Here is a 57,671-nt window from a genome sequence, read left to right on the forward strand (position 1 = left end):
TTATTTTACCTGCTTTTGTATACTTAAATTGTCTATAGTCTCTTTCAAAATTTTTAGATTCTATGGAAGTTTTATCATATAAAAGAATTTCTCCCGTCTGTCCTTCTAATAAGTAAACTTTCTTCTCTACCTTTACTGCTACTATATAACGACCAACAATACTTCCAGTTATACTGTCTTTTCTTTTTCCAAAAAACCGCAACGGTAAAGTTGCGGCTACTATTAATTATGAAATCTTAGATTATTTAGAAGAAAATCTGTCCTCATCAGGATACCAATAGGTATTTGAAGCGGTAGACATGGTTCCATTTTCGTAGGCTTGTAAATAATTTTCTAATCTCATTCTTGTACCAAAACTAACCACTCTACCTGTATTTTTTTCTACTAAAAAGGGGGGGTTACCAGTTAGTACTTTATTGAAATCCCTTGTTAAAAGAAATTCTTTTGATTGACAATAATAAATATTACCATAAGGTTTTTTAATTGTTTCCTCATGCAATATTACAATTTCAAGCTTTGTTCCTCCTAATTCTTTCGACTTTTTTAAATAACGTTCTGCTATTGCGAGCATTTCTTGGTCTGTTAACATAATATTCTATTTTTTTATTTTACCTGCTTTTGTATACTTAAATTGTCTATAACCTCTTTCAAAGTTTTTAGATTATATAGAAGTTTTATCACATAAAAGAATTTCTCCCGTTTGTACCTTATCATAAAACTTTCTTCTCTACCGAAAAAAATTATGAAATTATTTAGAAGAAAATCTGTCCTCATCAGGATACCAATAGGTATCTGAAGCTCTTGACATAGTCCCATTTTCATAGGCTTTTATATTATTCTCTAAGCTCATTGCCGAAGCAAAATTAACAACTCTTCCTGTCTTTTTTTCCACTAGAAAAGGAGTAGCAGGCGTTATTGCTTTATAAATGTCTTTTGTCAAAAGAAATTCTTTTGACTGATAACGATAAATATTGCCGTATGGTTTTTCAATAGCCTCTTCCAATACAATATTTGGTGCAAAATTCTTGTCCACTATTTTTCTAGTAAATTGTTCTGCTATCTTTAGCATTTCTTGATTTGTTAGCATAATTTTAATTTTTAATTTTACCTGCTTTTGTATACTGAAACTGTCTATAATCTCTTTCAAAGTTTTTAGATTCTATGGAAGTTTTATCATATAAAAGAATTTCTCCCCACGCTGCCGCACGAATCCTTTCGTGTGGTCAGTTACCTTAAAAATCAAACATTCTAAAACCACAACATCATCCAAAAGTCCTTTTTCATCGGAATAATCTATTGCATTGCTGTATTTATAATCTTCCGCACGAAAAAACCAAACCCGCTTCAACTGGGTTTTGATGAACATAATTAATCTTTTGGTTTCTGACAAAACTTTATACTTTCTAAAAGAATTTCTTTGTATTCATTTCGGATAAATACATCTAACCAGCCTACAACAGCAAAGCTTATGAAATATAAACCTTCTGGATTATGGAATTTGTAATTTCTACTCATCATTATATGTTTTTATAAAGATAAAGAATAATACATTCTGAGAGAATGTAGACTTAAAAGAAAAGCCACACGATACAATCGTGCGGCAGCGGAGGATTTTTCTGTTTTTAAGCTATTAAAAATAGAAATAGCAGCAGTGAAAATTACTACTGCTATTTAAAGTCTATAATTGATTACTTATAATCGAACCTATCTTCATCAGGATACCAGTAAAGGTCTAAACTTGGTGTCATTGTTCCATTTTCATAGGCTTTTATAAAATATTCTAAGTTATTTGAAGTTCCAAAACAAATCACTCTACCATTAGGTTTATTTTCTACTAGAAACGGAGCGTTGCCCACTAATGACTTATTAAAATTTCCAGTTAAAATATATTCTTTAGAATCGTAATAATAAATATTACCATAAGGCTTTTTAATAATACTATCTGTTTCTACCATAACTTCTATATCCTCCCCACCAAAATGTTCTCCTTTACTTTTTAAATAACGTTCTGCTATTACTAACATTTCTTGGTCTGTTAACATAAAATTAATTTTAAATTGTTATTATCTTACTTTTAAATATCTAAATCCCCCTCGCTGCCGCACGAATCCTTTCGTGTGGTCATTAATCTTAAAAATCAAACATTCTAAAAACCACAATATCATCCAAAAGTCCTTTCTCATCAGAATAATCTATTGCGCTGCTGTATCTATAATCCTCTGTTCGAAAAACCAAATCTGCCTCAACCGGATTTTGGTGTACATAATTTATTTTTTGATTGATTACATGATTGCTCCACAACTCAATAGGTTTATTGTCGTGTCTCCAAAATTGATATTGTTTTACATTTGAACTTTTTGAATCTTCTCTAAGAAAAAAATCTAATAAAAATTCTTTTCTCCTTTCGGTTGGATTTTCTTTGATGGCTTGTACAATTGCTTTACTCGTAAATCGTTTGAAATCACCAATCAGCAGTTCAGGTTTCTGATTATCGATACTTCGAAAAACCAAATGTACATGGCTTGACATAATGCACCATGCATATACTTCTAAACCTTTATTCTTTTGGCAAAATCTTAAATTTTCTAAAAGAATTTCTTTGTATTCATTTCGGATAAATACATCTAACCAGCCTACAACAGCAAAGCTTATGAAATATAAACCTTCTGGATTATGGAATTTGTAATTTCTACTCATCATTATATGTTTTTATAAAGATAAAGAATAATACATTCTGAGAGAATATAGACTTAAAAGAAAAAGCCACACGATACAATCGTGCGGCAGCGGGGGTTAAAAATTTAATCGTAGTTTGGATCGTAGTTTTCTATATATACTTCTACATAATCTGAAAACGAATTGGTCGTTTTACCATAAAACTCATCCTTCATATCTGAAAGTTCTGTATAACCTTCCATATCCAAAGTGTAAACTGGTGGATTATCTCCTTCATCCAAAAATATATAATGGATAAATACAGAGCCATCCATCTCGGCTATTACCCAGAAATCCTTAGTAATTAATTTTTCTAAGCCGTATTCTTTCAGATTTGCTTTTGCCATTTTAGTTTTATCATTAACAAACTCAAACATAGAACTCAATCCTGTTGAACTAATCGGTCTAAAATATTTTCCTGTTAAGGTTAAATACTCTTTGTAAGCTTTTGGAAAAGTAATATTGTTTAAAGTTTCCAATTTTTCTATTTCTGATAAGGGAATACCTGATTTTTCTAAAATATTGTTCTGCTTTAAGTATTCTTCTAATTTATTTAAATATTCTATTTCCAATTATTTAGTTTTAAATAATTCATCATCCTCAACAATAGTTCTTTCTAGACATACAATTATGTAATTGCTAAAGGTCTTTTGTGGTTTTGACGAAATTAAAGGTTCTCCTTCATCTACATACGCAGGCAAACATGTATAAATATATGGATCTGAAAAATTTTCATCTAAATAAATAAAACTAAAAATTTCACATTTATCAAGCTGAGAAATCACAAAGTATGGTCTAATTATTTCTTGTTTCCATTCTTTTAACTGTTTTTCGGCTTCGCTTTGCATCCATTCATAACCAGATCCTCTATCTATATCTCCTAAATTAGACTGTTTTCCTGCTATATAAAGAAATTCTCTTAAAGACTGAGGGAATGGACTTCCGTTGTTATATATGGTTTCTAATCTCTTTATTTCTTCTAATAACATACCTTGGTTTGTCCAATTCCTCAATGTCGGATATTTCAACATTTTTTTTAAAAATTTTATTTCCATAATACTTATTTTTGTATATCTAAAAATACTTCTAAATCTTGTGTTCCTTTTATATGATCCACAGACTTTATTCTAATTTTAACTTTATCTCCTAGCATTTTCTTCAAAATTATTAATTCGCTTGCTGCCGCACGAATCCTTTCGTGTGGTCAGTGATCCTATAGATCAAACATTCTAAAAACCACAATATTATCCAAAAGTCCTTTCCCATCAGAATAATCTATTGCGCTGCTGTATCTATAATCCTCTGCTCGAAAAACCAAACCTGCCTCAACCGGATTTTGGTGTACATAATTTATTTTTTGATTGATTACTTTGTTGCTCCACAATTCAATCGGTTTATTGTCGTGTCTCCAAAATTGATATTGTTTTACATTTGAACTTTTTGAGCCTTCTTTAAGAAAGAAATCCAATAAAAATTCTTTTCTGCTTTCCGTTGGGTTTTCTTTGATGGCTTGTACAATTGCCTTGCTTGTAAATCTCTTTAAATCACCAATCAGAAGTTCGGGTTTTTGCCCGTTTACACTTCGAAAAATCAAATGTACATGACTAGACATAATGCACCATGCATGTATTTCCAGACCTTTATTCTTTTGGCAAAATCTTAAACTTTCTAAAAGAATTTCCTTATATTCATTTCGGATAAATACATCTAACCAGCCTGCAACCGCAAAACTTATAAAGTATAATCCTTCGGGATTGTGGAATTTGTAATTTCGGCTCATCTTTATGTTTTTATAAAGATAAAACTTTTGACTAGTTTTTAAAATAAAAGCCACACGAAGGGATTCGTGCGGCAGCAGGGGGGCTTTCACATATTTATCAAAACCTATTTTATGTATTTCATCTGCATGGTAATGTTCATTTATCATTAATATTCTGTTACATCATGAATATGTTTATGTATAAAAAACTACTTCTTACTTACTTCAGAAGTGGTTTTGATAAAAAGTTACTATTCTATCATTTCAATGAACTGTGGTCCGATAATATACAACAGCTTATTAGTTTTAGCATCAATATGAACGAAATAAAAAGAATCATTATCATATTGTTGATTAGAAATAGAAACCATATAAGAAACAACATGTACAGATTTTTCACTTCCATCAATTTGCTTAAAGTTTTCTCTATAACCTTTATATTTTAAGGAATTTAGATAATTTTTTTTTCCTTATTATCTAGATAATTTTTTTACCTTGTTTATTAATTCATCTTTATTCATAACATTTATTTAGGTATTTTAATCTTTAATTCGGTTATTAGAATTCTTTTAATTAGGATCCCAAACGCCATATGACGCAGGTTTCCAAGTACCATCCTCATATCCTTTAATATAGTAATCAACATCCATAGCAGTGCCAAATGGAATAACAATACCTGTATCATTTCTAACAAGAAAAGGCCCGTTTCCTGCTAATCGATGTTTCTTGTAATCTTTAGCTCCATAAAAATAAATTCTTCCATAAGATTTATCAATTATAACGTCTTTGGGAATAATTAACTCTACGTTTATATTTTCAGATATCTTTTTTACATATCTTTCTGCGACTTTATCCATTTTTTCATTACTTAACATAATTTATTTTACTTTTAGATATTCAAATATTTATAATCTCCTGTCTTGGCTAATACTCCAAACTGTCCGTCAGGCAGAATCAACCTGTTATTTTTCTTAACAATATTAAAAACATGACCTCTAATAGTTGTAGAATTGGTATTGTAGGCATAGATAATCCCTATTTCTCCATCCTGCATTCCATTTGTTCCTTTTAGATCTCCTATTTCAGCTATTTCAGTAAATTTACTACCATAAATTTCTTCTAACAACACGACTTATTGTCCTTCAGAGGGTAAAGCGCTTGATATTTTACCAGTTTTCAAGTATTCTACAACTTTTTTCACCACATTTACACAGTTAGTATTAGAAATCATTACGACTTCTCCATTTACTACATGATGATTAAAATATAGTAGTACTTCATAAATATAATCTATTGCGTTTTCAGCTGTAATTTTACCTTCATTTATTGCTTCCTGAAGAGCTTTCCATCCTGCTTCAAACTCTTCTGCTGTTATACTAATACGAGGGGGAAGATTTTCTGCCATTCCTGCAAGGCGGTTCATCTCTTCTTCCAGCTTTGCAATATTACCTCCAGCTTTTTTGTAAAGATAATCTAAAAATTTACCCGTTCTTCCAGCAGAATTCGCTTGAAAGAATTTTTTACCTTTATAAAGTACAGCTATTTCTTTCTGTGCATTCTCTACAAAAAGAACATTTAATTTCTCAAAAGTAGAAGAATAGTTGGTTACATTTTTAATACCATCTTTTAAAAGAACCTTTACACCAGCTTTCGAATAATACCTTAAAGGAAACGAATATAATGTGTTTTTTTATGAAAAAACCACCCGAAGGTGGTTGTAAATTATTGAAAATCGCTAAGTCTTGGCATATCCGGCCATCTTCCGGCTTCATATTCTTGTATATAATAATCTAATTCTCTTGAAGAACCAAATATTATAATTTTTCCAGTCATATTTTCTACCAAAAATGGGGTATTACCAAGCAATGTCTTATCATTAAAATTCCTAGTTAGATTAAATTTTTTAGTATTATAGCGAAATATAATTCCGTAAGGCTTTTTAATTTCTGCATTATCCAAGATAACAAGATCGTATCCGCTTTGTTGACTTCTTTCTAATACATAATTTTGGGCAATTGTTATTACTTCTTGTTCTGTTAACATATTTTGATATTTAATTAGTTTTCATATACTTAAATTCAACATAAGGACCTAAAGGATATTTTTTTAAATTTATAATGTTACTGGTGCTCTGACAATCTTTAAAGTCTGCAAATTTACTGCCTTTCCTTTTTATTACATTAATTACATGATGGTCATCCAATCCTCCTCTCATACAAAGAAGAATGCCTGTTTCATTATCAGTCATTCTGCTGTGTAGAACTCCAACATTATCAATAGATATGAGACCTTTTGGAAGATTATATTTATTTTGAAACCATACGCTAAGGTCTACCCACATATCTTGAGCTTGAGAAAAAGCAGCAGTATTAATTTTTCCAGTTTTAAAAAATTCATCTACGACTTTTACAACTTCAACACAATTATGATCAGCTATTTGCACCACTACTTTATTGCCCTGAGAATTAATTATTATTTTATGATTAAAATAAATTCTTGCTTCATCAAAAAAATCTATCGCATTTTCTGCTGTGATTTTACCTTCTTGTATGGCTTCTTGAAGAGCTTTCCATCCTGCTTCAAATTTTTCCACCGTTATGTCAGAAACCACAATGTTTTCCGCCATGCCAACAAGACGGCTCATCTCTTCTTCCAGCTTTGCAATATTACCTCCAGCTTTTTTGTAAAGATAATCTAAAAATTTACCCGTTCTCCCAGCAGAATTTGCATGAAAGAATTTTTTACCTTTATAAAGTACCGCTACTTCTTTCTCTGCATTCTCTATAAAAAGCACATTTAATTTTTCAAAAGCAGAAGAATGTTTTGTAACATTTTTAATACCATCTTTTAAAAGAACTTTGATCCCGGATTTCGAATAATCCCTTAAAGGAAACGAATATAATGTATTTTCAATTAATTTCGTAATACTTTTCTCCTGAGATGGAAATCGGGATTTGTACAATACTTCTACAGTTACATCAAGTGCTTTTTGAGCTTTAGGAAGCATACCCGCCATTGCGGTTATGCTAAAACTTGTTGCACCTTGAACCACATAAATGCTATCCCATGCATCTAAAATATCTCTACCTTCTTGGGTCATATTTAATTTGTCTCTCAGGTTTTTCTCTATGTAAGCATCTGAAATCGCAAATGTTAGGTCGGCAAAAGCAGTGTATAATGGTAATCCTGATACTCCAGATACAATGGTGTAAAGACTGGCACAAATTATAATTATATCTGCTGTTATACGCAACATACGTAAATAATCTTCCAATGCTTTCTGTTGTGCAACATGATATAAAAACAAAGCAGGAACTTCAGTGTCGATTTCCAGATTCTCAAACTCGTTTTTATTTTTTACTCTTGCATACACTTTCAGATGAAGCATATCTAAAGGTCTAAATTCTCCGTTCTCTATTTCACTTTCATGTTCAAATTCTTTGTTTTTTAAATTCCAGATTTTTACGGTATTAACAATTTTAACCATATTGTCGGGATTTCCATCCATAAACTCTCCTGTAAGTTCGCAATGCCTTTCTATGGTATCAGAATCTCTGCTAATTCCGAAAGCAAAAAGACATCCTTTTTGTTTGGGTTGATGAGCATAATCCATTGCATGCTGTGCCTGCATAAAGGCGGTTACAAAAACCACAAAAAGTTCCCTATTGTCAATCATTTGCCCATAAGCAACCTGATTGGTTTCAGAAATGATACCTTTACCCATATAAACACTTTGCCCATCTAAGGAATGATAAATATGAAGGATTAATTTAGGATCATTTTTAATCTTATTATAGACAAATTCTCCTGAGATTGCTGTAAGAATACGAATGGCATATCTACTTTTATCTCTAAAAGGTTCTGCTGCTAATGCGGCAATTTTACCGATTGTGTTTACATCACGAAGTAATTGGGAATCGAAATTTAGAAACTTTATGAAATGATCCCATAATAATTCATCGGAGAGTTTTTTTGATATTTCTTTATATGTAACTCCATATAAGGCAAATGCGGGAAGCTGATTGTAAAAAAATAATAAGTCTTCTATAGAAGTTAGATTTTTACCGGCATCTTCGAAATGAGAAACCAGAGCAACCTGTGCCATATCTTTATGATGTGGAAAAAGATATGAAATAGCCTCAATATAATCATCAGCATCGCTTAGTTTTATTTTTATAGCATCAGCGATGTTGGAAGAATTAATAGTTGCTTCAACCTCATTTATAATTGTTTTGGTTGGTTCTCTGTTGTAATTACGATATGGAATATTAATGGTCAATTCAATTTTCTTGTCTCTAATTCCCAAGTATGTATTATGAGTATATTTTTGAGGATCAATGTAACCTTTACTTGTATTTACCCACACCTTTCCTTCAATACGATTAAAAAATGTATTTTGAAGTTTTAAATCCTTTAATTCAGGTTCTCGGATAATCAATGTTTCAATCATTTTTTCTTTCACCCTAACATTGTCAATTTTCGGAGGAGGGATTTCTTTTAGGTTTATTTCTTCTTTTCCCGATGAAGAATCGATGAAATCTTTTTTTGCATCAAAGATGTAGGAGTTGAAATCCTGAGATGATGTTAATAATCCGAAAAGCTTTTCTTCATCTACCCATAAATTTGTGAAGAATGGCTCTATAGAATTCGAAATAATTTTTTCCCCCTTCATTTCTGCCCAAATTCCTCGGCTAATTTTATCAAAATCATCAATTTCATTTAAATATTCTTGAAAATTCATTTTAATAATTTTAAGATTAATAAAAAGGCAGAGTATAAACTCTGCCCGTTAATATGATTCAACAGAATTATTGAAGTGCTTCTTTTAAATCTGATAAAGGAATCTGAGCAATGATTTCTTTAGGATTGTCATCTGTCGTCAATTGAAGAAACCCGTTATTCAGTTCAATGTTATCAACAAATCTGTCATCTCCGGAGTTCAATTGGGAGTCTACAATTGAGAATTCAGTTTCTGTAACAACATCAGAAGGAACTTCAAACTCATCAGGGTTTTCTTCTGTAAATGGTAAAGCGGTAGTTGTTTTTAATCCTGCAGCATCTTCCTGCAAAATATTGAGTGAAGTTGGAAGTGTTGTAATCCAGGCTTTTCCTTGTTTTAATCCTACAGGCTCACGCATTTCGTCTACAATAGACATATACATCGGATCTCCGATCACAGGAACTTCACCGCCATTCCAAATTCTTCCGGTGGTCATAAAGAATTGTACGGCATCTTCAAAGCCGGGATTTACCGTTACAATTACTCTTGCCATACCTGCCTGTAAAAAGTTTCTGAATAACGGATCTGTACTCTGAGAAAGGTACATTGCCTGCCATTCATCACGGTTTGCCCAATAATAAGGATAGAATGTATAATCCATAATTGTCCATTCAAAAGCTTGTTCCAAGAATTTGGCTAGTGCAGCATACTGATCAAGATTCTCATCAAGAATTACACTGAACTCTTTCATGGTCTGGGCATTATTGGTAAGATTTCTTCCCAATGTATTACTGTTTAAATAATCCTGTAATAAATAAGCAATACAGTTGTGTTTCAAAATAACAGATTCTGTTTCTCGATAATAATTACCAAGCTTTTCTTCATTATTTGCCTTTTCCTCTTTCGCTTTTTCTTCGGCTTCTTTCTGCTTCACCAAGAAATCGGCGTAAGCTGTTTCATAGGCTTTAATAATGTTGTCGAAATTTTCCTGCTTCCACGTAGCCATAAAAGCATCCGATAATGTACATTTAATTTTAACGACGAAAGACATTTCGGTTGTTCCATTACTACCGGCATACTGCATCGCATAATTTCCTATCACATTAATTCCTGTAATTGTCTCATTGCTTCGCAGCCAGCCTTCTCTGTTATGGTTTTCGAAAGTTATAAAACCTCCTTTTAAATTGTCTAACGTAAGCTGAGAAGAATTCTTTTTGAATCTGTTATAAAATGCATAGGTAATGTATGCTTCGTAGCCTTTGTAATTAGTAGGGATCGTAAGATTTAAAGTTCTTGGTGCTGCACTGTTATCAAGATTCTGCTGTCCGGTTTCCGTAGTATAAATAATACTGGATTCAGGCAACTGGGTTAAGGTTACGCCGTAATAATCTGCCCAGTATTTTATTTGCTGCTCGGTTGCCGATTTAGAATCAGCCATTTTCCAGATTCCATCTGCTTTTCTAGGGTCAATAGGTTCTTTGATATTTTCTTTGGTTACAAAAGTGGCCAATTTATGAAGCTTTGCCGGTTCGGGAATCATAAATTCGAACATGGTACGTTTACCATAGTTGTAAATTTGGTTCTTCATCTTTTTATCGACCCATCTGTAAACTCCTATTACATGCTTATCTCCATTTCTGTTATCAAAACCGTGAGCGTTATTTTCTTCAAACTCTTCAATGATTTTTTCAATTCTCTCTTCGGCTACCTTAGTGAGAATTCTTTCGGTTGCCTTCTCTGTAATTTCCTGTGATTTTGCAATAGCTTGACGAGTACTGTTTTCTTTTGCATTATTGGTAGCGAAATTTCCTCCCACTTCGTAAGGCACTTTAGTTCCACCATATCTGAAGTATGCTTGAGCACTTGTTTCTTGCTGGATCACGTTAGCTACTTCAGACTGCAAATCGTTTCTGGATGTTGTTGTGGTGTCACTTAAATTCTCTCTTTCCGTAGATTTTGAAGTTGTTGTTTGGATTTCGCTTCTTCTTAATCTTCTTGTAGACTTCTGTTTAAATTCTTTTGCCATTACATTCTCAATATGAGTCACTTCTCCTGGAACATATGCATGAGTGCTCTGCACGACTTTCAAATAGTCTGCTATACCCAGTCTTTTGATTCCGAAGTTTTTAGGAATGAAGGTTCCTGGTTTTGGAGTGGTTCCTGGCTCGGACGGATTCTCGATTTCCTGTTTTACTCTTTCGCTATAGAGAATTCCGGTATAAGGCTGCCCCATGGTTAGCCCTAAAAACTCCAGATTGGCTTCTTCTCCATTATTAAAGAATATTTTAATTTTTAAGCTTCTGATGACTTTTCCAAACTTATTGAGCAGCATTGAAGGGAAAGTTACTTTTCCTCCGGAAACACTAATGTTTGAATACGTTTCTGCGTAAGAACTGTAGTCTGTAATAGCTTCGATTTTTGCAGAAGCTGTGCCCCATGAATTACTTTCTGCCTGATAATAGAATGTTACATAAGAATTAGAAGCAGCCTGCTGATTGGCCTGAAGATAATAGGTTCTGGAAATTGTATTTGATAATGTACTTGAATTATTTACAGGAATTAACGCTCCGCCTAAATTGGCATATACCCTTTCATTAAGAGGTGTTTTTTCAAATAAAATTTTTGATTGTACACTTAATCTTTCTGCTAATTCTTCAAATACTTCAGAGTAAGTGTCATATTCTTCACTCAAAGAGACTACGATTTCTCCTAACTGCAACTGTCTGTCGGCAATTACATTGATCGATGAAAAGTCTAATTCTCTGCCGTCCGCATCTGTGAAATAATTAACAAACATTTTTAAAGATTCTATTGACAGTTTTGCTTTAAAATCTTCAAAATTCAGTTCATCCCTATATTCGAAAGAGAAAGGAGGAACTTGTAATTCTCCCAGCTCCGCAAGCAAAGCACGAATTTCTTCTTCAGACATTTCTTCAGTGATCATTGCTTCGATTTCCGCATATCTTCTGTTGTACTCATCAATTTCAGACTGATAAAGTGCCTGATATTCTTTATAAGCAGCATCATAAGCTTTGTCTTTCATCTTATAATACCATTTCTGAACTTTCTCAAGCTCTGCTTTTAGTTTTTCTAAACCTTGCTTTTCTAAATCTGCAGCTGATAATTCTGATATTTTTTCTCCTTCCGCCTTCAGCTGCTCCTGAACTGCCACCGGAAGTTGTTGGGCATTGATGGGGTCTTCAAGGCCAACTGCTGATCTTCCTACTGTAAAAGCTCTGCTGGTAATCGTTGATCCTCTATTATCTGTTCCATCACCGAAAAATCTCAACGGAAGAACTACTTTTGCGTCTAATGCTTTTGCAATCAGATCTGTACCATTGATTTTTGTTAACTCTTCGGTGACAGGTAATTTGCATACGTATCCGTAATGAAGTGCTTTTAGAATGTGAATAATTGCTTCCTTTACATAGAAGTCGCTTTGCATAACGGTCTGAAACATCAGATTATCCCATAGCGTGTGATATGTGGCTGAAATGGCTTTAGAATGTTCATCCATTGCTGTGTCTCTATCCTGATCTGAAAGAGTTTCTTTCTTTGCAATTTTTCTTCCGATCTTTAAAAGTTCGGAAAAAGCACCGGTTTCAATCTGAGCTTCTTTCTCAAATCCTGTCGGAATGAAAGATTTTGCAGCACGTTCCATCGACTGAAATTTTGTTATTGCTGAATCGTTTTCAGAAACCTGACTGTCAAAAGCACTTTCTAAATCTTTTGGCCTGTGGATAAATCCTAAATTATCAGCTTTAGTTTCTGTAAGCTGAGGATTTCTTAAGCTTACAAATCTGAAAAGTGTTTGTGATGCGTTGTTTTTATTTGTTGACATTGTTTTATTTTTAAATATTAAACTGTTTTTTTAGTATACTCAAGGGTTAAGGTAAAAGAGTCGATTAACGAATAGTCATAATCCTCACTTAGAATATTTTCAATTTTTACCAGATCTGGCTGTAAAGTGATAAATGCTTTTCCTCTGTATTGATTTCCGGCAAATGCAACATCCATAGCATACCATTCTGTAAACATCTGATTTGATACAATAGCTTCAATGTCTCCGAATTCTGTAGCTAAGCTAATTTCTCCATGAGATGAAATGCTTTCAAATTTAACAGTCTTCTTATAGATTGGTTTTCCATCAATCCATTCACCACCGGTAAGTTGCTCCTGATTTGAGTAAGATAGTTTTTTGTCAATATATTTTTTTTGAACGAATGAATTGTCTTCATAATTGTCTCCATAATAATGAGCTCCATCTATCCCGGATCCTGTAGAACCAATAACTATTTTACCCAATTCATCAGACATAGTAATATACTTTTCTGCTCCCTGTCTAATAAAAAGCTGATTGGGATTGATAGTAAGATCTGTATTTAAACCTGATTTAAATGAAATGTATCCATCGTTCATTTTCATTATAGCTTCTCCACTTTCAATTGATGCAGTCGATGAAAATTCAATTTTCCCGGAAACAGGTTTGTTTGCTAAGGTTCCCGTTAAAGGGATTTCTTCAACCTTATCTTCCCAACCAAAAGATCCGTCAGATTTGGCAACAATACTTTTTGTAAATGTTCCGTCGCCCTGTGCGTTTGGCATATATTGTGAAGGAATTTTTAAGGGAGCATTAATATACAGTCTGTTGTTAGGTAATTCACCATAGATAATGGCTTCACTTGCATAGATTCTTCGAGATCTGTTTAATCCGATTGCAAGTGCATCTTTCTGATTAGGTAAATTGATACAGTTTCCAATGACAATGGAATTGTTCATGCTAGAATTTGCTGTTGTTAAATAATTTCCAGCTCCAACAACGATATTGTTGAAATTTCTGTACAAAGAATTGTTAAGGTTAGAAGCTCCGATAATGGTAGACATTGCGGCTCTGTTAGGAGTGTATGCTCCGGAGTTTATCGTTGCTCCTACAAATGTATTGAAGGAAGAATGAAAAGATGTTCCATTATATCCTGAATAATAAGCCATTTCTTTAAGATATCCTGCTGCAGAAGGAGATGTATTCATTAAGTCAGATTCTCCTACTTCTCCTGTTAAATTGAACCCTGTATATTGTCCAATAAATACATTTGATGAAGATTTATTTAATTTATATGCTGTTGCATAGCCTAATGTTGTATTGTAAGTTCCGTCTGTAAGAGCGGAAAGACTGTAACCTCCTATTGCAGTATTATATGCCCCGCTGGTTAATTTACCTAATGTATTGAAGCCCATTGCCACATTATGTGATCCTGTATGCTCAGGATTCATATCTCCAAAGTAATAGCTATAAGAGGTTTCATTGAATCCAATTGCAGCAGCTCTACCCTTTTCTGATGCAAGAATAATTTCATTTTTGTTAGTGGAATTTCCTCTATTCGTTACATTGTTAAATGTATCATTACTTTCAACAGATTGTTTAGAAATTGTACCTTCACTGTCTGTTACAAAACGATCGTGCACGCCACCTTTTTTCGGAACTAAATATATATGTAACGGCGCAAAGGTTTTAATCTCATCTTGGCTATTGGTATAAGTACCTTCTTCAAGATTTATATTTTTTACTATAATTTCTCTAAATTTCATAATGTTTTTGTATTTATAATGGAAAACTCCAGACACCACCTTCATCCGGACCGATTTTTTCATCTACATAGGCGATAGTTGCCAATTCGGAGACATCAATCATACCGGATAGCTTATCCCAACCTGCAACACCCGTGTTATTTAAGTCAAGAACATAGACATAGTTTTCACCATTGTTTAAAAGATTATAAACATCACCTTCCGACATATTGGTAAGAGCATTGAGAGCTTCTAAATCGACCACAGATCCTTTAACCTTATAGGTGTTAGTGTTTTCTATCGGGAGTTGTTCATCTTTGTGCCAATATGAATCTTGCCATTCCCAAAATTCTTCTTGTTTTGGAATATCTCCATTTTCAAAGAAACTTTTTAATTCTTCTTTTGATTTCATTTGTCGTTTTATTTTTATTTTTTTTAATTAAAATTTCGAAGCCTCTTTTTATTAGAGTCACTTCATTTTCAGCCTTATTTTTTAGGGTGGTTTCCGGCAAAGGATATCCACCTTTCTTTTTGGTAAGGAAAGTCATTTCGTATGTTTTTAACTGTTGATTTTAGATATATTTCTGGCTGTTCAGGCTTTTTTTAAGGTCTGAATTCAGAAAATTGTCGGTGAAATTGATGAGTGTTTTTGTGTTTTTATTGATATTCAAATATAATGTCAGGTAGCGACAGAACTTGACGTATCAAACTTGTTTTTTAGATTTTTAATCGTGAAAACCCTCTTCCAAAATATCATTTTCAAAATCTTCTCTGAAGAAGCTTTCAATATCATCAAGATAATTTTCGTAGTCTATTTCGGTGTTTTCTATATCGCTCCACGTAATGGTATAGAGGTTTTCATTGAAAACTGTATCGGAACTGCAATTTTGTATTTCCATGTTTTTGTGTTTTAAAAATCAGTGTGTTTTTATCGTATCTTTTATTGTCAGCATTAAGATTAATAAGTATTTGTTGTCTTTGTCTTATTACAAAAGTAAGAGGGAAGAGCGACAAAAGTTGACGTAATTTTGTGTGTAATGAGTATTTTTTGTAATTAACTTATAAATGATAAACATAAGTTGATTTGATTATATTTGTCATTTATAAGTTAAAAAGCTTATATTTTGTTTCTAATCAGCTTTTGTACAATTTGGTTCAATACCTCTTTGTTATCATCGATATAGCTTAATCCCGCCTGAATCAGGCTCTCGATATTTGATCTTCTTACATTGTCCATTGCAGGCGAAGCGTTTTTCAAAGACGGATTGATTCTGTAATAATTCTTCTGATTGCGTACTCCTAAAGTCTGGAACATTTGGCAAAGCTGATAATCTACTGTTTCGGCATTGGCAGACATCAGAATATCAATAATCGGAGTAACCCAGCCGATTTTCCCGGCTTTTTCCAGTTTTTTGAATGAATAGCTTTTAGATTCAATTCCGGTTCCGATCGAAACGATGATCATATCTTTTACGGTCGGATGATTGGCTTTCTGATGATTTTTCAAAACCTCTGCAAAAGGAATTTTTCGGGCTTCGGCATAAGCGCAAAGTGCCGGATTATTGGCAAACATTCCGCCATCAATGAGACTGAAAATCTGTCCGTACATCGATTTGATCTGAACCGGTGTAAAATAAGTTGGCGCTGCTGAAGTCGCTCTGCAGACATCTTTTACATAAAAATTATCTGTGTTCAGAGCGGCTTTCCATGAGTTGAATAATTTTGCTCTTCGGTTTTCTATATCATAACTTGTTATTAAACAGGGTTTTGTGAGTTCTTTTAATTCTAAGTTTCCGAAAAAATCGTTGAGGTTTTTTTCTAAGGCTTCCTGTGAGATTTTTTCATTCAGCAATCCGAAAGGGTTTACCAGTTTTTCCCAAAAAGAAACCTGGAATATGTCGCCTCCTCTTTCAGAATACAATTCCAGACCTTTCTGAATGGAATATTTGGCTTTCCGGTGTTCGTCGGGACACAAAATAATTGCTGCAATCAATGCTCCCGTGCTGCTTCCCGCTACAAAATCAAAATAATCTCCAAGCTTTGCGCCTGGTTTATCATGAATCTGCAATTGCTCTTCTATGTAGCGTAAAATAATACAGGTAATGATGCCTCTTATTCCGCCTCCATCTAAAGAAAGTAGGGTTGTTTTTTTCATTTTCTACCGTTATTTTGGTAGAATAAAGATAGGAGCGGGAAGCGACAGAACTTGACGTGTTAAAAAAATAAAAGAAATTATTTTTCAAATATCACATATCCATCTTTATCCCTTTTCAGCTTAGAAATCGCTCTCCAACTCGTTTTTACGAGCCCTTTTTTAGTCGGAAAATTCTTCTTCTCGAAATGAGGAAGGTCTTTGAATGTTTTCCAGTTTCCGCCCCAATCCCAACCATGTTTTGCAAAAATTTTCACACATTCATACCAGTCGGCTACACCATCATTGTCCCAGTCTTTTGCAGTATCCCAACTTGCTGCTTTTCCATTGATGATTAAGCAAATATCAACCGCCAAACCGTAATTGTGAATGCTTTGCCCCGCTTTTGCATTGGTCACTTTTTTTCCTGAAGTAATTCTTCCGATTGCGTAGAGTTTTTCCTGTTCCTCAAAACTTCGAAGTCCCTGAGTGATTCTAATCTTGGCTTTTCCGGTTAATGCTTCGTCGCATTCTTTAATAATTTGTTTTACTTCCTCCCTTATGGAAGGGTGTAATTTCTCAATTCTCTGTAAAGTTATTTTATCCATAATTTTAATTTTTTATGAAACAAATATAGATAGATATTGCGCCAAAACTTGACGTGTTGAAAGGAAGAAAATTCTTATTTAAGTAAAAAAAATAAACTTTCGAAAATACCGGTTAATACATTGATGCGACAAAACACGACGTATTTTTATTATTTTAACTATTTGATTCTTAAATAAATAATAGTGTAATAAAATTCTTGATTAAGCATAATGAATTTATTTTAAAGTTATAGATTTGTATTTTCAAACAGTTATTTCTACATCATGTATGCTTTAGTCGATTGCAATAATTTCTTTGTTTCGTGTGAGAGAACACTCTGTCCGGAACTTGAAAACCAGCCTGTTGTTGTGCTTTCCAACAATGACGGGTGTGTCGTGTCGAGAAGCAAAGAGGCAAAAGACTTGGGAATTCCGATGGCTGCACCGGCGTTTAAGTATAAAGAGCTTTTTAAGCAACATAACGTAAAATGTTTTTCTGCAAAATTTGAACTGTATAATTTTAAAAGTCAACAGGTAATATCCATTGCAAGTTCTTATGTTACTGAGTTTGAAACATACAGCATCGATGAGCTATTCTTAAATCTCACAGGCTTTAAATACGTTAATATTTATGATTACTGCCTTGAAATTCGGAACAGGATTAAAAGCGATGCTAATATTCCTGTAAGTATTGGGATTGCTCCTTCAAAAACACTCTGCAAGGTTGCCAACAGAATTGTAAAAGAGTTTCCTGAACAATTCAAGGATGGGGTTTATATATTAGACACCCCCGAAAAAATTGAAAAAGCGTTAAAATGGCTCAATATAGGTGATGTTTGGGGAATCGGAAGACGGCTTGCCATAAAAATGCACGACAATGGTGTTTATAAAGCATGGGATTTGCTTCAAAAGCCGGAAATGTGGGTTCGCAAAGTGATGGGAATTCACGGGGTGAGAATGATTAACGAACTGAAAGGAGTTCGTCAGTTGGAATTAGATGCACCTTCACCTAAAAAGTCTATTGCGGTAACGAGAAGTTTCATGGAAATGCTTACCAAAAAAGAGGACGTTCGTGAACGCGTAGAAACCTTCGGAATGTATTGCTCTGAAAGATTGCGAAAGCAAAATACATGTTGTAAAATGATTACTGTTTTCGTGCAGACCAACCGGTTCAGAAAAGATTTACCAGAGTACAGAAATGCTAAAACTCAAATTCTTCCCAATCCTACCAATTCATCAATTCTTATTGGCAGAGTGGTGAACGATCTGTTTGAATCTATTTTTGAAGAAGGCTTTCATTATAAAAAAGCAGGAGTGATTGTCAACGATTTTGTTCCCGAAGACCAGAGACTGATTAATCTGTTTGAAGAAGATACCCAAAATCAGCATTTGCCTGTGATGAAAGCAATGGATGCAATGAACAAGAAATACGGAAAAGATAAGGTCCGTCTCGGAAGCATGAGTGGGAAAAATACTTGGGGACGCGCCCAACTATCGCCGGAATATGAAGCTTTTCTGAAAAATAATACATTGCCTGAAGCTAATTTCAGATTCCACTAAAAAATTAGTTTAGAGCTGGGAGTATTTTCAAACTTGTAAATATGCCTCATCCGGCCAAGCTATTTCTTTTTCTCATACTTCCAATTCCTTCCTTTTCCCTCAGAAATCCATTCGATAGCCTGTTCGATTCTTTTATTTCTTGTGGTTTCAGTTTTGGCATCAATGATCCAGTTGATATATTCTTTTCTGAAAGAAGGTGATGCTTTCTTAAAGATTTCTAAAGCTTTTTTGTTTTGGTCTAAAACACTTTGAAACTCATCAGGAACTTCAATTTCAACTTTTGAAGGCAGCGTTTTTTTTAGCTTTACACCCATTTCCGTTAATTCTACAGCTTCTAAGATAATTTTTTTTAGCTGAGGTTTCGAAGGCAGGTCTTCCAGTTTGGTAATTTTACCTAAGCTGAACATATTGGTTTTTTCGACGTTGGTTTCAAGATTCTTTGTCGTTTTCATTTCATCATGAAGCCAAAATCCCATGCTGCAATATTGTTTAAACGAAACAGTCGAGCAAAGAATTTTTCCTCTGTACATAAAAGTCGGAAACTTCCACTTGATAGCTTCTTCCGCATCCGGACAAACCTCGTGCACGAGTTCCCGAAGATAATTTAAAATAGGCTTCGCAAAATCAGCAGATTTCTCGATATATTCATCCACCAACGAACTGTATTTTTCCATGTCTGTAATTAAAAAATGTTCTTGATCTTAGCCTAGGCCTTAACCTTTTAAGCAAATAACTTTACCGTTTCATTCACCAGAAATTTCACCTGATCTGGTCTTCCTCTGTCGGTTTTAGGGAGATTGTTGTAGCTTCCGGTTCGTACAATAACCATTTTATGCTCAGGAATCATAATGACGTACTGCCCCTGAAGTCCGAGAAAATAATAATGTTTAATAGGATTGTCATGATTGATCCAAAGTCCCATGCCGTAAATTTCCTCAGATTTTTCGGTAGGAGTCCGCATTTGCTCAATGAAATCTGAATTTAGGACTTGCTCGTTTCCCACCTTTCCATCATTCAAAAATAACTGTCCGAGTTTGGCAAAATCCCTTGAATTGGAGTGAATACAGCAGTAGGTTTTTTCCATTCCGCTTTCGTCGACGCTCCATTCTGCATTTTGCTCCATCCCCATCGGAACCCAGAATTTTTGAGATAAATAGCTCGATAAAGACTGGTTGATTGCTTTTTTTACCGCAAATCCCAAAAGTTGTGTTGAGCCGCTTTGATATTCAAACCTTTCACCTGGTTTTTCCTTAAACCTTCTTGAAAAAGTAGCTTTTATAAGGCTTCTTCCGTAGTAAGCTTTTGCATTTGGCAGAAATGGGTTTTTATAATTTTCATCCCAATCTAACCCCGATTCCATTTGAGCCAGATTTTTTAAATTTAAATCTCTTCCAAAAGGTTTATTTTTAAACTCTTCATAGAATTCGGAGAAGTTTATATCAATATTTTTAATTTTTCCTTCCTCCAGAGCTTTTCCCAAAAGCATCACGGTTACCGCTTTTGCCATTGAAAAAGAATTGGTTTTGGAAAGCTTGTTATAGCCATTCCAATATTGTTCATGCAGCAATTTTCCGTCTTTTACCACGAGAAATGACGCTGTATTCGAATGAGCCAAATCGTCCAAGATATCTTTAGGCAAATCTTTTTTGTTATAATCAGGATGTTCATCCCAAAGAACAGGTTTTGAAGTATGAATTATATTGCTGCGAAACAGTTTTCCATCATCAATATTAGCGCTCATTTTTCCACGCAGATAGGTTTTTGAAATCCCACTGAAAAGATAAGAATATCCCAGAAAATAAAAAATTACCGCTACAGCAACTAAAAACGTAATGATGTAAATGAGAATAATCATAAGCAGTTTGGTCTTAAACAAATTTAAAATAATTTTAAAGCCAAGCATAAAAAAAGCCCTGATTTCTCAAGGCTTTCTGTCTATATTTTTGAAAGTAAGTTTCTGAAACTTGTTTTTTCGTCGATAATTCTTCTCAATTCCGACACCGGAACTCTTTCCTGAACCATCGTGTCTCTGTCTCGAATCGTTACGGTGTGATCTGTTAAAGAATCATGGTCAATCGTAATACAGTAAGGTGTTCCGATTGCGTCCTGTCTTCTGTAACGTTTTCCGATCGCGTCTTTCTCTTCATAGAATAAATTGAAATCATATTTCAAATCGTCAAAGATTTTTTCAGCGTATTCAGCTAAACCGTCTTTCTTCATTAATGGAAGAATCGCCGCTTTAATTGGTGCTAAAGCCGGAGGCAAAGATAAAACCGTTCTTTCTGAACCGTCTTCCAATACTTCATCTCTTAAACAATGAGAGAAAATAGAAAGGAATAATCTGTCTAAACCTACTGAAGTTTCCACAACATAAGGAACATAATTTTCATTTCTTTCAGGATCGAAGAACTGAAGTTTTCTTCCCGAAAATTTTTCGTGAGCCTTCAAATCGAAATCCGTTCTTGAGTGAATTCCTTCCAGTTCTTTGAATCCGAACGGGAAATTAAATTCAATATCAGCCGCAGCATTGGCATAATGAGCCAGTTTCTCATGATCATGGAATCTGTAATTTTCATCTCCTAAACCTAAAGCTCTGTGCCAGTTCAGACGTTTTTGCTTCCACTGTTCGTAGAATTCCAATTCTGTTCCCGGAGCTACAAAAAACTGCATTTCCATTTGTTCGAATTCACGCATTCTGAAGATGAATTGTCTTGCAACGATCTCATTTCTAAAAGCTTTTCCGATTTGTGCAATACCAAAAGGAAGTCTGTGACGGGATGTTTTCTGAACATTTAAGAAGTTAACAAAAATACCTTGAGCTGTTTCTGGTCTTAAATAAAGATCCATCGCAGAATCTGCAGAAGCTCCTAATTTCGTTCCGAACATCAAATTGAACTGTCTTACTTCTGTCCAGTTTTTAGAACCAGTGTCAGGATCAGCAATTTCCAATTCTTCAATTAAAGCTTTTACATCAGCAAGGTCTTCATTTTCAAGAGATTTTGCCAATCTTGAAAGAATAGCTTCTCTTTTTGCTCTGTATTCCAACACTTTTGGATTCGTTGCAACAAACTGATCTTTATCGAAAGACTCACCGAATCTTTTTGCTGCTTTTTCGATTTCCTTGTTTTCTTTATCTTCAATTTTAGCACAGTAATCTTCTACCAAAACGTCTGCTCTGAAACGTTTTTTAGAATCTTTATTGTCAATCAAAGGATCGTTGAATGCGTCAACGTGGCCAGAAGCTTTCCAAGTTGTTGGGTGCATAAGGATAGCCGAATCGATACCGACAATATTTTCGTTAAGCTGTACCATCGCTTTCCACCAATATTGTTTGATATTATTTTTTAATTCAGCACCGTTTTGTCCATAATCATAAACAGCCGATAAACCGTCATAGATCTCACTCGAAGGAAAAATAAAACCATATTCTTTCGCGTGAGAAATCACTTTCTTGAAAACATCTTCTTGCTTTGCCATAAATTTTTCGTCTTGACTGCAAAAATAGTGAAAATGTGGGAAGTAAAGAAGATGGAAGATGGAAGTTTTTAATTCTGAAATTATTAGGAGTTGAGAACCTGCTTTCCGCTGTATCTTTTGCTCTTCGTTCCTCATTACAAAAAGGATGTCTCTGCAATCAGGGCTAATTACAAGTACGTTTGTATGACAAAATAATTTTTAAGAGACCTATTTGTTCGCATAATTAAGTCTTCAAATTTTGAAAAAATACAAAGGTGTCGCTCCTACGGAGCTCCGCAAACCCACAAATCATATTGTTACAAAGCTTTTGCTCCTCTGGAGCAAGGAAGCCTAATACGTCCAGAGCTTTTTAGGTTTAAACTCATAGAAATTAATTGTACATTTAAAATTAAAAAATTATGAGAAAGAAATTCGAATATAAGACAGTTATTATTGAGCCTAAAGGTTTTTGGGGAACAAAATATGAACCTGCTGAAATTGATAAAGTGTTAAATCAACACGGAAATGAGGGTTGGGAATTGGTAACTGCAGAAAGCAGGGATTATGGAGGAACTTTTTATAGTATTATTTATACTTTTAAAAGAGAGTTGTAGAGCTAATTATATTTAGTTTTGCAAAATGTTAGAAATTCTTTATCGCGACGAACATCTCATTGCCATCAACAAACCGAGTGGATTATTAGTTCACAAATCATTTTATTCAGGAGATGCGGATACTTATGCCATTCAGGAGTTGAAAAAGCAAATAGGGCAGAAAGTTTATCCGGTGCATCGTTTAGACCGAAAAACTTCGGGTGTTTTATTGTTTACTTTAGATAAAGATACACTGAGAATGATGAGTACTCAATTTGAGGAAAAAAAAGTTGAAAAGAAATACATCGCCATTCTCCGGGGCTGGGCAAAGGAAGAAGAAACCATCGATTATGATTTGGTGAATGAAAACGAGGTTACACAAAATGCGATTACCTATTATCGTCGCTTGCAGACTTCAGAAATTGATTTGCCTTTTTTAAAACATCAGACTTCAAGATATTGTTTAGTGGAAGCAATTCCTGAAACGGGACGATTTCATCAGTTGAGAAAACATTTTAAACATATTTTGCATCCGATTTTAGGGTGTAGAAAACACGGTTGTAACAAGCAAAATAAGTTGTGGCTTCAGACATTTGGCATCAACAAAATGACGCTTCATGCCCATCAATTGATTTTTAATCATCCTATTTCTAACGAAAGAATTACGGTAAATGCGACTATCGATGATGAGTTCAAAAGAGTAGGGGATATTTTGAAACTGGATTTGAGTGCGTATTCTTAATTTCTTAAACTTCCATCAGCATAAAGTCTGTCATGCTGGAAGCATCTAAAGGTAGTATGAGACGTTATAAAATAATTTGTGTCTGGATCCTTTCAGGGATGACAAACTTTGTGAACACTTCTCAAATTTAAATTAATGACCGAGGTTTAGCCCCGATTGCAATGAAAATCCTTTTTTGCAAAAAAAGATTGTAATGGAAAGCGGGAAATAGCTCCTAAAAATAATTTAACAAATGATCTCGCAGATTTAGCAAATTATGCAGATGTTTTATAGATATCATTTATAATATCTTTTTTCATAAAATATCATACGTTAACCGAACATTAATTTTAAAATGAGTATTTTTGTAAAACTTTTTTTCAATGTACAAATCGCTCATTCGTCCGATTCTTTTCAAATTCGATCCTGAAGAAGTACATCATTTTACTTTTTCGATGCTCAAGAATTTTGGATTTCTCACTAAATTATTTTTCCCAAAACCTATTGAAGACAAACGTCTGGAAAGAGAAGTTTTTGGATTGAAGTTTAAAAATCCTGTAGGATTGGCTGCCGGTTTTGATAAAAATGCAGTTTTGTTCAATGAACTAGGAGATTTGGGCTTTGGATTTGTAGAAATCGGAACGGTGACTCCAAGAGCACAGGCTGGAAATTCTAAGAAAAGATTATTCAGATTAATCGAAGACGGCGGAATCATCAATAGAATGGGCTTTAATAATGATGGACTACAGGCTGCAATCGAAAAGCTGAAAGGCAACAAAGGAAAAATCATCATCGGCGGCAACATCGGAAAAAATACGAATACCGCACCTGAAAATTACACTCAGGATTATCTGGATTGTTTTGAAGGACTACATCCTTATGTAGATTATTTTGTACTGAATGTAAGTTGTCCGAATGTAGGAAGTCACGCCAAACTGGAAGATGTTGAATATTTGAGAGAGTTAATTACTGCTGTAAAAGAAATCAATCAGACAAAGCCCACTCAAAAACCAATTCTTTTAAAAATCGCTCCGGATTTGAATAACAATCAATTAGACGAAATCATTGAGCTTATTGCTGAAACAAAGATCGACGGAATTGTAGTTTCCAATACATCAGTTAACAGAGAAGGGCTGAAAACTTCATCGGAAGTTTTAGCACAAATCGGAAACGGTGGTTTAAGCGGTAAACCAATCCGTGAACGAAGTACAAAAATGATCAAATATCTTTCGGACAAAAGCAATAGAGCATTCCCAATCATTGGAGTCGGCGGAATTCATTCTGCAAAAGATGCACTTGAAAAACTGGATGCAGGAGCAACTTTGGTTCAGTTATATACAGGATTTATTTACGAAGGACCACAATTGATTAACGATATTAATCAGGAAATTTTGACAAGAGCGGGTAGAATCGCAAGATAAGTTTTCTTGGTAAAAATATTGAAAGCAAAATCGATGAGGTTTTGCTTTTTTCGTTTCGCTGATTCAGCGGATAAAGCAGATTTTAAAGTTAGACTATCTGCTTAATTGCGTGAGATTCAGATTAAATAAAAAAATGCGAAATCGTATAAATAATTAATCCGACCAAGCCACCAACCAAAGTTCCGTTCACACGAATAAATTGCAAATCTTTTCCAACTTCCAGTTCTAGTTTTTGGCTTAATTCTTTTCCCTGCCAATTTCCGACGGTTGAACTGATTAACGTCGAAGCTTGATGCGTATTTCGTAAAATATATTTATAAGAAGTCACTCTTACCCAATGGTCGATTTTATTCTGAAGGTTTTCATCGGTTTTTAAGTTCTGCGAAAATTCGTCCAGGTTTTTTGAGAGATAGGTTTTTAAGGTAGAATCATCATTTTGAAGTTCTTCCGTTAGTGTTTTTTTAATTGAAGTCCAGATGTCTGTTGAATATTCAGCTAATTTGTCATTCTTTAAAAGATCATTTTTGATGGTTTTAAATTCATCATTCCATTTAGGATCTTCTTTTAAGTCATTCGAAAATTCATAGATTTTTTTTGTAATTAAATCCCGGATTTGATGATTTGGGTTTTCTTCCACTTCTTTGAAAAAGTCTGAAAGTCCGCCTGCAATTTTATCGGCAATTTTATTGTCGACAAACGAAGGAATAAAAGAATAGCTTCCTTTTTTTACCCTTTCCTGAATCATTTCATCATTTTCAATAATATAATCTTTGATCTGTTTCGAAAGATTGGTAATGATTTTCTGATGATCATTTTTATCTAAAAAATAGTGGATTCCGTTTCCGAGGATTGCATTGAGTTTAATATTATCGGTCATTTCAGAAACTTTCTTACTGATAAAATGGCTCACTTCAGAATCATCAAGCTTATTTAAAATATCTAAAATAATATCCGACAGATTTTTAATTAAAACCTCCTGGTTTTTCTCTTTTCCGAGCCATTCCCCAACAACCCCCGAAATTTTTAATTTCTGAATATAAGGACGAATTGTTTGAGGTGAAAGGAAATTGGAAACCACAAAATTTCCCAGATTATCTCCCAGTTTCTGTTTACTGTTTTCAATCAGATTTGTATGTGGAATCGGCAAACCAAGCGGATGGCGGAAAAGAGCTGTTACAGCAAACCAATCTGCTAAAGCGCCAACCATTGCAGCTTCAGAAAAAGCCCGAACATAGCCTATCCAGTGAGAGTCGTTCGATTTTTGTAATACAGTAGTGATGATAAAAATAATTGCCATCAAAACAAAAAGTCCTGTAGCAAAAGCTTTATATTTTCTGAGCTGTTTTCGTTTGGCTTCGTCATTCATATTCTCAAATTTACTAAATTTGATTGTTTGTTTTAACCATAAAAGCCACAAAAGATGTATTAAAAATTTCAAGAGTATAAACAAGAGTATAAAAAAGAAAATCAAAGACTTTCAAAAGCTATGTGTTCTTTTTATGCAGCTAAAATTTAACTTATAAAACTAATGTGTTTAAATCTTCTGTAACTTTTTTTGGTAAAATATAAAATCTTAATTTAAAATAATCTTATGCAAAACGAAGCAAAAAACAATCCATATTATTCCAGAACGGATACTGCGAAACTTAATGTTTCCAATGATGAATGGCTCAAAATTCTTTCTCCTGATTTGTATGCCATCGCAAGAGAAGCAGCAACGGAAAGACCTTGGACAGGAAAATATAACGAGTTTGATGAATTAGGTGAATATTATTGTGCAGTTTGTGGAAATCATCTTTTTCGTTCCAATCAGAAATTTATGAGCAGCTGTGGTTGGCCAAGCTTTTTTGAAGCCGATAAAAACGGAGTTGCCTATCATCGGGATTCTTCTCACGGTATGGAAAGAATTGAAGTTGTCTGCAAACGTTGTGATTCTCATCTGGGTCATGTTTTTAATGACGGACCGGCTCCTACAGGCGCAAGATACTGTATGAATTCTATAAGTCTTGAATTTGTTGCGGATTCTGAAAGCGAAAATGTGACGAGTTAAAGTTTCTTAAATTGAGTTAAACTTTTTCAGATTTAACATGTTGATAATTATTGTTTTATAAATTTGTATTCTCAATTTGAATTTAACATAATATTTATGAAGGGATTTTATGGCCTATTGGGCATTGTTTATATGATTACTACTTCTTTTTATATTTCGGGTGAAAAAACCGATTTGAAAAAAGAAGTTAGTATCTCAGATAAAACAAAAACTATTACTATCAACACATTCAAAAAAGATACCAAAGAAATAAGCGCTTCTGAAGAACTTTATAATTCCATATTATTCGAAACAGATCATAAGCTTAATTTTGATGTTTTTTCGAAAGCAATTTTAGGTTTTAACAATCTTAAAAAAGCTGGGAAATTAGATGAAAATGCACATTTATTGACGGTTTGTGATTTTTCGATGTCATCCAACACCAAAAGGCTTTGGGTAATTGACATGAATGAGAAAAAAGTGCTTTTCAATTCTTTGGTTGCTCACGGGAAAAATACAGGTGAAGAATTTGCAACGAATTTTTCCAATATCGAAAGCTCTTACCAAAGCAGCCTTGGTTTTTACATCACAGATACAACGTATGAAGGCGGAAACGGATATTCACTGAAACTTTTAGGTATGGACAAAGGTTTTAATGATGCTGCTTTACAGAGAGCGGTTGTCATGCACGGAGCGGATTATGTAAGTGATGAATTTGCTGCAGCTCACAAAAGGATAGGACGAAGCTGGGGTTGTCCGGCTGTTCCAAGAGCTTTAGCAGAACCGATTATCAATACCATCAAAGGAAAAAATGTTCTTTTTATTTATTACCCCGATCAGAATTATCTTTCGTCTTCGGAATGGTTAAAAGAAGCATAAAAAACAAAAGCAGTCAAGAAAATGACTGCTTTTTTATTTGCATTAAATTGATTCTAATTTTTCCACTGTAATATCATTCTGACAAAGGAAGAATCTATTAAATTTATTTATTTTTTCTCTCACAGATCAGGCAAATTAGCAGATGTTGACGTTTAAAAAATCTGCGTCATCTGCAAAATCCGCGAGAGAGTTATTTAAGAAAACTTCTTAAAGATCAATGTCGCATTATGCCCTCCGAATCCAAAGGCATTACTTAAAGCATAATTGATGTCCTTTTCTTTAGCCTCTCCAAAAACAATATTCAGATCTTTCGGAATATTTTCATCGATATTGTGAAGGTTGATGGTCGGTGGAATAATTCCATTTTCAATCGCTTTAATGGAAAGAATAGCTTCTGCCGCTCCGGCTGCACCCAGTAAGTGACCAGTCATAGATTTCGTAGCACTGATATCTAAATTTTTGCTTCCTTTAAATAATTTATTAATACCATTTAATTCAACCAAATCTCCCATCGGAGTAGAAGTTGCGTGAGGATTAATATAATCGATATCATCAACGTTAATTTCTGCCTCTTTTAAGGCCAATTGCATGGCTTTGATCGCGCCAACTCCGTCAGGATGAGGAGCTGTCATGTGATAGGCATCAGCAGTCATTGCAGCCCCGACTAATTCTGCATAGATTTTTGCACCTCTCGCTTTTGCGTGTTCATATTCTTCCAAAATCAAAGCTCCTGCACCTTCTCCCATTACGAATCCGTCTCTGTCTGCATCATAAGGACGGCTTGCAGTTGCAAAGTCATCATTTCTTGTAGACATCGCTTTCATAATTGAGAAACCGCCAATAGATGCTGGAGAAATTGCCGCTTCCGAACCGCCGCTCACAATTACTTTTGCCTTTCCTAATCTGATATAGTTGAAAGCATCCATTAAGGCTGTATTTCCTGTCGCACAAGCTGAAATTGTGGTATAATTGATTCCCTGAAGCCCAAATTTCATAGAAATCATTCCTGAAGCCATATTTGCAATAAATTTAGGAACGAAAAACGGATTGAATCTCGGTGTTCCGTCTCCTGCTGCGAAATTCATCACTTCGCTTTCAAAAGTCCACATTCCGCCTTGTCCGGTTCCCCAGATTACACCTGTGTCGAACGGATCCATATTTTCCAATTCCAGTCCTGAATCTTTCAATGCTTCAGCTGTTGAATACATGGCATATTGTGAAAAAAGATCGCTTCTTTTGATTTCATTGTGCGTTAAATGAACTTTTGGATCAAAATTTTTAACCTCACAAGCGAAATGTACTTTAAATTTTTCTGTATCGAAATGCGTGATTGTATTGGCTCCGCTTACTCCATTGATGCTGTTGTTCCAAAATTCTTCAACATTATTTCCCAAAGGCGTCACTGCGCCAAGACCTGTTATGACAACTCTTTTCATTAATTATTGATTTTGAATAAATTAGAGGTTCCTCGTGCAATTAAGCGTGTTTTGTCTGCGTTCCATATTTCGCACTGCGCGTTTACAAATTGCTTCCCTCTTTTGATGATTTTAGTTTCAGCTACAATATTATCATTTTCTTTTGCAGTTGAAAAATAATCAATGGTATTATTTACGGTTACGATGAATGTTTTTTCATTTAAAGAAAACATGGTGGCTCCAATGACATCGTCGAAAATCGCTGCAGTAACTCCACCATGAAGATTTCCCATTGGGTTCAGCCATTCTGGTCTTACTGTATATTGAAATTCTAATTGACCTTCTTCCACAGAAAGTACGATGGGATTCAGCCATTTCATAAAAGGTGAAGGTGACTCGGTAAATTCCTTCCCGATATATTGTCTTAATTGTGCTAATCTATCCATATTTCAATTTTATTTTTCTAAGATCATCGTTACCCCTTGTCCACGAGCGGCACAAATGGAAATAAATCCTTTTCCGCTTCCTTTTTCATTTAAAATTTTCGCTAACGTTCCGATGATTCTTCCTCCTGTTGCAGCAAAAGGGTGGGCTACAGCGAGACTTCCGCCTTTTACATTTAGTTTATTTCGATCGACTTTTCCTAATGCTTTTTCCAGCCCGAATTTTTTGGCCAGATTATCATTTTCCCAGATTTTTAATGTAGCTAAAACCTGTGCTGCAAACGCTTCATGAATTTCATAATAATCGAAATCTTCCAGATTCATTCCTGCTTTTTTTAGCATTCTTTCAGCTGCAAAAACGGGAGCCAGAAGTAAATCTTGTTTGTTTTCAACATATTCAATTCCTGCAATTTCTGAGAAAGTGATATAGGCCAAAATTGGGAGATTATTCGCTTTTGCCCATTCTTCACTTGCCAATAAAACCGCAGAAGCTCCATCGGTAAACGGTGTTGAATTTCCGGCTGTTAAAGTTCCATTTTGCTTATCGAAAGCCGGTTTTAATGTTGCTAATTTTTCTAAACTCGTATCTCTTCGAAGATTATTGTCTTTATCTAAACCGTAAGCCGGAGTTATCATATCATCAAAAAATCCTTCATCATACGCTTTTGCCATATTTTGATGACTTCTGAAGGCCAATTCATCCTGATCTTCACGGGAAATTTGATAATATTTTGCAGTAATTTCTGTGTGACCACCCATCACCAAACCTGTTTTCGGTTCCTGACCTTTGTATGGAATAGGCATCCAGTCTTTCAATTTTGGACTCAATAACTGCTTGATTTTTCCAAAGACAGATTTCTCTTTATTGGCTTTTAATAAAGCTTTTCTTAATCTTGGAGAGGATTCAAAAGGGATGTTGCTCATAGCTTCAACACCACACGCAATTCCGCTTTCGATCTGACCTAAAGCAATTTTATTTCCGATATAAACCGCCGCTTCAATTCCTGTATCACAAGCCTGTTGTAAATCGCAAGCGGGAGTTGCAGGATCTAGAGAGGTATTCATCACAGTTTCCCGGATGAGGTTGCTTTCAGAAATATGTTTGATCGTCGCACCTCCGGCAACTTCGCCAAGGAGTTTTCCTTTGAGGTTGTAACGGTCGATCAAACCATTCAGAGCCGGAAGCAGTAAATCCTGATTCCCTTTGTCTGTGTAAGCTGTATTCATTCTGGCAAACGGAATTCTGTTGTATCCTACAATTGCCACTTTTTTTGTTTCCATAGCGTGAAATTTATGATGGAAGAAGTATGTTTAATTCATTGTCAATCATGTGAGTGATTCTGTCTAAAGCAAGGTTTAAAAATTTCTCATCTCCCGTTGTTTTGGATAATAAAATTCCGCCTTCGAGAAGCATGATGAAAATGGATGCGTATTCCTCTGCATTAGCTTTTTCATTTAAATCTCCATTTTTCTGACCTTGAATAATAACCGATGAAATTTTTTCTGACCAGTCTTCAAAAGACTTTTTAACCTGATTTTTAAGGGTTGGAAAAATATCGTCAGATTCTGTCGCAGCGTTCATCAGCGGACAGCCGCCGTTGGAAAAGACCGAACGCCAGTTTTTTCTATAAAAGTCAACAAAAGCATAAAGTTTATCCATTGTTGTCGGAAATTCATCACTGAAAGATCTTGACATATTTTTACTCAGCACATTAGAGTTATATTTGTAAACTTCAATGGCCAACTCATCTTTGTTGGCGAAGTTTCCGTAAATACTTCCTTTTGTGAGATTGGTTGCCTGAGCAATGTCTGATAAAGTCGTAGAAAGGTAACCTTTGGTATTAAACAAAGATGCCGTTTTCTCGATAATGAATTGTTTTGTCTTTTCTGCTTTTGACATTTTTCAATTGATTATAATGCAAATATACAATAAATATACCGATCGGTATATTTTATTTTGTAATTAATGATTATGTGTTTAATCTATTGAAGTTTTATATAAATAATGTGAGGTTACAGGGTAAATGAGTTGTTAAAAAATATCCTTGTCAAGGGTTATTCCTTGACAAGGATGAGAAAAGAACATCAATAAAGTCAGACTTTAATCTGTACATATTGATGTTGAGATTAAAATATTTTAATTCTTAGTTCGCCAAAGTAGCTTCCAAAGTAATTTCAAAGTTGAAAGCGGCACTTACAGGACATCCTTCCTCAGCGATTTTCGCATATTTTTGGAATTCTTCTTCTGAAATTCCCGGAACTTTTGCTGTTAAAGTCAATTCAGATTTTGTGATTTTTCCGATGTTTGGGTCTAAAGTGATCACAGATTTTGTAGTCAATTCTTCAGGAGTATAACCAGCTTGAGAAAGTTCTGCGCTCAGTTTCATTGTGAAACATCCTGCGTGAGCCGCGGCCAATAATTCTTCTGGGTTTGTTCCAACTCCATCCGCAAAACGGCTGTTGAAAGAATACTGAGTTTGGTTTAAAGTTGTACTTTGAGTAGTGATGTGTCCGTTTCCTTCTTTGATGGTACCGTTCCAAACGGCTGTTGCGTTACGTCTCATAATAATTGTTTTTGTTGTTTTAAATTTTGTTATTTTTTGATGTGACAAAGGTATATCAGAAATTACTCCGGATAAATACACAAATTGACTTAAATATTGTACTTTTTTCCTGAAGTGTAATTTTTCTTGAAATTTGTGGGTGTGCTTCCTATTTTATTGGTAAAAAGTCGGTTAAAATAAGCCGGGTCTTCATAACCTAAATCATAAGCAATTTCCTTCACAGGCTTATCGGTATAAAATAAAAGTCTTTTGGCTTCCAGTAAAATTCTGTTGATGATAAACTGGTTGGGAGATTCAAGGTTTAAACTTTTGAATTTGTGAGTTAACGTTTTTGGAGCGATGTGAAGCAAGTCTGCATAATCTGCTACATTATGTTTTTCCCTGAAATGAATTTCAAGATGTCGGCTGAAATCCCGGAATACATCCAGTTCGTTGCCAGGAATTTTTATATCATCATTATCAAGATTTTGTTTTTTCCATTTTCTAGTAGCGCGAATAATGATTTGTTTTACATACGTTCTGATCATTTCTTCGGCGGAAGAATCTTTCCATTCCAACTCATCTTTGATGCTTTGAAATAAACTTTTAATGATAAAATTTTCATTCTCATCAAGCTCTACAAAAGGAATTTCAAAAACATTATGGAAAAGAAGTCCGTCACAGGCAACTTCCTTATCATGAATTTGGATGCAGTAAAAATCTCGGTTATAATATAAAAGATTAGACTCTTTAATGCCTTTTTCAACCTGCAAATGTTGATTGGTCAAGAAAAATAAAGCCGGATTTTCTGTTTTATAATGTTTAAAATCTACCGTCAGTTCGTAACCTTCCGGAACGTAGAAAACTTTGATTTCAGATTTATATTTCGTGTCTTTAAGGGTTTTCAGATTATTTTCAGAAAAAGTTTCAAAACCTAATTTCTTGTAATTATCTTCAAAAATAAGTGTCTGTGACATAGATTTACTTTAGCATAAAGGTACAAAAAAGCATGGTTTCTCAATGATTAAATATTGAAACCATGCCTTTTTTTAATTTGAAAATTTGATAATGAAATAATTTGAAAATCACTCAAACACTACGACTCTCAAACACTCAAACTTAGAATGTCACATCCAATCCAACATAAAAATTCGCTTTCATGATCGGAGCGTACACCATTCCACCGTCAAAATAATTTCCGAAAGGATTTTTAAAATCGACGATCGCGTTCTTCTGATAATATGAAGTTAAATTTTCGCCCCCTAGATAAGCTCTGATTTTTTTATTGAAATTCCTTGAGATCTGTGCGTTTAAAATCGCATAAGACTCAGAATAGGTTGGTAACTGAAACTCTTCAGGATTTGATGAGGTATTCGGAAGTCTTTGTTTTCCGACTAAATTTAAAGTCGTATCAAAACTCCAGAATCCGCCGTTATTATTTTTATTGGTTGAATACGCCAGATTCACAAAACCTCTGTGTTTTGCCATGAACGGAACTTCACGTCTTCCGTCTAAATAATCTGCCTGAACGTCGTAATATTTATAAGCCAGTCTTACCTCAAAATTCTTGAAAGGCGTAAAATCCCATTGTGTCTGGAAAGAATTGGCGAAAGATTTTCTTTCTAAATTATAAAAAGTCAATTGCTGAGGTGAACGGTCTAAATCTACCATTACCTGATCTTGGAAATCAGTTCTGAAAAAGTCGGCAACAATTGTGGATTTTCTTCCGAAAATTTTAAACTCTTGCTGTAAACTTGCGCCATAATTCCATGCGATTTCGGGTTTTAAGCCGTAAATATTTCCGCCATTTTGTAAAATCTGAACATTTCTGTTTGACGCAAAATATTGCTGACTTTCTGCAAAAACATTTGCAGTTCTGAAACCTTTTCCCGCAGAAAGTCTCAAAATAGTTTGCGGCGTGAAATCATATTTAAAATTCAATCTCGGCGTGAACTGAGTTCCGGCCAGATTATGGAAATCAACTCTTGCGCCGGCAACCAAAGTGTATTTTAAACCAGTTAAAGTATATTCTGCAAAAGCTCCCGGAACGATTTCGTTTCTTTTAAAATTGTTGGTTAAATACGTTTCATCGTAGCCGTCATACATAAAACTTGCTCCGGCTTTGTATTTGTGATTGGTATTTCCCAAAATACTTTCAAAAATTAAATTTGAATAATAGGTTTGCTGTTTTCCTGAATAATTTCTCAATCCAAAAAAGCTATCTTGTTGATGATAAGTGTATTGGTTCATCCAACCCAAACTTTGGTAAGGTTTTCCTTTAAAAACATACCCCGTTTTATTCCAAATCTGAAATCTCGAAATATCAATTCCGACTCCGTAAAGTGACTGTTCATCTTGTGGAATTTTTTTATCAAAACCGATTTGTCCGGAAGTTCTTTCGTCTTTAATGAAATTAATTCCAAAATGCGAACCCAAACCTGACTTTTCCAAATCATTGTAATTCAATAAATAAGCAGCATTCAATTGAGTTCCTTTTGGCCTGTCGAGAAATCCATCATCATTCATATCCGTGTCTCCAAAAGTTCCGTTTCCGTGAAGCAAAAATGTCTGTGACCATTTCTCATTGATGGGCGAAACGCTTGTGATGTTCGCTTCAGCTCTTCCGTTAAAATCAGAAAATAGATTCAATGAAGTTTCTGGTTTTTCCGCATTTTTCAACAATTCGGTGTTAATTTGTCCTGTAATGCTTTCGTAGCCATTCGTCACCGTACTTCCACCTTTCGTCAATTGAATGCTTTCGATCCATCTTCCGGGAATGAAATTTAATCCATAAGCTGAAGCTAGTCCTCGGATTTCAGGCAATAATTCTTTTGTTAAGCTTGTATATTTTTGATCTAAGCCTAACATTTTCAGTTGCTTTGTTCCTGTCACAGCATTACTGAAAGAAACGTCAACTGTAGCATTGGTTTCAAAACTTTCGGATAAATTGCAGCAAGCGGCTTTTAATAATTCTTTTTTATCAATATTAAAAACCAATCCGGCTTCTTTTTTACTTATTGATGTTGCAGATTTTCCTCCTGTTACGGTAACGCCTTCAATAGTTTTTTGATGATGATCCTGATTATTTTCTTCATTTGAATTTCCTGGATCAGAATGTCCTGAATGTTCAGATTGAATACCTTCTTCGAAATGCACTTTCGGGTTAGCTTCTCCTAAAGGAATTTCTCTGTCGTAAAGGCAACAAGAAGGCAGATTTTTATAAGTTTTATCGTTGGATTTATACTTTTCGTTGTCATGACCAACATCTGCAATTTTCTTTAAAATTTTATCTGAAGAAGTCTTTTTCGGATCAAAATTTAAAGTTACCATTTGCTTTTCCGCATTCCATTCTGCGGAGTCTGCTCCTGCGTCTTTGGCTGCCTTTTCAATTCTGGCCTTACACGATTCACAATTTCCTTTTACATAAAATTCATTCTCTTTTTTTGAGTGATGTTCATGATTTTCAGTAGCTTTTGGCTGTAAATCACGATCATAATGACAGCATCCCGGAAGAGCTTCGTAGGTTGTATCAGTTGCTTTAAATTTTTCATTATCATGGCCTGCTTCAGCAACTTTTTTTAAGATATCATCCGTTGAAATCGTATTGTCTGTTTCTAAGGTTAGTGTTTGTAAATCAATTGAATAATTTGCTGTTTTTGCTCCGGCTTTTTTAGCTGTGTTCTCGATTCTTTCTTTACACATTTCGCAATTTCCTTTTACTTTGAACTGGTTTTTAGAAAGATTTTGGGCAAATATAAATTGTGTAGATAATAAGAATACACCAAGAATCATCCTGGAAATATATAATTTCATTTTGTTTAAAATTTAGATTAATTAAAAAACTGTCCATTAAAAATTTAATGAACTCCTGTTGATTGAATTAACCTATTTTCGGCGGTTGCCAGATTTCTTTCAAACGATCTGAAATATGAGGATCAGAATATTCGAAATGTAAATTTTTGTTGGATTTGTAATAAGAATACTCCAGCTGTAAACTCTTCGAAAACGGAGTTTCTATGAAAGTGTAGCAAGCTACACAGCTCGAACAGCAATCATCATTGCAGGAAGATTTTTGTTCTTTTTTGTTGTGATTGTCTTGAGAATGCTGTTTATGGTGATCGTTTTTACAACAATCCATTCCGGATTCGGATTGGCAGCAGTTTTCCTGTGAAATTTGAGCATAGAAATTATCTTTAGGAATTAGAAAAATCCCTAAACAGAAAATAATTGCTATAATCTGACCCCATTTCACTGTGACAAATTTACAAAAAAATTAAAGAGGATCTCCCACTTTCTTAGCACAGTCATGCCAAGGTTCTCCATGTGCAGGGTTTAACTTTGGTTTTGGACCTGTATTGGCAACTGTGGGCTGTGGAGTAGGGGTCGGTTGTGGCGCTTGTACCTGAACATTTTGAGGAGCAGGTTGTGCAGCGGGTTTACTATTTAAAGGTTGCCCTACAGCAATATCACATCTGTGACCTGGCTGTCCGTGAGGAGGGTTCATTCCTGGAGCGGTTTTTGCTGTTGTTGCAACTCCGCCTTTCATTGAACTCGGGTCGATTTGAACGGTATTATTTCCATTTACCTGAATATTCTGCGTTGATGGCTGTGCTGAAGGAGCTGAAGCGACAGCATTCAAAGGTTGCCCCACCGGAATATCGCATCTGTGACCCGGCTGTCCGTGTGGTGGATTCATTCCCGAAGCAGTAACCATTGTAGAACCTGTCTGAACATTGGAAGATTTTATACCTGCCTGATCCATTAACGTAGTTTGTGGCTTACTTAAGGCAACATTCGGTTGCTGTGAAGTGGCATCATCTTTTATGTAAGTTGGTTTTTCGTCTTTTTTACATGAAACAGCAATCAATGAAGTTGTAAGAAGTGCTAAAAGTATATTTTTCATATTAATTTTCTTCATAGAAAACAAAATTAGCAAAACATTTTGTATTGTTTTGCTAATTTTAAAATTTTGTTTTTATGGATAACATTTTTTTAATTCTTCACTAAGAGTCTGAAGCCTTCACCATGCACATTGATGATTTCTAAGCCTTCGTCATCTTTTAAAAGTTTCCTCAGTTTAGCAATGTAAACATCCATACTTCTTGCTGTAAAATAGTTTTCTTTTTTCCAGATTTTTCTTAATGCCAAATCTCTAGGCATAAAGTCGTTTCTGTGAAGACAAAGTAATTTTAAAAGCTCATTTTCTTTTGGTGAAAGTTTATATTCGTTATCACCCACTCTCAATTGTCTCAACATAGAGTCGAAGAAAATATTGCTGATTTTGAATTGTTCCTGTTCCTCATTTTCCAAGGTAGAACTTCTCTGAAGGATTGCTTTAATCTTATATAAAAGTAACTCAGTATCAAACGGTTTGGTGATGTAATCATCTGCGCCAAGTTGATAGCCTTTCAGGATGTCTTCTCTCATATTTCTTGCCGTAAGGAAGATGATTGGTGTATTTTTATCGATTTTTTTTACGTCTTCTGCTAAAGAAAAGCCGTCTTTTTTCGGCATCATCACGTCGAAAATACAAATGTCGAATTCGTTTTCTGTGAATTCCTTTAATCCCTGTTCTCCGTCTACCGCAAGCGTTACCTCAAAGTTGTTTATAGTAAGATAATCTTTCAGCACTGCGCCGAAACTCTGATCGTCTTCTACTAATAATATTCTGTTGCTCATATGTTTTAATTTTATTATTTGCTTAAATTTTATGCCATCGGAAGCTTAATGATAAATTTGCTTCCTTTTCCTTTTTGAGATTCTACAATAATCTGTCCTTTATGAAGCTCCACAATTTTCTTAACGTAAGAAAGCCCCAAACCTTGTCCTTTTACATTATGAATATTTCCGGTTTCTTCACGGAAGAATTTTTCAAAAATCTTGGTTTTGTTTTGGGTCTCCATCCCCATTCCTTTATCTGCAATTTCCATCACATACCAGTTTCCTTCATTTTTGGTTTTGATGCTGATTTCCGGTGTTTCCGGAGAATATTTATTGGCATTATCCAAAAGATTTACAAGCATGTTAGAAATATGGAATTCATCAATTTTAAAATTGTATTTCGTTGCCGCAAATTCTTCAGTAAGCGTACCATTTCTTTGCTGAACGATAAGATTAAAAGATTCTGTCGTCTTTTTTATTAATTCTCTTACATTGGTTTCTTTTAAGAATAATTCTACCTCATTTCTTTCAAGCTTAGACATATTCAAAACGTTTTCAACCTGTTTTTTCATTCTCAGGTTTTCCTGCTTAATGAGGTTGGAGTAATATTTTACCTTATCAGGATTAGTTGCAATTTTGTCATTCGCCAAAGAATCTGTTGCTACCGAAATTGTTGCCAAAGGTGTTTTAAATTCATGCGACATATTGTTGATGAAATCGGTTTTTACTTCTGCCAGTTTTTTCTGTCTCATCATGTAATTGATGGAAATGATATAAATTCCCAAAATTGTCAGAAGCGAAAGAAATGTTCCCAAAAGCATCGGCCAATTATTCATTGCTAAAGAATATTCTTTTTTAGGAAAAACCAATGCTAAAGTATATAGAGTTCGATCTTTAGTATCTGTAAACAAAGGATAAGAATAAGAATTGGTCTCTTTTTTTTCTTTAAAAATCTTGTTGACAATATTTGTCAGTTTATTGTTTTTATCTGTCACTCCATAGCCGAATTCTGCGGTGATTCCTTTCATTTTAAGTTCTCTGGTAATCACAGAATCTAAAACAGCAGGATTTACTCTTTTGGTAATTGGTAGATTATTTCCATAAACTTCGGCAAACTCTTTTAGTGAATAATCACCACTTCTAATATCCTGATTGAGTTCAGAAGTAAGAATCTCTCTTTTTGTTGTATCTCTTTTGATCTTGTATGCAGCATCGTCTGTATACATTGTAGTAAGACGAAGAGAGTCACCTTGAGGAGAGATAGGTAGTTTTATTGTTTCTGTAAGATTTCTATAATATACAATAGATTTCTGTGTTCCAGAATCCTGAGTCTGCTGTATTGTTGTAAGTGAAGGCTTATCACTATTTGCTTTAACATTATCTCTAAGGTTTGCATAATTTTCATTGAAAAGTTTATCTACTTCAATCTCAGCAATATTCTTAGAAGTGTTTTCTAAAGCGGAATAGACTTTGTTAGAAAATTCTTGTTCCAATGCAACATAATAATTTTTAAGCCAATAAAACTGCAGTGTGACAAAAACGATAAGGGAAATTGTCATAAAAACCGAGATTATCGGGATGAATTTGTTATTCATTGGATAAGAAAATTAAAATTGTGAATGTTAAAATTAAACATTTTAAGATTTGATAAACAAAAAATGCGCCAAAATATTGTATATTTTTTCTTAAAAATTATATTTTTAACATTTTATTATAAATAATGATTGTTTTTCTTAATGAAACTATGATATTTATTAACTAAAAAACCATTTGTTATGAACTCAAAAATTGTATTTAATCAGGATTTTGATTCCAAGAGCATTTATGTGATGAAAGTTTATCATGCTGATGTATCCAAAGTGTGGAATTATTTTACCAAACCGGAGCTATTAGATCTTTGGTGGGCTCCGAAACCGTGGAAGTGTGAAACAGAAAACTTAAACTTTGAAGAAGGCGGAGTCTGGCTTTATTCCATGAACGGACCCGATGGTGAGAAAGTTTTTTCTCTTGTAAAATACGGAGAAATTAACGAACATAGAAGTTTTGACGGAATTGATGCTTTTTGTGATGAGAACGGAAATATTGATAAAAATTTCCCACAAACGCAATGGCTGATTGGTTTTACGGGAGTGGAAGAGGGAACGAAAGTCTCTGTCAATATGCATTTTCAGTCTGAAGAAGATATGAAAAAACAATTGGAAATGGGTTTCGAAGAAGGCTTCAAAATGGGGCTGAATCAGCTGGAAGAAATTTTGGAAGATTTGAAAATTTGAGAGTGTGCTAATTTGAAAATTAAATTGCAAAACGTATAAAGAAAAATGGAAAGTAAATTTACTCTCCATTTTTTATAATTGATGAATTTTCAAATTATTTAATTCTCAAATTAGCTCTTCATCCTGAAAATACTGAATAATTGCTTTCTTCATCAGAAGCTGCTGTTCGTTTGGCTTCAGTTCGGGAAGTTCTTCCAGCTGATTAAAATGGGGATATCCGTCATCATCGTAATGCGAAAATTTATAATATCCAAAAGGTTCTAAAAGTCTGCAAACTGCAATGTGAATCAGGTTTACTTTATCATCTTTTGTGTATTTCTGTTTCCCGCTTCCTAATTCCTGAAGACCAATCAGAAACAAATAAGTTTCTATCGGTGCATTTCTTTCGGTATCAAAATTTTCAATGAAAAATTGTTCTACCTTTTGCCAATATTCTGCTTCGTTAATCATTTTTTTTATTTTCTAATTTTAGTAAAAATGCATATTCCAATGCATCTTCTTTCAAAGATTCAAATCTTCCGCTTGCGCCGCCATGTCCGGAGCTCATATCAGTTTTGAAAATTAAGATATTATTATCCGTTTTCAGTTCTCTCAGTTTTGCCGTCCATTTTGCGGGTTCCCAATACTGTACCTGAGAATCGTGAAAACCTGTGGTAATTAAAAGATGCGGATAATTTTTAGCTTCAACATTATCATACGGTGAATATTCTTTCATGTAGTGATAATATTCTTCATCGTTCGGGTTTCCCCATTCATCGTATTCTCCGGTGGTTAAAGGAATTGTTTCGTCCAACATTGTTGTAACAACATCTACAAAAGGAACCTGAGCTACAATTCCGTGGAATAATTCCGGTTCGTAATTCATCACTGCTCCCACTAAAAGTCCTCCCGCACTTCCGCCCATGGCGTATAAATGTTTTGAGGAAGTATAATTTTCTTTAATTAAATATTTTCCCGCATCAATAAAATCAAAGAAGGTATTTTTCTTAAACAACATTTTTCCGTCTTCATACCATTCTCTACCCAAATATTCTCCACCGCGGATGTGGGCAATTGCATAAATAAATCCTCTGTCGAGAATAGATAATCTTACATTCGAAAAACTTGCATCAACGGTGTGTCCGTAACTTCCGTAACCGTACAAAAGAACAGGAGTTTCCGCAGATTTTTTTGTGTTTTTGTGATACACCAAAGAAATCGGAATTTTCGCTTCTCCATCTCTTGAATCAGCCCAGATTCTTTCGGAAATATAGTTTTCAGGATCGAATTTTCCACCCAAAACCTCCTGTTGCTTCAGAAGAATGGTGGTTTTTTCTTTCATGTTGTATTCGTAAGTTGAGCTTGGCTGTGTTAACGAAGTATAGCCGTAGCGTAGAATTTCTGTATCGAATTCAAGATTTATTCCGATATAAGCGGTGTAAGTCGGATCTGAAAAAGGTAAATAATGTGATTCCTGAGTTTTTTCGTCAATAATTTTTATCTGTAATAAGCCTTCCTCTCTTTCTTCCAGAACCAGATAGTTTCTGAAAATTTCAAAACCTTCCAGTAACACATTTTCGCGGTGCGGAATAACATCCACCCAGTTTTCCATGCTGCAGGTTTCAATTTTTGTTTTTACAAGCTTAAAATTGGTGGCATCATCTGCATTGGTAATAATGTAAAATTCATCTTCGTAATGTTCTACAGAATACTCCAGATCATCGATTCTTGGCTGAATCACTTTCCATTCTGCAAAAACATTATCTGCAGGAATAAAATGATGCTCGTCTGAAATGGTACTTGAGCTCGCCATGAAAATATATTCCATCGATTTCGTCTTGAAAACATTTACATCAAATGTTTCATCTTTCTCATGAAAAATTAAAACATCTTCCGAAGGATCAGTTCCGAGTTTGTGTCTGTAAACCTTATACGCACGAAGACTTTCATCTTTTCTGATGTAGAAGATATGCTCGTTGTCATTGGCCCAGACTGCTTTTCCGGTTGTGTTTTCGATTTTGTCTGAAAGAATTTCTCCTGTTTTTAAATCTTTAAAGTTTAAATTGTAAATTCTTCTTCCCACATTGTCTGAAGAAAAAGAAGCCAATTCATTATTTGGACTTACCGCAACATTTGCCACTTCGAAAAACTCTTCTCCTTCTGCAAGAATATTTACATCAAGAACGATCTCTTCTTCATTTTTCAGAGTTTTGTGTTTTCTGCAGAAAATAGGATATTCTTTTCCTTCTTCGTAGCGTACGTAGTACCAATAATCGTTGAAAAAATAAGGCAAAGATTCGTCATCTTTTTTGTAGCGGGCTTTCATTTCCTCATAAAGATCTTCCTGAAGCTCTTCTGTGTCTTTCATCACAAATTCGCTGTATGCATTTTCTTCTTCAAGATATTTTATGACGTCCGGATTTTCTCTTTCATTCATCCAGAAATAATTGTCAATTCTTCTGTCACCGTGAATTTCGAGTACTTTTTCTATTTTTTTTGCCTTGGGAGCTTCCATCTAATGTTAATTCTTGTTCAAATTTAATTAAAAAAAAACCATCTTTTCTTACTACTGAAAAGACGGCTGTTTTTATAGATATATTTAAAGTCTATTTGTGTAGCGCTTTGATGTATTTTTCCAATGCCATGGTCATTGAAGGTGTTTCTTTGGTCGGAGCCATTAAATCTACTTTTAACCCAGCTTCTTCGGCTGCAGCAGAAGTGGTAGGACCAAAAACGCCGATCTTAGTGTCTTCCTGCTTAAAATCAGGGAAGTTTTGTTGTAACGATTTAATTCCTTGTGGGCTGAAGAAAATCAGCATATCGTAATCTTTCACATTGATATCGGTAAGATCGCTGCAAACTGTTCTGTACATGATGGCTCTTGTCCAATCTACGTTTGAAGCATCCATTGTTTTCACGATATCCGGACTTATAACATCTGAAGACGGCAATAAATATTTTTCAGAAGGAAACTTTTTGAATAGCGGTAAAAGATCTGCGAAGTTTTTTTCTCCAAAGCTGATCTTTCTTTTTCTGTACACAATGTGCTTTTGAAGGTAATTGGCAATTGCCTCAGACTGACAGATGTATCTCATTGTATCCGGTACGGCAAAACGTAGCTCTTCAGCAAGTCTGAAGTAATGATCAATCGCATTTTTACTGGTAAAAATAATACCTGTATATTGTGTAAGATCGATCTTCTGTGTTCTAAGTTCTTTGTTATCTACTCCTTCGACGTGGATAAAAGGGCGGAAGTCAATCTTTATTTTTTCCTTCTTCGCAATTTCCAGATATGGAGAAGACTCACTAGGGGCTGGTTGAGAAACCAATATTGACTTTATTCTCATCATGTACTTTTATTAAATAAATAATAACTTCCAAAGCATCATCAGCGGTGCAATTTGGAGGGTGCAAATATACAAAAATTTATAATACCATTTTTGTGGTAAGATGTTGTTTCTGTGAAACAAATAGAAAAACACCTTGAAAATGAATACAAAACAGAAAAAACTTAAATAATAAATAAATGCACTATTTCTGTCTATCGGGAAATAGTAATGGGTTATACATAAAATTATCAGCAAAACTGAGAGGATGAAGTGAAATTTTGTGGAGGTAAAATAAAAAATACTCCATTTTTTTCCGTCGCCTATCGATTGGAAAAACAAAAACCCTAAAGCTGTTCTAACAAAATAAAAAAGCGAAATAATAATAATAGTATATCCAATTTTATTTAATTGATATCCTAAAGGCTGAAATTCTGCAACATATTTTGGGATAATCGGAACGTATTGGGAAACCAAAACACTTAAACTCAAAATGGTAACTACAGAAGTAATGATCCAGCTCGGAAGATTATTGCTTGCGTCATAATATTTCTGGAGAAGAAAATCTTTCAGATTGGCTTCACGCTCCACGATATTCATCATGAAGATATAGAGAAAAAGACATCCGATGAGGATAAAAACTACCCAATCATTATTTTCAGGTATTCTTACTTCGTTTCTGAAAGATTGTAATAACGGCAAGTGAAATTTTTTGCAAAATTATAGATTATTTTGTATAAAATAAAAAACTTAAATAAACTATCTTTGCAAACTGAAATGAAAAAACTCGTCATAATTCCGACCTATAACGAAAAGGAAAATATAGAAGCTATAATTTCCGCTGTTTTTGCATTGGAGGAAGAGTTTCACATTTTGGTGGTAGACGATTCTTCGCCGGACAAAACAGCCGATATCGTAAAAGAACTTCAGAACAAATTTCCTCACAATCTTCATCTTTCCATAAGACATATTAAAGACGGTTTAGGAAAGGCATATATTCATGGGTTTAAATGGGCACTTCAGAATAATTACGATTATATTTTTGAGATGGATGCCGATTTCTCGCATGATCCAAAAGATTTGCCCAAACTTTTCGAAGCCTGCAAAAATGCAGATATGGCAGTGGGTTCACGCTATTCTAAAGGTGTAAATGTGGTGAACTGGCCAATGGGAAGGGTTTTACTTTCTTATTTTGCCTCGAAATATGTGAGGTTTATTTTAGGACTTCCGATTCATGATACGACTGCGGGTTTTGTTTGTTTTTCGAGAAGAGTTTTAGAAGAAATAGGTTTAGATAATGTTAGATTGAAGGGGTATGGTTTTCAGATCGAGATGAAATTCAGAACTTTCAAAAAAGGTTTCAAAATTGTAGAAGTTCCTATTATTTTTACCAACAGAATTTTAGGTGAAAGTAAAATGAATGGCGGAATTATTCATGAAGCCGTGTTTGGTGTTTTAAATTTAAAATGGAAATCAATCATCAACAGATTATGAAAAAGCTGATCTTTGTTTTTGTTTTGATGTGTATGTTTTCATGTACTGAATACATCGATAAACCCAAAAATCTGGTTGATAAGACAAAAATGTCTGAAATTATTGCTGATATGGCGATTAATGATCAGGTAATTAATTTATATCCGGGAACAAATTTAGAAAGCGGAACAAGGTTTATTCTGAAAAAGCACAATGTAAAAACGGATGATTTTGTAGCAAGTTACCGATATTATATCGTGAAACAGAAAATGGAGGAAATTATAAATGATTCCCAGAAAATTATTATAGAAAAAGATCCGAAGTCTGAAAAGAAAATAAAAGGCAACACCGAGATTAAAACAACGGATTTGCCCAAACTTGAAAGACGATAATGAAGTAATGCTTCTTGATCGAGAAGAAGCGTAAATGTAAAAGAATGAATTTTTTTAATATAGAAAAAACCTCAGAAGGGAAAGCAAGGGCAGGAGTTTTAAATACAGACCACGGAACGGTTCAGACACCAATCTTTATGCCTGTAGGAACTGTTGCAAGTGTGAAAACTGTTCATCAGAGAGAGATAAAAGACGATATCAAAGCTCAGATCATTCTGGGGAATACCTATCATCTTTATCTTCGTCCGGGAATGGAAGTGATGGAAGCCGCAGGAGGTTTACATAAATTTATGAATTGGGATCTTCCGATTCTTACCGATTCAGGAGGTTTTCAGGTGTTTTCACTTTCAGGTAGCAGAAAAATGTCTGAAGAAGGAGTGAAATTCAAATCTCATATCGACGGGAGTTATCATTTGTTTACTCCTGAAAAATCGATGGAAATCCAGAGGCAGATCGGAGCTGATATTTTTATGGCTTTTGATGAATGTGTCGCATATCCTGAAGAATATAATCAGGTGAAAAAATCGATGGAGATGACGCACCGCTGGTTAAAAAGATGCCTTGATTATAATGAAAAAAATCCTGAATTATACGGCCATAAACAAAGATTTTTTCCAATTGTTCAAGGTTCTACTTATTCAGATTTAAGAAAAATTTCGGCAGAAGTGATTGCTGAAGCAGGTGCAGAAGGAAATGCAATTGGCGGACTTTCAGTTGGTGAACCTGAGGAAGAAATGTACAGAATTACCGATGAGGTTACCGACATTTTGCCAAAAGAAAAACCAAGATATTTGATGGGAGTGGGAACTCCGTGGAACATTCTTGAATCTATCGGTCTCGGAATTGATATGATGGATTGCGTAATGCCGACAAGAAATGCAAGGAACGCAATGCTTTTTACTTGGCAGGGTGTAATGAATATGAAAAACGAAAAATGGAAGAAAGATTTTTCTCCGTTGGACGAATTTGGGACAAGTTTTGTAGACCACGAATATTCAAAAGCGTATCTGCGTCATTTATTTGTTTCTAAAGAATATCTGGCAAAACAGATTGCTTCAATCCATAATCTTGCATTTTACTTAGATTTGGTAAAAGTGGCGAGAGAACATATCTTAGCGGGAGATTTCTATCAGTGGAAAGAATCTGTTGTACCTGTATTAAGACAAAGACTGTAAAAAATATTTAAGACAAAATGCTTAAAATAGTAGACGGATATATCGTGAAAAAATACCTTGGAACTTTTAGTTTCATGTTGATATTACTGTCTATTGTGGTTTTGGTGATTGATGTTCAGCAGAAAATTCCGCGTATCGAGAGAGCTACGGCAATCGATCCGAAACTTGATCTGAACTATTTCCTGATTCATTTTTATCCATTTTGGATTATTAATCTTGTGGTGACATTTTTGTCGATTCTTGTTTTCATATCGGTTATTTATTTTACGTCGAGAATGGCAAATAATACCGAAATTGTCGCCATTATAAGCAGTGGGGCGAGCTTTCACAGATTTGCAAGACCTTACTTTATGACATCTCTGTTTATTGCGGTGATTTCTTTAATTGTGAATCATTTTGTTTTACCATGGGCAAATATCAAGAAAAACCAGCTTGAAGCATATACTTATAATGCCACCAATAAAGAGAAAATTTTAGGAACGGCTCCGGTTGCGGCGCAATTGAGTAAAACAGAATATATTTTCATCAATTCCTGGAATAAACAGGAAAAAAGAGGCTATGGTTTTCTGTATCAGAAATTTGATAAGAATAGAAAGCTTGTTTATGAGCTGAAATCTACAGATGTATATTGGCAACAGAATTCAAAAAGCTTTGTTCTGAATAGTTTCCTCGAAAAAACCATTAATAAAGACGACTCTGAAAAACTCGGGCAAGGTTTTGAACTGAAAAAGGATTATAAGCAAGATCCTGAAGAGCTTTTCCCGAACGAACTTTTGGGGCAGAATAAAACTACTCCGGAACTGATTAAATTCATAGAACGCGAAAAAGATAAAGGAAATAGTAACCTGAATTCTCACCTCAATGAGTTTCATCAGCGTACATCAATGCCTGTTTCTATTATTATTTTGACGTTTTTGGCGCTTTCGCTGTCTTCGCAAAAGAAAAGAGGAGGGTTGGGCATCAACCTTGCGATTGGTATTTCGTTGGCGTTTGTTTTTGTATTTTCTTTTGAAGCTTTAAAGGTTGTATCTGAAAATAAAGTTTTGCCACCCGCAATTGCTATGTGGTTGCCTAATATTGTGTTTTTACCGATTACCCTATTCTTGTACCTGAAAAGAGCCAATCAGTAAAGAAGCTTTATTTCTTTGTGGTAAAAAGATTGCAATCCTGATTCTTCAAGATCAATCCAGATTCTCCCGTTTTCATCTGCGTTTTTGATGATGCCATTTTGTCTTGAATTTTGCATCTCAAAAACAGAAATTTCATCTTTTTTGAACAAATTTGAATTGAATTTATCTAAAATATTCCCGTCTTTTGGGATGTTTTTTAGTTTTTCAATTAAATAATCATGGAAATCTTCCGTGAATTTTTTGAGCTCATATCGATTTCCTGTTTGGGTTAAAAGTGAACCGGCATTGGTTATTTCATCAAATTTTTCTTGAAGAATGTTAATTCCGATTCCGATGATGAAATAGTTCTTATTATTGATTTTCTTTTTTTCGATCAGAATCCCTACGATCTTTTTATTTTTCAGAATTATATCATTCGGCCACTTTATTTTTACTATCTTTTCAGTCAAATTGGCAAGATAGCTTTGTACAGCAATTGCGGTATAATAATTGAACATAAAATCGGAATGAGTAACCGACTCTGTTTTTACAGCCAATGTGTAAGCTAAATTTTGACCGATAGCTGAGTTCCAGGTATTTCCGTACTGTCCTTTTCCTTTTGTCTGATTAAATGTATACAAACCGACAAAATTTGATTCCGGATAAAGTAAAACCTGAGCTATTTCGTCATTAGTAGAAGAACACTCAGTACAATAAAACAGTTCGCTCATTTAAGAAAACTTTAAGACTTTAAAAGGCTAAAAGTAAGGCTAAAGTAAAAGAAAAACAATAAATTTGCAGATTATAGTATTTTTTAATGAATAAAACAGCAGAAAAACAAGAATTATTAGATAAAATCGTTGAAGCCATCCAGGATGTAAAGGGAGAAGATATTATGATCTTTGATCTTTCCAATATTGAAAATTCAGTGGCAGAAACTTTCGTGATATGCAGTGGAAACTCGAATACACAGGTAAATGCATTGGCAGGAAGTGTAGAGAAAAAAGTAAGAAACGAACTAAAAGAAAGACCTTGGCACGTAGAAGGTACCGAAAACGCAATGTGGGTTTTGGTAGACTATGTTTCGGTGGTAGTGCATATTTTCCAGAAGCAAACCCGTGAATATTATGATATCGAAGAGCTTTGGGGAGATGCAAAAATCACAAAAATAGAAAGTGAAGTATAAATTTTAAAAGTTATAAATGAATAATAAAGGATTTAACTGGTTTTTTCCTATCATGATCGTAGCTCTTTTGCTATTCTTTGTTACCAGTTCTTTAGGTGACAGTGGAGCAAAATCTATTGATGAAGACAGCTTTTTTAAAGAAATGCAGGCTGGGAAAATCCAGAAAGTGTTAATAGATAAACAAAAACAGAATGCTGAGGTTTATTTAACACAAAACGCAAAAACAGAAACAGTAAAATCTCAGGATAAAAGCCCTGCTTTATTTCCTTCATTGGGAATGACACCGAAAGCAGATTTTACTTTAAAATATGGTGATTTACAGTTGTTCCTTTCAAAATTTGAACAGGTAAAAGCTGAAAACCCGGCAATTAAAACAACCAAAGATTATGCAGAAGGCGAAAGTCCATTGATGAGTATTCTTATTCAGGCATTGATCTGGATCGCCATTTTAGGATTATTCTACTTTATACTTTTCAGAAAGATGGGAAGTGGAGGCGGTCCTGGAGGACAGATTTTCTCTATAGGTAAGTCTAAAGCAAAACTTTTTGACGAAAAAGAAAGAATTCAGGTAACATTCAAAGATGTTGCAGGTCTTGAAGGGGCAAAAGAGGAAGTTCAGGAAGTAGTAGATTTCCTTAAAAACTCTGAAAAATATACAAAATTAGGAGGTAAAATTCCTAAAGGGGTGCTTTTGGTAGGTCCTCCGGGAACGGGTAAGACCTTACTGGCAAAAGCTGTTGCAGGGGAAGCGAAAGTTCCTTTCTTCTCACTTTCAGGTTCGGATTTTGTTGAAATGTTCGTTGGTGTTGGAGCTTCAAGAGTAAGGGATCTTTTTGCTCAGGCTAAAGCTAAATCTCCTGCCATCATTTTCATCGATGAGATCGACGCAATCGGTAGAGCTAGAGGTAAAAATAATTTCTCAGGCGGAAACGACGAAAGAGAAAATACTTTGAACCAGCTTCTTACAGAAATGGATGGTTTCGGAACTGATACCAACGTTATTGTAATGGCTGCAACCAACAGAGCGGATATTTTAGATAAGGCTTTAATGAGAGCGGGTCGTTTTGACCGTTCGATTTATGTAGACCTTCCGGAGCTTCATGAAAGAAGACAGATCTTTGATGTTCATTTAAAGAAAATCAAATTAGACGGAACAGTGGACAGAGAGTTTTTGGCTAAACAAACACCTGGTTTCAGTGGAGCAGATATTGCAAATGTTTGTAACGAAGCAGCGTTAATTGCAGCAAGAAACAACCATGAATCAGTAACAAAACAGGATTTCCTTGATGCTGTAGACAGAATTATCGGTGGTCTTGAGAAGAAAAATAAAGCCATTAAACCTTCTGAAAAGAAAAGAGTGGCTTATCATGAAGCGGGTCACGCAACAATTTCTTGGTTGGTAGAACACGCTTCACCATTATTGAAAGTAACAATTGTACCGAGAGGCCGTTCTTTGGGCGCAGCTTGGTATCTTCCTGAAGAAAGACAGTTGACAACCACGGAACAGATGTTGGACGAAATGTGTGCAACGTTGGGAGGAAGAGCTGCAGAACAGGTGATTTTCAATAATATTTCTACAGGTGCACTTTCTGATCTGGAAAGTGTAACGAAAAGAGCTCAGGCAATGGTTACGATCTATGGTTTGAGCCCGAATATCGGGAATATTTCTTACTATGACAGTTCAGGCCAGTCTGAATATTCGTTCGGGAAACCTTATTCTGAAGAAACGGCTAAGAAAATTGATATTGAGATCAAAGGAATTATCGAAAATCAATACGACAGAGCCATTCAGATACTGACAGAAAATAAAGATAAGCTTGATGCTTTGGCAAATAAGCTTTTAGAAAAAGAAGTTATCTTCCGTGAAGACCTTGAAGAAATCTTCGGAAAAAGAGCCTGGGATCCGGAATTAACAGAAAAACCGGTAACCAATACCATTCCGGATAAAGAAGTTGTGGAACAACAACCGTCGGAAGAAGCTAAAGACAGCGAGATTCAGGCTCCGGAAAGTTCTACCCAAATTTAAATTCGATTTAGAAATTTATAATATAAAACCCGACAAATATTTATTTGGCGGGTTTTTTTGTGATTTAAAACTATATTCTTAGATGAATTATAATTATATTTTCTATTTTTGTATAAAGTTGACTAAAATATACTAAGTTGAGTTTATTTAAAAGAATTGTAAGCAAACTTACCAACCAGCCCGAGCCAGAAGAAAAACAAAGCCTGGAAAAGCTTGGAGATTCGCTGAAAAATGCAGATCTCGATTATAAGTTTGCGCAATTATTTACGCATTCGGGTGGATTTTTCAACTATTGTGCAGATGAAGCAGAAGCTCTGCAGACTTTAAACCAGATTATAAAAATCGAAGGTATTAATTCTGTATTCTGCTGCGACAAAGATCTCCAGGGGTTTTTGAATGTGGTTAAGGTTAACCATACTCCTGAGTTGGATATGCGTAATAATGCTGCTTTTATCACTTGCGAATATCTTATTGCATACGACGGAAGAATTATGCTTTCGCATAATAATATTCTGCATTATCATTCTTCAAGACTTCCGGAAAAAATTATTATTATGGCGAATGTTTCCCAGATTGTCAATAATCTGAATGACGCAATGGGAAAGATCAAACGTACCGGAAACATCAAAAACCTGACGTCAATCAGCGGAAATCATTCTAAGCTGGATGCAGCTGCAAATAATAATACGAAGCTGTTCTTGCTTTTACTGGAAGACTAGATTCGTTTTTTAAACTATAAATTTTGGACAAAAATCTTATTCAGAGAACACTTTCGGGGATTGTTTACATTGCAGTTATATTTCTTTGTACGACTCCTTTCGGAGCACAGCTTTTAGATTCTGTTTCTCCCGGATTGGTTCAGCAACAATACCTTTATTATGGATTAATTAGTCTGCTTTTACTGGTCGGAACCTGGGAATGTATGAAGATCATGAAGTTTGGAGACGGCTATGAAAAGTGGGTGGTCTTTCCACTCGTTATTTTTGTTTTCTATTTGTTCTCCAAAAGATACTTTCAGCACGGTTTTTATTTCGACTTCAGATTGTGGGAAATATTGGCACTTTCTTTAACACTGATCGCGGTTGTAACTTTATTTAAATTTTCAAACGAACTTTATTTAGACAGCGGAAAGCTTATTTTTACAGTAATTTATGTCGCTTTACCGTTTTCTTTTGCTTTAGGTTTGCCTAAATTTTCATCTTACGAAAATACATTTTCGCTGGAAGTTATTTTCTTGTTCTTACTGATTTGGAGCAGTGACACTTTCGCTTATCTTGTCGGAAAATTTTTTGGAAAGCATAAAATGGCGCCTAAAATTTCACCGAAAAAAACATGGGAAGGCTATATTGGTGGAGTTGTTTTAACTTTAGTTTTATCTTATTTTGTTGAACAATATCAACCACAACTTCGCGGAAACTGGATGGTTGTCGGTTTTCTGATTGCCGCATTTGCGCCTTTAGGAGATTTAGTGGAAAGCCAATTAAAAAGAAATTTCGGTGTAAAAGACAGCGGAAACATCATTCCGGGGCACGGTGGAGTGTTAGACAGGCTCGATAGTTTTTTAATCTGCGTTCCTGTCGTATATTTGTACTTTATTTTAGAAAAATTTATTTAGACTCATGAAATTACATAAGGAATCGAAGGGAACGATTACAGTTGCAACAATACTTTTTGCCATTATTGCGGCGGTATCTATTTATTTCCTTGAAATGTGGTCGCTTCTGATCATTATCCCGTTATTGGTTATTTACAGTTTGGTATTCTGGTTCTTCAGAGTTCCGAATCGTGATATCTTGGATCATGTGGAAAACGTTATTGCTCCGGTAGATGGAAAGGTTGTGATGATTAAAGAAGTAGAAGAAGATGAGTTTATCAAAGGAAAAGCGATTCAGGTTTCGATCTTCATGTCTCCTTTAAATGTGCATATTTGCCGTTTTCCGGTTTCCGGAAATGTAATTTATAAAAAATATCATCCGGGAAAATATCTGGTGGCTTGGCATGAAAAATCTTCAACAGAAAACGAAAGAACAACGGTTGCTGTAGAAAGCTTAACCAATCATAAAGTGGTTTTCAGACAGATTGCAGGATATGTTGCCAGAAGAATTGTTTTCTATTGTAATGAAGGCGATGCCGCCAAAGCAGGACATGAGTTTGGTTTCATCAAATTCGGTTCAAGAATGGATATTTTCCTTCCTTTGGATACTGAAATCATCTGTAAGATTGGCGACAAAACAAAAGGCGGTATTGATGTTATTGCTAAAATGAGAGATTAATATTAAAATATATTATTTATAAAAGCTGTTTCAAAAGAAACGGCTTTTTTGATAATTTTAAATTTAATCTTACCTATTTAAGTATTGTAATAAGTAGAGCTTTATTTTCATGAGAAATTCATCGTAATTTGAAAATAATTATTATTTTGATACTCATTTGCTACTTTTGTTTATTTTGCTGATGTTTTTAATTGTAGTTTTGCCTAAAATCAACAGTTAAAATATTTAAATGAAAAAGATTCTACTTTCTTTAATGATTTTGGTAGTTTTATGTAAAGCAACTGCACAAACTACGATTAATGTATTTTCCCAAATTGTTTTTTACGACGGATATGCGGCGAATGTTTCCAATCCGGTTCCCGCAAATACAATCCGACTTGCCAATTTCAGATATGCTAAAAAATTAACCGATGCAGAGCTGAATTCGTTTCAGAATAAAATTACCATGAATGTCACAATTGGTGTATTGTGTGATAATTACGATAGGATTGGAGGGGTGCATCTGGCTTTGGTACCTAAAAATCAAACAACCTATACATTAAGCGATGTAAATGTAAAAAGAATCGAAATCGGAAGGTATATTACCCCATTTATGAATAAAAATATTTCTCCGACTTCTGTTCCTTATACCTATGAAGTAGATAATCTGTATTCTGTTTTTAGCAATATGACATTGAGAAATACATATGATATGTATGTGGAACTTGATGTTTTTGGAGTTCCTTATGCAGCAAATACACAAGTTGCGGGTTGTGGAGGAAGAAATGATGTTTTCGAGGGCACACTGGATTTTGTTACATCAAATGATCCTGCCATCACAAATTCTTACAATAATTTATTACCATTATTAGACTCAAACGAACTGAATAATTATAGCAGTACAGATCAGCCGGGAGAAACTGTAAGACTTGTAAATTTTAGTTTAAATCAAAGTACTGATAATGCAAAGTTTTTCATTGTTTCAACTCCGCATGGTGCTAATTCTGGTGGTGAAGAATACGTACGGAGACAAAATTTTGTTTATTTAGACGATGCTCAGGTTTTAACCTTTACTCCGGGAGGAAAATCTTGTGAACCTTACAGAATGTACAATACACAGGGAAATGGTATTTATGGAACGACGGTAAAAACAACACTTTGGTGGACGTCGTGGAACAACTGGTGTCCTGGAGATTCTGTTCCGATCAGAAGTTTTACATCTGCTTCACTTTCGGCGGGAAGTCACACCATAAAATATGAAGTTCCTACCGCTGTTTTTCAGGGACAGGATGGTAGAATCGTGCTTTCAATGTATATGCAGAGTACAAACCAAATGTTGTCGGTAAAAGATCTTTCGACCGTTGATGTTTCTGTTTATCCAAATCCTACAGCAGACTTTGTAAATATTAAATCTGATAAAAAAGTAAAAAATATTATCGTTTATTCTCTGGAGGGAAGAAAATTAAAAGAAGTAAGAGATTCTAAACTTGATCTTACCGCTTATCCTAAAGGAGCGTATTTATTAGACATTACTTTGGAAGGAGGATTGCAGTTTAAACATAAAGTCATCAAAAAATAATTCACATTTATATAAAAACGAAAAGAGAAGCCGGGCTGGTTTCTATTTTTTATTTAATGTACTGTTTTACTTCTTTTGTCAGGCTTAAAATCAATTCTAAAGGCAAATCTTCATTTTCGTCAATTAAAAGGATTTTGAACTTCTTTCTGCCCTCACTGATGAGTAAAGGATGATTGAGCTGGTCACCGTGATAAAAACTGATGTAATGTTTTTGCTGCTTCTTGCTGTAATACAAATAACACAGCATTTTCTTTTTAAACTTAAAAAATGGAAGTCCGAAGCTTAATGTTTCGGTAATATTTTCGGGATCAGATTCTAAAATCTTTTTTCTCAAAAACAAAAGAATACTTCTTGCAGGCTCATCGATTCTGAAGAAGTATTCTTGTATAGGGTTCATTTTTAAATTTAATTAAAATTTATTTTAATCAAAATTTTGAAGTTCTACCAACTTACGGTAAGTGCCTCCCTGAGCAATTAGTTCGTGGTGACTTCCTTGTTCAACGATTTTTCCTTTTTCCATAACTACGATCCAGTCTGCTTTTTGAATGGTTGAAAGTCGGTGTGCAATCACAAGAGAAGTGCGGTTCTCCATCATTTTTTCCAAAGCTTCCTGTACAAATTTTTCAGATTCTGTGTCTAAAGCAGAAGTTGCTTCATCCAAAATCATAATCGGTGGGTTTTTCAGAACGGCTCTTGCGATCGAGATTCTCTGCTTTTGCCCTCCGGAAAGTTTTCCTCCTGCTTCACCGATGTTGGTGTCATACTGATCGGGCAGATCCATAATAAAATCATGAGCATTGGCAACTTTTGCTGCATTTTGAACTTCTTCTAAAGATGCATTTGGTGAACCAAGCGAAATATTATTTCGGATAGAATCATTAAATAAAATATTGTCCTGCGTTACCAATCCGAAAAGCTTTATATAATTGGATAGCTTAATGTTTTTAATATTTTCTCCGTCTACAAAAATTTCACCATAGTCTACATCATAAAAACGGGTGATAAGGTTGGCAATGGTGCTTTTTCCGCTACCACTTTGTCCCACTAATGCCACTGTTTTACCTTTAGGAATCGTCAATGAAAAATCTTTCAGAACGTCCCTGTCTTCATAGCCAAAAGTGATGTTTTTAAACTCAACATTATGGTTGAAACCATTAATTTCCTTTGCGCCTTCTATTTCTTTAATGTGATAATCTGCATCAAGGATTTCAAAAATTCTTTTTGCGGAAACTTCACCCTTCTGAATATTCGAAATTGCTGAAGAAAGTGCTTTCAAAGGTTGTAAAATAGTGTAGAATAAAGCAATATAAGTAATAAATTCACTTCCCGATAATCCTTTCCCCTGGATCGCCAATCTTCCGCCAAAATAAACAATCATACCAATGGTAACGGCTCCCAAAAGCTCACTTACAGGTGATGCCAAAGCTTTCTTTTTGAAAAGGCGTAAAGAAAGGAATCTTATTTTATTCAGTACATCGTCGAATCTTTTCTTGATTTGAGGGGATGCATCAAAGATTTTTATGATTTTAAGACCCACTAAAGTTTCATCTACGAAAGAATACATTTTTCCCAGCTCGTTTTGTGCTTCTCCTGTGTCTCTTTTAAGGCTTTTCCCGATCATTGAAATGATGGTGCCCATTATTGGAAATACGATCAGGGTGAAAATAGTCAGCTCAAAGTTTGAATACAAAAGGTAACCCATTGTAATGATAATCACAATCGGAGAACGTATAATGTCGATCAAGCTGTTTAGAATATTACTTTCTACTTCTCCGACATCGGAGGTAATTCTTGCAAAAACATCTCCTTTTCTGGAATTGGTGAAAAATGAAACCGGTAAGTCTAAAATCTTATCGTGAAGTTTGATTCTGAAGTCTCTTGAAACGCCTGTTCTCGAGAAAGTAAGGTAAAATTCTGAAAAATAACTGAAAATATTTCTCAGAAAAAACATAGAAATAAATAAAATACAGGTAATTAAAAGTATATATTCAGGACCTTTTTCTATCTGTAGTTGCTGGATGTAATAATTAAAACTGTCTTTTAAAAATGATCCGGCTTTTGTAATGCCTTCGTAAACCGGTTGTGTGTCGACTTTCTTTGCTTCTTTATCAAAAAGGATATTCAACACGGGCATGAAAAACAACATGGCAATAATATTGAACAGAGCGTAAAGAATATTAAAGAAAATACCAATCGCAATAGATTTTTTATACGGAAGTATATTGTCTATCGCTCGTTTATAATAACTCATTAAATTTTAGATTAATCTTACAAAAATAAGGAAATTTAAAGATAAGACGTTCTTAATTGAATTTTACTTTATCGTTATACTTCGGATTGAAATTTTTGGGGTTCAATTTCTCTAAAGTTTTAGCAAAATTATTAATGATCTGCGTCATATTCTCCGAGTTTACAATACTTATATCGTCATTTACCTGGTGGTAATGTTTGATTTTACTCATATCTGCTGTGGAAATAGAATGTGCAATAATTTTCTTTTTCACAAAACTTACATTGTCTGATCTGTAAAACAACTGCTGTTGAGCATAGGGGTCAGGATGAATTTTTAAACCGTTAACAGCATTTTGGTTGAACAGCTCATCAAGATCAGAAAACTCATCGCCGGTAATAAAAACTGCGTTTTTGCCAAATTCAGATTCCGTTGCCACCATTTCGAAGTTGAATAAAGCAGAAAGGTTTTTA

The 57,671-nt window shown here is 34.5% G+C and carries 61 protein-coding genes (1 of these 61 cut by a window edge); 18 read left to right on the top strand and 43 right to left on the bottom strand.

The genetic code is table 11. The features are described from left to right. Positions 1-241 precede the first annotated feature (241 nt). The 20 genes from ACR1PN_RS08420 to ACR1PN_RS08515 all read right to left on the bottom strand — a co-directional run bounded on the left by ACR1PN_RS08420 (position 242) and on the right by ACR1PN_RS08515 (position 17,498). Positions 242-589, bottom strand: a complete 348-nt coding sequence (locus tag ACR1PN_RS08420) for a YrhB domain-containing protein (protein ID WP_433979673.1) — start codon at positions 587-589, stop codon at positions 242-244. Between the two features lie 159 nt (positions 590-748). After that, complete coding sequence (locus ACR1PN_RS08425) at positions 749-1,147, bottom strand: hypothetical protein (protein WP_433979674.1); 399 nt, start codon at positions 1,145-1,147, stop codon at positions 749-751. Positions 1,148-1,159: 12 nt separating this feature from the next. Then, entirely contained in the window at positions 1,160-1,366 is a 207-nt protein-coding gene (locus ACR1PN_RS08430) for a hypothetical protein (protein ID WP_433979675.1), read from the bottom strand. Positions 1,367-1,368: 2 nt separating this feature from the next. Further along, positions 1,369-1,515, bottom strand: coding sequence for a hypothetical protein (locus ACR1PN_RS08435; protein ID WP_433979676.1), 147 nt, complete (start codon positions 1,513-1,515; stop codon positions 1,369-1,371). 173 nt (positions 1,516-1,688) lie between these two features. Further along, complete coding sequence (locus tag ACR1PN_RS08440; RefSeq protein WP_433979677.1) at positions 1,689-2,042, bottom strand: hypothetical protein; 354 nt, start codon at positions 2,040-2,042, stop codon at positions 1,689-1,691. Positions 2,043-2,130: 88 nt separating this feature from the next. Further along, positions 2,131-2,697 (bottom strand): REP-associated tyrosine transposase, encoded by a 567-nt coding sequence (locus ACR1PN_RS08445; protein WP_433979678.1) that lies wholly within the window; start codon positions 2,695-2,697, stop codon positions 2,131-2,133. Positions 2,698-2,801: 104 nt separating this feature from the next. After that, positions 2,802-3,287: an SMI1/KNR4 family protein gene (locus tag ACR1PN_RS08450; RefSeq protein WP_433979679.1), complete on the bottom strand. Its 486-nt coding sequence runs from the start codon at positions 3,285-3,287 to the stop codon at positions 2,802-2,804. Next, on the bottom strand, positions 3,288-3,770 hold the full coding sequence (locus tag ACR1PN_RS08455) for a hypothetical protein (protein ID WP_433979680.1): 483 nt from the start codon (positions 3,768-3,770) through the stop codon (positions 3,288-3,290). A 158-nt stretch (positions 3,771-3,928) separates the two neighbouring features. Continuing rightward, positions 3,929-4,495, bottom strand: coding sequence for an REP-associated tyrosine transposase (locus ACR1PN_RS08460; protein WP_433979681.1), 567 nt, complete (start codon positions 4,493-4,495; stop codon positions 3,929-3,931). Positions 4,496-5,043: 548 nt separating this feature from the next. Beyond that, the gene (locus ACR1PN_RS08465) at positions 5,044-5,349 is read right to left on the bottom strand and encodes a hypothetical protein (protein ID WP_230649845.1); all 306 of its coding nucleotides are present in this window, start codon (positions 5,347-5,349) and stop codon (positions 5,044-5,046) included. A gap of 14 nt (positions 5,350-5,363) precedes the next feature. Next, on the bottom strand, positions 5,364-5,600 hold the full coding sequence (locus tag ACR1PN_RS08470) for a hypothetical protein (RefSeq protein WP_433979682.1): 237 nt from the start codon (positions 5,598-5,600) through the stop codon (positions 5,364-5,366). Positions 5,601-5,606: 6 nt separating this feature from the next. Then, complete coding sequence (locus ACR1PN_RS08475; protein WP_433979683.1) at positions 5,607-5,897, bottom strand: hypothetical protein; 291 nt, start codon at positions 5,895-5,897, stop codon at positions 5,607-5,609. Between the two features lie 299 nt (positions 5,898-6,196). Further along, positions 6,197-6,517 (bottom strand): hypothetical protein, encoded by a 321-nt coding sequence (locus tag ACR1PN_RS08480; protein WP_433979684.1) that lies wholly within the window; start codon positions 6,515-6,517, stop codon positions 6,197-6,199. 10 nt (positions 6,518-6,527) lie between these two features. Continuing rightward, positions 6,528-9,215 (bottom strand): hypothetical protein, encoded by a 2,688-nt coding sequence (locus tag ACR1PN_RS08485; protein ID WP_433979685.1) that lies wholly within the window; start codon positions 9,213-9,215, stop codon positions 6,528-6,530. 67 nt (positions 9,216-9,282) lie between these two features. Further along, on the bottom strand, positions 9,283-13,035 hold the full coding sequence (locus ACR1PN_RS08490; protein WP_433979686.1) for a hypothetical protein: 3,753 nt from the start codon (positions 13,033-13,035) through the stop codon (positions 9,283-9,285). A 17-nt stretch (positions 13,036-13,052) separates the two neighbouring features. Beyond that, entirely contained in the window at positions 13,053-14,780 is a 1,728-nt protein-coding gene (locus ACR1PN_RS08495) for a hypothetical protein (protein WP_433979687.1), read from the bottom strand. 13 nt (positions 14,781-14,793) lie between these two features. Next, positions 14,794-15,171 (bottom strand): hypothetical protein, encoded by a 378-nt coding sequence (locus tag ACR1PN_RS08500; protein WP_433979688.1) that lies wholly within the window; start codon positions 15,169-15,171, stop codon positions 14,794-14,796. A 313-nt stretch (positions 15,172-15,484) separates the two neighbouring features. Next, positions 15,485-15,658, bottom strand: a complete 174-nt coding sequence (locus ACR1PN_RS08505; protein WP_433979689.1) for a hypothetical protein — start codon at positions 15,656-15,658, stop codon at positions 15,485-15,487. 218 nt (positions 15,659-15,876) lie between these two features. After that, entirely contained in the window at positions 15,877-16,914 is a 1,038-nt protein-coding gene (locus tag ACR1PN_RS08510) for a patatin-like phospholipase family protein (protein ID WP_433979690.1), read from the bottom strand. A gap of 77 nt (positions 16,915-16,991) precedes the next feature. Then, positions 16,992-17,498 (bottom strand): M15 family metallopeptidase, encoded by a 507-nt coding sequence (locus ACR1PN_RS08515; protein WP_433979691.1) that lies wholly within the window; start codon positions 17,496-17,498, stop codon positions 16,992-16,994. 264 nt (positions 17,499-17,762) lie between these two features. Here ACR1PN_RS08515 and ACR1PN_RS08520 point away from each other — a divergent pair, with 264 nt between their 5' ends. Then, positions 17,763-19,037, top strand: a complete 1,275-nt coding sequence (locus ACR1PN_RS08520; RefSeq protein ID WP_433979692.1) for a DUF4113 domain-containing protein — start codon at positions 17,763-17,765, stop codon at positions 19,035-19,037. 59 nt (positions 19,038-19,096) lie between these two features. Here the strand turns inward: ACR1PN_RS08520 and ACR1PN_RS08525 are convergent, their stop codons facing one another. The 3 genes from ACR1PN_RS08525 to ACR1PN_RS08535 all read right to left on the bottom strand — a co-directional run bounded on the left by ACR1PN_RS08525 (position 19,097) and on the right by ACR1PN_RS08535 (position 22,514). After that, positions 19,097-19,711 carry a YdeI/OmpD-associated family protein gene (locus tag ACR1PN_RS08525; protein ID WP_433979693.1) on the bottom strand — a complete coding sequence of 205 codons (615 nt, stop codon included), beginning with the start codon at positions 19,709-19,711 and terminating at the stop codon, positions 19,097-19,099. A gap of 47 nt (positions 19,712-19,758) precedes the next feature. Next, complete coding sequence (locus ACR1PN_RS08530; protein ID WP_433979694.1) at positions 19,759-20,892, bottom strand: serine hydrolase domain-containing protein; 1,134 nt, start codon at positions 20,890-20,892, stop codon at positions 19,759-19,761. An 80-nt stretch (positions 20,893-20,972) separates the two neighbouring features. After that, positions 20,973-22,514, bottom strand: coding sequence for a glycine--tRNA ligase (locus ACR1PN_RS08535; protein ID WP_433979695.1), 1,542 nt, complete (start codon positions 22,512-22,514; stop codon positions 20,973-20,975). A gap of 35 nt (positions 22,515-22,549) precedes the next feature. Between ACR1PN_RS08535 and ACR1PN_RS08540 the strand changes: the two genes are divergently transcribed. The 4 genes from ACR1PN_RS08540 (at position 22,550) to ACR1PN_RS08555 (ending at position 25,228) form a co-directional block, all read left to right on the top strand. After that, positions 22,550-22,681 (top strand): hypothetical protein, encoded by a 132-nt coding sequence (locus ACR1PN_RS08540; protein ID WP_433979696.1) that lies wholly within the window; start codon positions 22,550-22,552, stop codon positions 22,679-22,681. 231 nt (positions 22,682-22,912) lie between these two features. Continuing rightward, positions 22,913-23,107 (top strand): DUF4177 domain-containing protein, encoded by a 195-nt coding sequence (locus tag ACR1PN_RS08545; RefSeq protein WP_433979697.1) that lies wholly within the window; start codon positions 22,913-22,915, stop codon positions 23,105-23,107. A 25-nt stretch (positions 23,108-23,132) separates the two neighbouring features. Further along, positions 23,133-23,828 (top strand): pseudouridine synthase, encoded by a 696-nt coding sequence (locus ACR1PN_RS08550; protein ID WP_433979698.1) that lies wholly within the window; start codon positions 23,133-23,135, stop codon positions 23,826-23,828. Between the two features lie 362 nt (positions 23,829-24,190). Then, positions 24,191-25,228 (top strand): quinone-dependent dihydroorotate dehydrogenase, encoded by a 1,038-nt coding sequence (locus tag ACR1PN_RS08555; RefSeq protein ID WP_433979699.1) that lies wholly within the window; start codon positions 24,191-24,193, stop codon positions 25,226-25,228. Positions 25,229-25,349: 121 nt separating this feature from the next. On the opposite strand, the gene ACR1PN_RS08560 is transcribed toward ACR1PN_RS08555, so the two are convergent. Continuing rightward, the gene (locus ACR1PN_RS08560) at positions 25,350-26,594 is read right to left on the bottom strand and encodes a DUF445 domain-containing protein (RefSeq protein WP_433979700.1); all 1,245 of its coding nucleotides are present in this window, start codon (positions 26,592-26,594) and stop codon (positions 25,350-25,352) included. A 225-nt stretch (positions 26,595-26,819) separates the two neighbouring features. On the opposite strand from ACR1PN_RS08560, the gene msrB reads away from it, so the two are divergent. After that, positions 26,820-27,278: a peptide-methionine (R)-S-oxide reductase MsrB gene (gene msrB / locus ACR1PN_RS08565; protein WP_433979701.1), complete on the top strand. Its 459-nt coding sequence runs from the start codon at positions 26,820-26,822 to the stop codon at positions 27,276-27,278. 96 nt (positions 27,279-27,374) lie between these two features. Continuing rightward, complete coding sequence (locus ACR1PN_RS08570) at positions 27,375-28,136, top strand: murein L,D-transpeptidase catalytic domain family protein (RefSeq protein ID WP_378176237.1); 762 nt, start codon at positions 27,375-27,377, stop codon at positions 28,134-28,136. Between the two features lie 194 nt (positions 28,137-28,330). Here ACR1PN_RS08570 and fabF read toward each other — a convergent pair whose 3' ends face one another. From fabF to ACR1PN_RS08625, 11 genes are all read right to left on the bottom strand, one after another. Continuing rightward, positions 28,331-29,572 carry a beta-ketoacyl-ACP synthase II gene (gene fabF / locus ACR1PN_RS08575; protein ID WP_433979702.1) on the bottom strand — a complete coding sequence of 414 codons (1,242 nt, stop codon included), beginning with the start codon at positions 29,570-29,572 and terminating at the stop codon, positions 28,331-28,333. Beyond that, positions 29,572-29,997 (bottom strand): PaaI family thioesterase, encoded by a 426-nt coding sequence (locus ACR1PN_RS08580; RefSeq protein ID WP_433979703.1) that lies wholly within the window; start codon positions 29,995-29,997, stop codon positions 29,572-29,574. Before ACR1PN_RS08580 ends, fabF begins: the two co-directional genes overlap by 1 nt. 9 nt (positions 29,998-30,006) lie before the next feature. Further along, positions 30,007-31,275 (bottom strand): acetyl-CoA C-acetyltransferase, encoded by a 1,269-nt coding sequence (locus ACR1PN_RS08585; RefSeq protein WP_433979704.1) that lies wholly within the window; start codon positions 31,273-31,275, stop codon positions 30,007-30,009. 10 nt (positions 31,276-31,285) lie between these two features. Further along, positions 31,286-31,894 (bottom strand): TetR/AcrR family transcriptional regulator, encoded by a 609-nt coding sequence (locus ACR1PN_RS08590; RefSeq protein ID WP_433979705.1) that lies wholly within the window; start codon positions 31,892-31,894, stop codon positions 31,286-31,288. 244 nt (positions 31,895-32,138) lie between these two features. Then, on the bottom strand, positions 32,139-32,558 hold the full coding sequence (locus tag ACR1PN_RS08595) for an OsmC family protein (protein WP_072953912.1): 420 nt from the start codon (positions 32,556-32,558) through the stop codon (positions 32,139-32,141). Positions 32,559-32,647: 89 nt separating this feature from the next. Further along, positions 32,648-33,514 (bottom strand): helix-turn-helix domain-containing protein, encoded by an 867-nt coding sequence (locus ACR1PN_RS08600; RefSeq protein ID WP_433979706.1) that lies wholly within the window; start codon positions 33,512-33,514, stop codon positions 32,648-32,650. Positions 33,515-33,656: 142 nt separating this feature from the next. Further along, positions 33,657-36,350: a TonB-dependent receptor domain-containing protein gene (locus ACR1PN_RS08605; RefSeq protein ID WP_433979707.1), complete on the bottom strand. Its 2,694-nt coding sequence runs from the start codon at positions 36,348-36,350 to the stop codon at positions 33,657-33,659. 67 nt (positions 36,351-36,417) lie between these two features. Next, positions 36,418-36,789 (bottom strand): hypothetical protein, encoded by a 372-nt coding sequence (locus ACR1PN_RS08610; RefSeq protein WP_433979708.1) that lies wholly within the window; start codon positions 36,787-36,789, stop codon positions 36,418-36,420. Between the two features lie 21 nt (positions 36,790-36,810). Next, positions 36,811-37,455, bottom strand: coding sequence for a hypothetical protein (locus tag ACR1PN_RS08615; RefSeq protein WP_433979709.1), 645 nt, complete (start codon positions 37,453-37,455; stop codon positions 36,811-36,813). A gap of 74 nt (positions 37,456-37,529) precedes the next feature. Beyond that, positions 37,530-38,216 carry a response regulator transcription factor gene (locus ACR1PN_RS08620; RefSeq protein WP_034677847.1) on the bottom strand — a complete coding sequence of 229 codons (687 nt, stop codon included), beginning with the start codon at positions 38,214-38,216 and terminating at the stop codon, positions 37,530-37,532. Positions 38,217-38,245: 29 nt separating this feature from the next. Further along, the gene (locus ACR1PN_RS08625; RefSeq protein ID WP_378176262.1) at positions 38,246-39,793 is read right to left on the bottom strand and encodes a sensor histidine kinase; all 1,548 of its coding nucleotides are present in this window, start codon (positions 39,791-39,793) and stop codon (positions 38,246-38,248) included. A 180-nt stretch (positions 39,794-39,973) separates the two neighbouring features. Between ACR1PN_RS08625 and ACR1PN_RS08630 the strand changes: the two genes are divergently transcribed. Further along, on the top strand, positions 39,974-40,471 hold the full coding sequence (locus tag ACR1PN_RS08630; protein ID WP_433979710.1) for an SRPBCC family protein: 498 nt from the start codon (positions 39,974-39,976) through the stop codon (positions 40,469-40,471). A 105-nt stretch (positions 40,472-40,576) separates the two neighbouring features. Here the strand turns inward: ACR1PN_RS08630 and ACR1PN_RS08635 are convergent, their stop codons facing one another. The 4 genes from ACR1PN_RS08635 to ACR1PN_RS08650 all read right to left on the bottom strand — a co-directional run bounded on the left by ACR1PN_RS08635 (position 40,577) and on the right by ACR1PN_RS08650 (position 44,478). Further along, positions 40,577-40,921, bottom strand: coding sequence for a hypothetical protein (locus ACR1PN_RS08635; protein WP_433979711.1), 345 nt, complete (start codon positions 40,919-40,921; stop codon positions 40,577-40,579). Beyond that, positions 40,914-42,965 (bottom strand): S9 family peptidase, encoded by a 2,052-nt coding sequence (locus ACR1PN_RS08640; protein WP_433979712.1) that lies wholly within the window; start codon positions 42,963-42,965, stop codon positions 40,914-40,916. Before ACR1PN_RS08640 ends, ACR1PN_RS08635 begins: the two co-directional genes overlap by 8 nt. 91 nt (positions 42,966-43,056) lie before the next feature. Next, positions 43,057-43,797, bottom strand: coding sequence for a uroporphyrinogen-III synthase (locus ACR1PN_RS08645; protein WP_378177600.1), 741 nt, complete (start codon positions 43,795-43,797; stop codon positions 43,057-43,059). A gap of 12 nt (positions 43,798-43,809) precedes the next feature. Further along, a complete protein-coding gene (locus tag ACR1PN_RS08650; protein WP_378176274.1) occupies positions 43,810-44,478 on the bottom strand; it encodes a DUF4271 domain-containing protein in 669 nt (222 codons plus the stop codon). A gap of 75 nt (positions 44,479-44,553) precedes the next feature. Here ACR1PN_RS08650 and ACR1PN_RS08655 point away from each other — a divergent pair, with 75 nt between their 5' ends. From ACR1PN_RS08655 to ACR1PN_RS08670, 4 genes are read left to right on the top strand one after another with little or no spacing between them, the layout of a single operon-like run. Beyond that, positions 44,554-45,270, top strand: a complete 717-nt coding sequence (locus ACR1PN_RS08655; protein WP_433979713.1) for a polyprenol monophosphomannose synthase — start codon at positions 44,554-44,556, stop codon at positions 45,268-45,270. After that, on the top strand, positions 45,267-45,641 hold the full coding sequence (locus ACR1PN_RS08660) for a DUF4296 domain-containing protein (protein ID WP_433979714.1): 375 nt from the start codon (positions 45,267-45,269) through the stop codon (positions 45,639-45,641). Before ACR1PN_RS08655 ends, ACR1PN_RS08660 begins: the two co-directional genes overlap by 4 nt. Before the next feature lie 44 nt (positions 45,642-45,685). Further along, positions 45,686-46,816, top strand: a complete 1,131-nt coding sequence (tgt, locus tag ACR1PN_RS08665; RefSeq protein WP_433979715.1) for a tRNA guanosine(34) transglycosylase Tgt — start codon at positions 45,686-45,688, stop codon at positions 46,814-46,816. Between the two features lie 17 nt (positions 46,817-46,833). After that, positions 46,834-47,946, top strand: coding sequence for an LptF/LptG family permease (locus ACR1PN_RS08670; protein ID WP_378176286.1), 1,113 nt, complete (start codon positions 46,834-46,836; stop codon positions 47,944-47,946). Here ACR1PN_RS08670 and ACR1PN_RS08675 read toward each other — a convergent pair. Continuing rightward, positions 47,940-48,656, bottom strand: coding sequence for a biotin--[acetyl-CoA-carboxylase] ligase (locus ACR1PN_RS08675; protein ID WP_378176289.1), 717 nt, complete (start codon positions 48,654-48,656; stop codon positions 47,940-47,942). The genes ACR1PN_RS08670 and ACR1PN_RS08675 overlap by 7 nt on opposite strands. An 86-nt stretch (positions 48,657-48,742) precedes the next feature. Here ACR1PN_RS08675 and rsfS point away from each other — a divergent pair, with 86 nt between their 5' ends. The 6 genes from rsfS to ACR1PN_RS08705 all read left to right on the top strand — a co-directional run bounded on the left by rsfS (position 48,743) and on the right by ACR1PN_RS08705 (position 54,968). Further along, positions 48,743-49,111, top strand: coding sequence for a ribosome silencing factor (rsfS, locus tag ACR1PN_RS08680; RefSeq protein ID WP_378176292.1), 369 nt, complete (start codon positions 48,743-48,745; stop codon positions 49,109-49,111). A 16-nt stretch (positions 49,112-49,127) separates the two neighbouring features. After that, positions 49,128-51,137: an ATP-dependent zinc metalloprotease FtsH gene (ftsH, locus tag ACR1PN_RS08685; protein ID WP_433979716.1), complete on the top strand. Its 2,010-nt coding sequence runs from the start codon at positions 49,128-49,130 to the stop codon at positions 51,135-51,137. A 137-nt stretch (positions 51,138-51,274) separates the two neighbouring features. Beyond that, a complete protein-coding gene (locus tag ACR1PN_RS08690; RefSeq protein ID WP_433979717.1) occupies positions 51,275-51,856 on the top strand; it encodes an LUD domain-containing protein in 582 nt (193 codons plus the stop codon). 23 nt (positions 51,857-51,879) lie between these two features. After that, positions 51,880-52,752, top strand: coding sequence for a phosphatidate cytidylyltransferase (locus tag ACR1PN_RS08695; RefSeq protein WP_433979718.1), 873 nt, complete (start codon positions 51,880-51,882; stop codon positions 52,750-52,752). A gap of 4 nt (positions 52,753-52,756) precedes the next feature. After that, positions 52,757-53,410: a phosphatidylserine decarboxylase family protein gene (locus ACR1PN_RS08700; RefSeq protein WP_433979719.1), complete on the top strand. Its 654-nt coding sequence runs from the start codon at positions 52,757-52,759 to the stop codon at positions 53,408-53,410. Positions 53,411-53,639: 229 nt separating this feature from the next. Further along, positions 53,640-54,968, top strand: coding sequence for a peptide-N-glycosidase F-related protein (locus ACR1PN_RS08705; RefSeq protein WP_433979720.1), 1,329 nt, complete (start codon positions 53,640-53,642; stop codon positions 54,966-54,968). Between the two features lie 49 nt (positions 54,969-55,017). Here ACR1PN_RS08705 and ACR1PN_RS08710 read toward each other — a convergent pair whose 3' ends face one another. The 3 genes in view from ACR1PN_RS08710 to ACR1PN_RS08720 are tightly spaced (at most 52 nt apart) and all read right to left on the bottom strand, a layout consistent with a single transcriptional unit that may run on beyond the window. Continuing rightward, positions 55,018-55,365, bottom strand: coding sequence for a DUF1801 domain-containing protein (locus ACR1PN_RS08710; protein WP_433979721.1), 348 nt, complete (start codon positions 55,363-55,365; stop codon positions 55,018-55,020). Positions 55,366-55,389: 24 nt separating this feature from the next. Then, positions 55,390-57,219, bottom strand: a complete 1,830-nt coding sequence (locus tag ACR1PN_RS08715; protein WP_433979722.1) for an ABC transporter ATP-binding protein — start codon at positions 57,217-57,219, stop codon at positions 55,390-55,392. A 52-nt stretch (positions 57,220-57,271) separates the two neighbouring features. Continuing rightward, positions 57,272-57,671: the 3' portion of a M28 family peptidase gene (locus tag ACR1PN_RS08720; RefSeq protein WP_433979723.1), read on the bottom strand. Its footprint extends 524 nt past the window's final position; the window shows 400 of its 924 coding nt (coding positions 525-924); its start codon lies off the right edge, out of view — the gene reads right to left on this strand; the stop codon is at positions 57,272-57,274.

Origin of the sequence: Chryseobacterium sp. RLHN22, from assembly GCF_051011795.1 — a bacterium.
GTDB lineage: Bacteria > Bacteroidota > Bacteroidia > Flavobacteriales > Weeksellaceae > Chryseobacterium > Chryseobacterium zhengzhouense.

Bases quoted from the DNA above. Each gene is read 5' to 3' on its own strand.
- ACR1PN_RS08420 (WP_433979673.1), bottom strand. From the start codon at position 589: ATGTTAACAGACCAAGAAATGCTCGCAATAGCAGAACGTTATTTAAAA.
- ACR1PN_RS08430 (WP_433979675.1), bottom strand. From the start codon at position 1,366: ATGTTCATCAAAACCCAGTTGAAGCGGGTTTGGTTTTTTCGTGCGGAA.
- ACR1PN_RS08435 (WP_433979676.1), bottom strand. From the start codon at position 1,515: ATGAGTAGAAATTACAAATTCCATAATCCAGAAGGTTTATATTTCATA.
- ACR1PN_RS08440 (WP_433979677.1), bottom strand. From the start codon at position 2,042: ATGTTAACAGACCAAGAAATGTTAGTAATAGCAGAACGTTATTTAAAA.
- ACR1PN_RS08445 (WP_433979678.1), bottom strand. From the start codon at position 2,697: ATGAGTAGAAATTACAAATTCCATAATCCAGAAGGTTTATATTTCATA.
- ACR1PN_RS08455 (WP_433979680.1), bottom strand. From the start codon at position 3,770: ATGGAAATAAAATTTTTAAAAAAAATGTTGAAATATCCGACATTGAGG.
- ACR1PN_RS08460 (WP_433979681.1), bottom strand. From the start codon at position 4,495: ATGAGCCGAAATTACAAATTCCACAATCCCGAAGGATTATACTTTATA.
- ACR1PN_RS08465 (WP_230649845.1), bottom strand. From the start codon at position 5,349: ATGTTAAGTAATGAAAAAATGGATAAAGTCGCAGAAAGATATGTAAAA.
- ACR1PN_RS08475 (WP_433979683.1), bottom strand. From the start codon at position 5,897: ATGAACCGCCTTGCAGGAATGGCAGAAAATCTTCCCCCTCGTATTAGT.
- ACR1PN_RS08480 (WP_433979684.1), bottom strand. From the start codon at position 6,517: ATGTTAACAGAACAAGAAGTAATAACAATTGCCCAAAATTATGTATTA.
- ACR1PN_RS08485 (WP_433979685.1), bottom strand. From the start codon at position 9,215: ATGAATTTTCAAGAATATTTAAATGAAATTGATGATTTTGATAAAATT.
- ACR1PN_RS08490 (WP_433979686.1), bottom strand. From the start codon at position 13,035: ATGTCAACAAATAAAAACAACGCATCACAAACACTTTTCAGATTTGTA.
- ACR1PN_RS08495 (WP_433979687.1), bottom strand. From the start codon at position 14,780: ATGAAATTTAGAGAAATTATAGTAAAAAATATAAATCTTGAAGAAGGT.
- ACR1PN_RS08500 (WP_433979688.1), bottom strand. From the start codon at position 15,171: ATGAAATCAAAAGAAGAATTAAAAAGTTTCTTTGAAAATGGAGATATT.
- ACR1PN_RS08505 (WP_433979689.1), bottom strand. From the start codon at position 15,658: ATGGAAATACAAAATTGCAGTTCCGATACAGTTTTCAATGAAAACCTC.
- ACR1PN_RS08510 (WP_433979690.1), bottom strand. From the start codon at position 16,914: ATGAAAAAAACAACCCTACTTTCTTTAGATGGAGGCGGAATAAGAGGC.
- ACR1PN_RS08515 (WP_433979691.1), bottom strand. From the start codon at position 17,498: ATGGATAAAATAACTTTACAGAGAATTGAGAAATTACACCCTTCCATA.
- ACR1PN_RS08520 (WP_433979692.1), top strand. From the start codon at position 17,763: ATGTATGCTTTAGTCGATTGCAATAATTTCTTTGTTTCGTGTGAGAGA.
- ACR1PN_RS08525 (WP_433979693.1), bottom strand. From the start codon at position 19,711: ATGGAAAAATACAGTTCGTTGGTGGATGAATATATCGAGAAATCTGCT.
- ACR1PN_RS08530 (WP_433979694.1), bottom strand. From the start codon at position 20,892: ATGATTATTCTCATTTACATCATTACGTTTTTAGTTGCTGTAGCGGTA.
- ACR1PN_RS08535 (WP_433979695.1), bottom strand. From the start codon at position 22,514: ATGGCAAAGCAAGAAGATGTTTTCAAGAAAGTGATTTCTCACGCGAAA.
- ACR1PN_RS08545 (WP_433979697.1), top strand. From the start codon at position 22,913: ATGAGAAAGAAATTCGAATATAAGACAGTTATTATTGAGCCTAAAGGT.
- ACR1PN_RS08550 (WP_433979698.1), top strand. From the start codon at position 23,133: ATGTTAGAAATTCTTTATCGCGACGAACATCTCATTGCCATCAACAAA.
- ACR1PN_RS08555 (WP_433979699.1), top strand. From the start codon at position 24,191: ATGTACAAATCGCTCATTCGTCCGATTCTTTTCAAATTCGATCCTGAA.
- ACR1PN_RS08560 (WP_433979700.1), bottom strand. From the start codon at position 26,594: ATGAATGACGAAGCCAAACGAAAACAGCTCAGAAAATATAAAGCTTTT.
- msrB (WP_433979701.1), top strand. From the start codon at position 26,820: ATGCAAAACGAAGCAAAAAACAATCCATATTATTCCAGAACGGATACT.
- ACR1PN_RS08570 (WP_378176237.1), top strand. From the start codon at position 27,375: ATGAAGGGATTTTATGGCCTATTGGGCATTGTTTATATGATTACTACT.
- fabF (WP_433979702.1), bottom strand. From the start codon at position 29,572: ATGAAAAGAGTTGTCATAACAGGTCTTGGCGCAGTGACGCCTTTGGGA.
- ACR1PN_RS08580 (WP_433979703.1), bottom strand. From the start codon at position 29,997: ATGGATAGATTAGCACAATTAAGACAATATATCGGGAAGGAATTTACC.
- ACR1PN_RS08585 (WP_433979704.1), bottom strand. From the start codon at position 31,275: ATGGAAACAAAAAAAGTGGCAATTGTAGGATACAACAGAATTCCGTTT.
- ACR1PN_RS08590 (WP_433979705.1), bottom strand. From the start codon at position 31,894: ATGTCAAAAGCAGAAAAGACAAAACAATTCATTATCGAGAAAACGGCA.
- ACR1PN_RS08595 (WP_072953912.1), bottom strand. From the start codon at position 32,558: ATGAGACGTAACGCAACAGCCGTTTGGAACGGTACCATCAAAGAAGGA.
- ACR1PN_RS08600 (WP_433979706.1), bottom strand. From the start codon at position 33,514: ATGTCACAGACACTTATTTTTGAAGATAATTACAAGAAATTAGGTTTT.
- ACR1PN_RS08605 (WP_433979707.1), bottom strand. From the start codon at position 36,350: ATGAAATTATATATTTCCAGGATGATTCTTGGTGTATTCTTATTATCT.
- ACR1PN_RS08615 (WP_433979709.1), bottom strand. From the start codon at position 37,455: ATGAAGAAAATTAATATGAAAAATATACTTTTAGCACTTCTTACAACT.
- ACR1PN_RS08620 (WP_034677847.1), bottom strand. From the start codon at position 38,216: ATGAGCAACAGAATATTATTAGTAGAAGACGATCAGAGTTTCGGCGCA.
- ACR1PN_RS08625 (WP_378176262.1), bottom strand. From the start codon at position 39,793: ATGAATAACAAATTCATCCCGATAATCTCGGTTTTTATGACAATTTCC.
- ACR1PN_RS08630 (WP_433979710.1), top strand. From the start codon at position 39,974: ATGAACTCAAAAATTGTATTTAATCAGGATTTTGATTCCAAGAGCATT.
- ACR1PN_RS08635 (WP_433979711.1), bottom strand. From the start codon at position 40,921: ATGATTAACGAAGCAGAATATTGGCAAAAGGTAGAACAATTTTTCATT.
- ACR1PN_RS08640 (WP_433979712.1), bottom strand. From the start codon at position 42,965: ATGGAAGCTCCCAAGGCAAAAAAAATAGAAAAAGTACTCGAAATTCAC.
- ACR1PN_RS08645 (WP_378177600.1), bottom strand. From the start codon at position 43,797: ATGAGAATAAAGTCAATATTGGTTTCTCAACCAGCCCCTAGTGAGTCT.
- ACR1PN_RS08655 (WP_433979713.1), top strand. From the start codon at position 44,554: ATGAAAAAACTCGTCATAATTCCGACCTATAACGAAAAGGAAAATATA.
- ACR1PN_RS08660 (WP_433979714.1), top strand. From the start codon at position 45,267: ATGAAAAAGCTGATCTTTGTTTTTGTTTTGATGTGTATGTTTTCATGT.
- tgt (WP_433979715.1), top strand. From the start codon at position 45,686: ATGAATTTTTTTAATATAGAAAAAACCTCAGAAGGGAAAGCAAGGGCA.
- ACR1PN_RS08670 (WP_378176286.1), top strand. From the start codon at position 46,834: ATGCTTAAAATAGTAGACGGATATATCGTGAAAAAATACCTTGGAACT.
- ACR1PN_RS08675 (WP_378176289.1), bottom strand. From the start codon at position 48,656: ATGAGCGAACTGTTTTATTGTACTGAGTGTTCTTCTACTAATGACGAA.
- rsfS (WP_378176292.1), top strand. From the start codon at position 48,743: ATGAATAAAACAGCAGAAAAACAAGAATTATTAGATAAAATCGTTGAA.
- ftsH (WP_433979716.1), top strand. From the start codon at position 49,128: ATGAATAATAAAGGATTTAACTGGTTTTTTCCTATCATGATCGTAGCT.
- ACR1PN_RS08700 (WP_433979719.1), top strand. From the start codon at position 52,757: ATGAAATTACATAAGGAATCGAAGGGAACGATTACAGTTGCAACAATA.
- ACR1PN_RS08705 (WP_433979720.1), top strand. From the start codon at position 53,640: ATGAAAAAGATTCTACTTTCTTTAATGATTTTGGTAGTTTTATGTAAA.
- ACR1PN_RS08710 (WP_433979721.1), bottom strand. From the start codon at position 55,365: ATGAACCCTATACAAGAATACTTCTTCAGAATCGATGAGCCTGCAAGA.
- ACR1PN_RS08715 (WP_433979722.1), bottom strand. From the start codon at position 57,219: ATGAGTTATTATAAACGAGCGATAGACAATATACTTCCGTATAAAAAA.